Here is a 57,671-nt window from a genome sequence, read left to right as displayed (position 1 = left end):
TCCTGGCTACCCCAGGTATGGTTCCCTATCCCGTGCTAATTGGTGGAGTTGTTGGAATTTGGTTATTAGCAAGTGCTGCGTTTGCTGTGAACTGTTTAATCGAGCAAGCAGTCGATGCAAAGATGAAGCGTACTTCTTGGCGCCCCTCTGCTACTGGAGAAGTGACACCGTTTCATATTATTGTTTTCTCCATCATTCTGGGTGCGCTCGGGATGGTTATTCTTTGGAATTTTTGTAACCCATTAACAATGTGGCTGACCTTGGCAACTTTTGTGGGCTATGCAGTGATTTACACCTGGTTATTAAAACCAGCTACTCCACAAAATATTGTGATTGGTGGACTCTCCGGAGCCATGCCTCCAGCACTGGGCTGGGCTGCAGTAACCAACACGCTCTCTGCCGAAGCTTGGCTCTTGGTCTTGATTATTTTTGTCTGGACGCCCCCGCACTTTTGGGCCTTAGCTTTATATCGTCGCGATGACTATGTGCAATCTGGTTTACCAATGTTGCCAGTAACTCATGGTGAGCGTTTTACCTTGCTGAATATTCTCTTGTACACCTTGATCTTGATTGCGGCGACCATGCTGCCTTATATCTACGGTATGAGTGGCATGGTATATCTCGTTTCGGCCATTATTCTTGGCTTAATTTTCTTGGCCTATGCCATTGCATTGTTTATTTCTTATAGCGATGCTTTGGCTAAAAAAACTTTCCGTTTTTCAATTAGCTATTTGTCTTTGCTCTTTGCGGCGTTGCTGATAGATCACTACTTCCTCTGAAATGAACATCACTTTTTTGCGTAACTGCTGTATTGCTGCTCTGCTTATTGCATTAACTGCTTGTAGCCCAAAGCCTGAGTTTAAAAATATCGATATCACTGGCGGCACTGCCTTTGGTAAGGACTTTAGCTTAGTAGATCCCGATGGTAAGGTGAGAACACTGGCTGACTTTAAGGGCAAGGTTGTAGTGATGTTCTTTGGCTATACCCAGTGTCCCGATATCTGTCCAACCACTTTGACAGAAATGCAGCAAGTCATGGCGCTAATGGGGCCTCAATCCGATAAGGTACAGGTGCTTTTTGTGACCGTTGATCCTGAACGAGATACTGCTGCTATTTTGAAGCAGTATGTACCGGCATTTGATCCACGTTTCTTGGGCCTTCGCCCAGTTGATGATGCTGCTTTAGAGAAGGTTGCTAAGGACTTTAAGATTTATTACAAGAAGGTGCCTGGTACAAGCCCTGGTTCGTATACGATGGATCACACGGCCGGTAGTTACGCGTTTGATCCAGAAGGGCGCCTGCGTTTATATATTAAGCATGCTCAAGGTCCTGAGACCTTGGCGCATGACTTGAAAGAGCTTTTAAGGTAAAAGAGTGTGTGGAGGCTGAAGGAGCTTAGGCTGCTTGAGCTTGCAACATGCCGCGCATCTTTTTGAGAGCTGCTGTCTCAATTTGACGAACGCGTTCCGCAGAGATGCTATATTCATTGGCAAGGTCATGCAGTGTTTTTGTACCATTACCATCGGCATCCATTGCTAACCAACGTGACTGCACAATATTGCGACTACGCTCGTCTAAGGCCATCAAGGCTTGATCTAGCTTAGGGCCCTGGAGTGCATCAGCTTCATTGCTGGCAATACGCTGTGTAGGCTCTTGGGTGTTATCAGCAAGCCATTGAATCGGCGCATAGGCTGCATCTTCATCAGTGTCTTCACCTTCTAGTGCAACATCGCCACCAGCAAGACGCATTTCCATTTCTTTAACGTCTGAGCCCTTAACGTCAAGCGCTTTAGCTAATGCAGCCACTTCACTTGGAGTGAGAGCGCTTAAAGTTGGTTTGTTACTGCGTAAGTTAAAAAACAATTTACGCTGTGCTTTGGTCGTTGCCATTTTGACCAAGCGCCAATTCTTGAGAATGTACTCATGAATTTCTGCTTTGATCCAGTGAATTGCGTAAGACACTAAGCGTGCACCATTATTTGGGTCGTAACGCTTTACCGCTTTCATCAAGCCAATATTGCCTTCTTGAATTAAGTCAGCGTGCGGAATGCCATAGCCAAGATATTGGCGAGCAACAGATACAACCAAACGTAAATGGGAGAGCACTAAAGTCCTAGCGGCATCTACATTTTCAGTACGACGAAATTCCTGCGCAAGATGTAACTCTTCTGCAGCGCTCAGCATTGGTACGCGATTGACGTATGCAATGTATGAATCAAGAGTGCCAACCCCAAGGGAGGGCAACATCGGAAATGCAGACGCCGCCGCAGTCTGCGCGACGGGCAGTCTTTGCATATTCGGATTGTCGGATTTCTTTTGAACCATTTTTTAGTAAATATGAGGTGTTAATAGGATTCTATTTTAGCACTCCTGTCAAGAGAGTGCTAATGGTTTATAGAGTCTTTAACTATCTGATTTAATTGAATAATTCTGATGAATACTGCTTGGCTGTGAATGGGGCTAAATCATCAATCCCCTCACCTTTGCCTAGGGCCAATATGGCGGGTTTTGACCCTTCTTGGAGGGTATGTGCCAAGGCGCAGATAACGCCGCCCTTAGCGGTGCCATCAAGCTTGGTAACGATGATTCCAGTGAGACCTAAGGCTGTATGAAAAGCTCTTACTTGGCTTAAGCCATTCTGACCAGTATTGCCATCAAGTATGAGTAAAGTATGGTGTGGCGCGCCAGGAAGAGCCTTGCCAATGACCCGTTTGACCTTCTTGAGTTCTTCCATGAGATGGTCTTGAGTAGCAAGACGTCCAGCGGTATCAATAATCAAGATATCACTTTTGCGAGAGATCGCTGAATGGATAGCGTCATGAGCAACGGCAGCAGCATCACCACCTTCTTGAGTAATAACGTCCACGTGATTGCGACTACCCCATTCTTGCAATTGGTTGCGTGCGGCTGCTCTAAAGGTATCTCCTGCTGCCAGGAGAACGGATTTGTCCTGAGACTGAAAAAGCCTACAAAGTTTGCCAATAGTCGTTGTCTTACCAGCACCATTTACCCCTACTACCAACCATACCTCTGGGATATTGATCTGCTTGGATTCAAAGAGGGGATTTGGGGAGGGCTCTAATGCTTTTAGTAGTTCGCCGACTTCATCAATCATTAGTGCTTGTAGCTCTTCAGAACTAGAGGCTTTTTCTGATTTAGCTGCCTTACGAAGCTTACTCATCAATTGTTGGGTCGTAGGTAGACCCACATCACTTTGAATTAGTGATTCTTCTAAAGTATCAAACCAAGCCTCATCAGTTTTGCTTGATTTGAAAAGGGATCCGAGAGTTTTACGTAAGCCGAACATAATCGATACAATTTAAACCTTGCATCTTATCAATTTAATTCTTGGGATATGGTGATTTAGCAGATGCGTTCTAATTTACTCCGAATTTCCTTTTTATTTCTTCTGTTTGCTCAATTATCTTGGGCTGCCAGCAGTAGTTCTGCCGATACACATGAATTCATGCTGAACAATGGATTGAAGCTCATTGTTCGAGAGGATCATCGCGCCCCTACTGTTGCCCACATGGTTTGGTATCGGGCAGGCTCAATGGATGAGGTCAACGGCAAAACCGGTGTGGCCCATGTACTTGAACATATGATGTTTAAGGGCACTCATAAAGTGAAGGCGGGAGAGTTCTCTAAATTAGTAGCGGCTGTTGGTGGGCGCGAGAATGCGTTTACTTCACGCGATTACACAGCTTATTTTCAGCAAGTTGAAAAATCGAAGTTAGATGAAGTGATTAGACTTGAAGCAGACCGAATGTCTAATCTCAATTTCGATGATGCAGAGTTCTTAAAAGAAATTCAGGTCGTGATGGAAGAGCGTCGTTTACGTACCGAAGATAATCCTAGTAGCCTTTTAAACGAATCACTCATGGCTACTGCTTATATGAGTTCGCCTTATCGTCATCCAGTAATCGGCTGGATGAATGATTTGCAAAATATGAAACCTGCCGATGCGCGTGATTGGTACCGCAGTTGGTACTCACCAAATAATGCAACCGTAGTTATTAGCGGTGATGTAGACCCTAAGCAAATTCTCAAAGTCGTAGAAAAGTATTACGGCGCCATTACTGCGCATGAATTGCCAGTTCGTAAGCCTCAGATTGAGCCAGCGCAAAAGGGAGTGAAGCAAGTGCAGGTGAAGGCGCCAGCCGATAGCTCCCAATTGGCTATGGCGTGGAAGGTACCGCGCCTAGAGCCTGGCAAGCTTGATGATCCGGAGCCTTATGCTCTTGAGCTACTAACGGCTGTACTCGATGGTTATGACAATGCTCGTTTAAATAGAACCTTGGTTAAACAAGAAAAAGTGGTGAACGATGTTGGTGTTGGGTACGACATGATTTCTCGTGGACCAGAACTATTTCTCATTAGTGTTGCTGTGGCAAAGGGAAAGACTGTTAACCAGGCCCAAGCAAGTATTCGCAAGGCTTTAGATGAGTTGAAGCAAAAGGGAATTTTAGAGTCTGAACTCAAGCGTATTAAGGTACGCATTCTGTCCGACCAAATTTATAAGCGCGATTCCATCTTTGGTCAGGCAATGGAAATTGGCACTACCGAGATGGCCGGATTTTCATGGCGGGATATTGATTACATGCTAGAGAAAATGCAAACCATTACTCCAGAGCAAGTTCAGGCAGTTGCCAAAAAATATTTAATTGATGAGGGATTAACCATTGGTGTTCTTGATCCCCAAGCGCGTAAATCTCAAGAAGTCAGTAAGGAGGGTAAATAATGAATACCCTCAAGAGAAGTATTTCAGCTTGCCTGCTGAGTTTAGGTTGCCTTAGCGTCGCTCATGCTATTTTGCCGATTGAGAAGCTGGATAGTTTTAAGGGTTCTCAAGGCTATTTAGTTCAAACCAAGACACTTCCGATGGTCGATATTGAAGTCAGTATTGACGCGGGTGATCGCTATGACCCAGCTAGTAAGAGTGGTTTAGCGGATATGGCGGCTAGTCTCATGAATTACGGAGTTCGGGGTGATCAAGGCCTCTTAAGTGAAGCTCAGATTGCAGATGAGATTGCTGATTTAGGAGCCAATATTGGCTTATCGGTTGGTGGTGAGCGTGCTATTTTGCGTATCCGCAGCTTAAGCAGAAAAGATCTACGTGATCGAGCTGTGAGATTGGCGGCGGCAATGCTGAGTGCCCCTACTTATGATGTAAAAATTCTTGAGCGTGAAAAGCAGAGGACGATTACTAATTTACTTGAAGCAGAAACAAAGCCTGAGTTTGTCTTAGACCGCCGTTTTACAAAGTCTGTATATGGTGATTACCCGCTTGGAAATGCACCGACAGTCAAAACGGTTGCGGCAGTTAGCGCAAATGATTTGATCCAATTTCATAAGCAGTTTTATCGTAGCGATCGCATGATTGTGAGTATTGTGGGTGATGTCGATCGAGCACGGGCTGATGAAATTATGCAAACTCTGCTGCAAAAGATTCCACAGTCTGGTGCCCCGATTGCGAGGTTGCCAGAACTACAGCGCTCACCAGTGGAGCCTTTGGCGCAAAGAGAAATTCAGATCCCTTTTGATTCTCAGCAAGCGCACATTGCAATGGGCATGACGGCAGTCACTCGCAGTAACCCTGATTACTTTCCGCTTTTAGTGGGTAATTACGTATTGGGCGGCGGAGGATTTGTATCCCGCTTAATGGCAGAGGTGCGCGAGAAGCGTGGACTTGCCTACAGCGTTTCTAGTTACTTCATTCCTGGCAAAGATACCGGTATTTTCCGGGCGGGCCTGCAAACTAAGAGTGATCAAGCTGCAATGGCTCTTGAGGTCATGAGTTCAACCATTGCAAAATTTATTGCTGATGGCCCAACGCCATCTGAACTGCTTGCTGCTAAATCCAACTTAGTGAATGGCTATCCATTGCGTATCGATAACAATCGTAAATTATTAGACAACGTGTCATCTATTGCATGGAACGAGTTACCGCTTGATACGATGGAGATTTGGACTAAACAAGTAGAGGCAGTTACTTTAGAGCAAGTGACGGCAGCTTTCCAAAAATATCTTGCAATGGATCGCATGAAGATTGTGGTGTTAGGAGCAAAAAATAAATAAGCCTCAGTCTCTTAAGGCAGAGCCCCCCAAAAAAGTACGCATTATTGGGGGTGTGTGGAGAAGTCGTTTATTAACAGTTCTGGATTTGCCAGGCCTGCGTCCTACTACAGACCGTATTCGTGAGACTTTATTTAATTGGCTTGGCCAAGATTTAACGGGTTTACATTGCATCGATTTATTCGCTGGCACAGGTGCCTTGGGATTTGAAGCAGCCTCTCGTGGTGCTGATGCAGTGGTGTTATTGGAAAAAGATAAAAAAGCCCATGCAAGCTTATTGAGCAATTTTTCTTTGCTACAGTCTTCACCAGTTCCTGGTAAGGTGGAAATTTTGCACAGAGATAGCCTCGAGTATCTAAAACAACAAGCAGATCACTCAAGTAATTTAATTTTTATCGACCCCCCTTTTCAAGATTCGGGCTTATTCGATCGATCTGTAGTTGAGGCTGCCCGAATTTGTGATGACTCTCGCGGAGGGGGAATTTATGTCGAATTTCCATCGAATCGTCCCCGTGAGGAGATAGAGGCCCTATTGCCAGACTGGCATTGTGGGAAATACTTAGAGGCGGGCCAAGTAAAAGCTTGTCTATTTCGGGCCGGAAAGGGCTAAACTCTTGCCTGTAGCTGATAAAGCCTTAGGAGATTTATGACTGTCGCTGTATACCCAGGAACATTTGATCCCTTTACTCGTGGTCACGAGGATTTGGTGCGTCGCGCATCCAGTATTTTTGATGAGCTCATTGTGGGCGTTGCTTCTAGCCGCAGCAAGCACCCCTTCTTTTCCTTAGAAGAGCGTCTCGATATTGCCACTGAAGTTCTCAGTCATTACTCCAATGTCAAAGTGGTTGGCTTTGACGGCTTGTTAAAAGATTTTGCTCGTGAACACAATGCTCGTGTAATTGTTCGTGGTCTACGCGCAGTTTCTGATTTTGAATATGAATTCCAGATGGCTGGTATGAACCGCTATCTATTGCCCGATGTAGAGACTTTATTCTTAACGCCCTCCGATCAGTATCAATTTATTTCTGGCACCTTTGTTCGTGAAATTGCATCTATGGGCGGCGATGTTAGTAAGTTTGTATTTCCATCTGTTGAAAAGTGGTTGGCTAAAAAGATGGCGAGCAATAGCCAGGCTAAAAAGTAAGGCTAGCGAGTAATCATGGCCCTAATGATTACAGACGAATGCATCAACTGTGATGTGTGCGAACCTGAATGCCCCAATGATGCAATTTATATGGGGCTTGAGATTTACGAGATCAATCCTGATAAATGTACGGAATGTGTGGGGCATTACGATGCACCTCAATGTCGTCAGGTCTGCCCTGTAGACTGCATCCCATTTAATCCTCAATACACTGAATCTCAAGAGCAGTTAATGGCAAAGTACAAGCTCATTACTGCAAGTAAAAAAGCAAATACTGCTTAGCCCTTAGAGTGCAGCTCCAGCATGGCAGTTTGAGTGTCACCCTTCATAAAGAGCGGCAAAATTTGCAGGCTATTTTCAATACTGCTATCGATCAGTTTTTGTTCCGCTAATTGCGGTCTACGCAATACATAATCTGCGACATCCATGACACGGCCCTCGCCAGCGACATCTCTTGGGTGACCAATGCCTAAGCGAAGACGCCAGTAATCTGGAGTACCTAGGTGCGCTTGAATATCTTTTAAGCCATTGTGGCCACCAGTGCCGCCACCCAATTTAATTCGGGCAGTTCCAGGTTTGAGATCAAGCTCATCTTGAACAACCAGAATGTCTACTGGCGTAAGCTTATGAAAGCGATAGAGTGCACCGACTGCTTGGCCGCTAAGGTTCATATAGGTGCTGGGCTTGAGTAGAAAAAGATCTTCTCCTTCCCATTTTGCCTTTGCAACTTTCCCATGAAAGCGTTTTTCAGACTCAAAACGAGCGTTTAATTGTTTTGCTAGGGCGTCGACAAACCAGAAGCCGGCGTTATGCCGATCTTCTTCATGCTCGTCTCCTGGGTTGCCAAGGCCAACAATTAATTTAGTCATGATGGGAGTTTAAGGTCTTACTGGTATTTCTACAAAAAGGAAAAAAGAAAGCCCGCTTGCGCGGGCTTCTCTTTGCAAAGAATGCAGCTTAAATGAATTAAGCCTTATCTTTAGCATCAGCAGCAGGAGCGGCAGCTGGGGCTGCAGCGGCTGCAGGAGCAGCTTCTTCAGTCTCAACGGCTTTCACAGCTGGGATACGTGCGTTTGCAAGCACTGGGTTTTCTTGTTCAACATGCAATACCAAGGAAACACCTTTTGGCAATGTTAAATCTTTCGCATGAACAGAGTGACCTACTTCAATTTTGCTCAAATCCACTTCAATGAACTCTGGTAAGTCTGCTGGTAAGCAAGAAATTTCCAAGTCATTCAGGATGTGGCTGATAACAGCGCCTTGCAGTTTCACGGCTGCTGAAGTTTCAGCGTTAGTGAAGTGCAATGGAACGCGCATGTGAACTTTCTCAGTCGCTGATACGCGCTGGAAGTCAATGTGCAATACCAATGGCTTGAATGGATGCATTTGGTAATCACGCAACAACACTTTTTGTGTTTTTCCGCCGATTTCCAAATCCAGAATGGATGAGTGAAATGCTTCTTTACGGAGCGCATGAAACAGTGCGTTGTGGTCTAACTCAATAACAGCGGCTGGATCTTTACTACCGTAAACGATTCCCGGAGTTTTTCCGGAATTGCGCAGACGGCGGCTCGCACCCGTTCCCTGTACGCTTCTTTCAAAGGCTACAACTTTCATATTAAATTCCCTAATTAAGGTTAATTTCCGTTCGCGACCAAACAGAAAAGCCTTTGATTATATCGTGGGAAAGAGGATTTTTGCCTATAAACGCTTGAAAAGGGCCTCAGAACTGCCAAAAAACGGGGTAAAACGCTGTTTTTTAGTTTATTCAGCAAACATCGACATAACCGAGTCACCCTTGCTAATACGGGAAAGGGTTTCAGCCAGGATGGGGGCAACGCTTAATTGACGTATTTTGGCCACTTTTGTGGCTTCTGGGGTCAAAGGAATGGTGTCAGTAACCACGAGCTCATCTAGTTCCGAGGCTGCGATACGGGCTACTGCGCCGCCAGATAGAACTGCATGGGTACAGTAGGCAGTAACACCCTTAGCACCACGCTCTTTAAGAGCCTCAGCAGCTTTGCAGAGGGTTCCACCGGTATCAATGATGTCATCCATGATGACACAATGACGGCCTTCTACTTCACCGATCAAATGCATGACTTCAGACACGTTTGCCTTAGGGCGACGTTTATCAATAATTGCTAAATCAGTACCAAGTTGCTTAGCCATAGCGCGAGCGCGTACAACGCCCCCAATATCTGGAGAGACGATGATGAGATCTTTTTGAGTCTTCTGGGCCTCTAAGTCAGCCAAGAGAACTGGTGAGGCGTAAATATTGTCTACTGGGATATCAAAGAAACCTTGAATTTGGTCTGCATGTAAATCCATTGTCAGAACACGTTCAATACCAGCAACGGATTGAAGCATATTGGCGACGATACGCGCAGAGATTGCAACACGTGCAGAACGTGGGCGACGGTCTTGGCGGGCATAACCAAAGTACGGAATGACTGCAGTAATGCGACCAGCTGATGCGCGCTTGAGAGCATCAATCATGATCATGAGTTCCATCAAACTATCGTTTGTTGGCGCACAGGTAGATTGAATGACGACAACGTTTTTACCGCGGACATTCTCTTGAATTTCTACTTGAATCTCACCATCTGAGAAGCGGCCTACGAAGGCTTTTCCCATTGTTAGATGAAGTTCTTTGGCAACAGCCTCAGCCAAAATTGGATTTGCGTTGCCTGTGAATAGGGTCAGTAAATCTGAGTGGGTAGAGGCAGTCATAGGATCAAGGGCTTTGTCGGGTCAAAAGGTTATCTTTATCGTTTCTACAGTATTTGGCAGGGGAAGAAGGATTCGAACCTTCGCATGCTGGAATCAAAATCCAGTGCCTTAACCAGCTTGGCGATTCCCCTACAGGTCAATCTGAAGAAATCAAATTGTAAGCGGGATTCTTATTTAAGCCCCGAACAATCCGACCTACCCATCCTTTTGGAAGATTTTGTAAAAGATTCTCAAGTTTCGCGGTATTGGTCTTAGGGTCTAAGACGGCAAAAACGCTACTTCCAGAACCGGACATGCGGGGCTCAGAGCCCGATACTGCCTGGCTAATCCAATCCAAAGCTTGCTTCACTTCAGGACAAATCCGCACCGCTACTGCCTGACAATCGTTTGATAAATCCGACCATGGCGATGCAAGAAAGCCATCAATTGTAATCTGAGCATGATCTCGGGTCAAACCCGAGTCTTGAAAAATGCTTGCTGTGGTGATGCCTTGCTTAGGAAAAATCACCAAAAAATCACGATTTTCTAGCTCAAGTCCTCGGATTTTTTCACCAATTCCTTCTACAAATGCATTTTGCCCATGAATAAAAAAGGGCACATCGGCGCCAAGCTGGAGCCCTAACTGGGCTAAAGTTTCTTTATCAAGTTGCAGTTTCCAGAGCGCATTGAGCCCGATCAAGGTAGTTGCTGCATCTGATGATCCACCACCTAAGCCAGCACCCATCGGAATTTCTTTCTGTAGTTCGATTTCAACGCCACCATCAAGCTGGCAAAATTCTTTTAATAACTTTGCAGCGCGGACCACTAAATCTTGTTCTGGTGGTACCCCGGGTATTGGGTTAACACGTCGTACTTCATTTTGCGGGATAGCTTTTAGGGTGATGGTGTCACACCAGTCAATGAGTTGAAAAACAGATTGAAGCAGGTGATACCCATCTGAACGACGTCCAATAATATGTAAAAAAAGATTGAGCTTTGCTGGCGAGCGCAGCACCAAAATATCTTTACTCATTCGGGTGATCGAATACCAAACGAATATCAATCGACCCAATGTTGGAGCTGCGGGTCATTGTCAGTTTATCGAGACGCTTCTTATTGCCCCAGGTGTAAACCAAGTCCCAGCCATCCTGACTAATTTTGTTGACTTGACCTTGAGCATTGCGATCGACGCTAGCTTCACTACCAGGTCTCACTTCACCTCTTAACCAATTAGATAAACCCCGTGCAGGTAGCGGTAGTCCTAATGTGTTTTGAATCAATGTATCTGCATCAATCGCGGTGACTACTTGACCATCACGTTCTAGTGTTGCTTCGCCTGGGTTAATCGTAATCTTGGCAATGGAGCCGCCAACTGGATTCCGAATTTCCAAGGTATCTTTGAGCGCATCTTGGGTTAAGGTAAAACCGCCAGAGCCACCTTGATTTTGAGACTCGGTAAGCCCAATCACTTTTACAGCAAAGCGACCATCCCATGTACCCTGAGGAGCTTGATCTGGGGTAGACCACTCGGGCTTAAAGCGCTTTAAAGTTTCTTTGAGGGTGGCATTATTAGCATCCAATTTTTGTCCCTGGCGCCATATTTCTTCAGCCTCTGGGCGGCGGCCCATGACCCACAAGACCTCGCCAGTATGTGCCGCAATATCAGCCTCTGGTTTCATTGTGAATGCTTGCTGTAATTGTTCTAAGGCTAAGGCATTTTTACCGAGTCTAAAGTTCACCCATCCCAAGCTATCTAAGATAAAACTATCTTTCGGTGATATCTGATGCGCTTTGCTAATTAATGCAAATGCTTCAGGAAGTTTGACATTACGATCAGCTAGCGAATAGCCAAGTGCATTTAAAGAATTTGCATCATTGGGATACTTGCGCAAAATCTCACGCAAGGTTTGCTCCATGATATCCATGCGCCCCACTTTTTCTGCCGACATGGCATAGGTGTACAGAAGACCGGGCGCCTTTGGCGGCACTTTGACGGTGGATGCAATTTCATAGAAGGCTCGCAAGGCTTCATTCTCATCTTTAGCTTTGGCAAGAAGTGCTTGCAGTTGCAACAAGGTATTTTCTTGCTGCGCAGGGTTTTGTTGTTTGAGTAAAGCAATTGCTGGCTTAATAGCATCTGACCAACGGTTGTTTAAAACAAGAAGAGTGATGAGCACTTCCTTGGGCTTGGTTTCAGAGGCTGGTGATAATTCATCCCAAGTTTTTGCAGCCTGAAGAGCTAAATCAGGCGAGCCACCACCGATAGCGATTTCCATTGCTCTTTGAGCTAGGCGCGGATCTTTGTATTGACGAGCCATCTCCAGGTAGGTGTTGTAGGCAAGTCCTGCTTCTCCCCTTTGTAGGGCAATTTCCGAGGCAAGAACTTCAAATACAGCTTCTCCAGTCTTTAGGCCATCGGTTTGTGCGCTGGCTTGGCTTGAAAAGACTGCCCCGCTTGATAGGGCTAAAAGGAATAAGCCCTGCAAAAGGGGCTTGCGCGTAAATTGGCTCATGAGCACATTCTAATCTGCGAATCTACAATCCATTTATGCCCGAACTTCCAGAAGTAGAAGTCACCAGATTAGGAATTGCCCCCCATCTTGAGGGGCGCAAGGTAAGTGCCGTCAAAGTGCTGGATGGGCGCTTGCGTTGGCCTGTGCCCAGTAATTTGCCAAAGCTTCTCTCCGGGCAGAAGGTTCGGTCGATTGCCAGGCGCGGTAAATATCTCCTTCTGGAAATGGATACGGGCCACTTGTTAATCCATTTAGGCATGACTGGTACTTTGCGGGTTTTACCAAGTTCGGATCCTTTGAAATTGCATGATCGAGTCACTTTTGAATTCGGCAAGCTGAGTTTACGTTTGCACGACCCGAGAAAATTTGGCGCAGTGTTATGGCACGCCAACACAAAAGGCCCCCTCGAGAAAAATATACTTCTACAAAAATTGGGTGTTGAACCTTTTTCAGAAGAGTTTGCTGGCGAGCTTGGCGCAGATGTTCTTTATAGAAACTCACGCAAACGTAGTGTGGCTGTTAAACAATTTTTACTGGCAGGCCAAGCTGTAGTCGGTGTCGGAAATATTTATTGTTCAGAAAGTTTATTTGAGGCCGGCATTCATCCTGCAAAGGCAGCTGGTAAGTTAACTCGCCCACAATGCTCTCGTTTGGCAAATGCCGTAAGACTGATTTTAAAAAAAGCCATTGCTGCTGGTGGAAGTAGTTTGAAAGATTTTGTCAATAGCGAAGGTGACCCCGGCCATTTCATGGTGCAAACCAAGGTCTATGACCGCAAGGGCTTGCCATGCAAGCTTTGTAAAACGCCGATAGCGCAACTTGTTCAGGGGCAGCGCTCCACTTATTTCTGTCCCCAATGTCAAAAACGCTAATCAATACTTTTTCCAAAAAATTACTTACTTGGCATGCGGCTAGCGGTCGCTCAGGTTTGCCCTGGCAGGGTAATCGTGATCCATATGCAGTTTGGGTTTCTGAAATCATGTTGCAGCAAACCCAAGTAGCTACAGTGCTAGAACGCTATCCCCGTTTTATGAAACGCTTTCCGACAGTGAAAAAATTGGCTGCGGCTGATATTGATGAGGTGTTGGCTGAATGGGCGGGATTAGGCTATTACTCTCGTGCTAGAAACTTACATGCTTGCGCGAAACAGGTGATGCATGATTTTTCTGGAAAGTTTCCGCACGATCCTTTATTGCTTGAGCAGTTAAAAGGCATTGGCCGATCAACGGCGGGTGCAATTGCTGCTTTTGCTTTTCATGAGAGGGCGCCAATACTCGACGCAAATGTCAAAAGAATTTTGGCGCGCTTATTTGCAATTGAGGGTGCTGTACAAGATAAAGCAGTAAATGATCGTCTCTGGAAATTAGCACAAGATTTGTTACCAAATCAACCTAAAGATATGCCGGTATACACACAAGCCTTAATGGACTTTGGTGCTACTTGGTGTACTGCCCGCAAGCCAGTATGTATCAGTGCAGACAAAAAGTGCCCATTTGCAAAAGATTGTCAGGCGAACTTAAGCAATCAGGTTCTAGCTCTTCCCCAAAAAACAGTAAAAGCAAAGTCACCGGAGTTTGATTGCGATATGTTATTGATCAGATCTGGAAACTTTGTTCTATTGCAAAAGCGACCTAGCAAGGCGATTTGGGGTGGTTTGTGGTCTTTGCCCGAATCGCCCTGGAGACCAAGGTCTGAGAAGGGTCATCAGACTGCCCATGGCTCTAAAGAACTCCTGGCGATCACTTTGCCAGGGGAAAATATTGCTGACTTGGCTAAATCGATTAGGGGGTTAAAGTCTGGCAATCGAATCAAACACGTCTTTACCCATCGTCGTTTATGGATGCAGATTTGGGAAGCGAATGCATCAAAAGCCTTAGCGTTTTTCAGCCCAAACTTGAAATGGGTGCCCCTTGCTCAGTTGGGGAGATATGGTTTACCGCAACCTATTAAGATTTTGCTGCAGGGCTTGAGTCTAGTTCGCGGTGACGATCTAAAAAATTAATCTGTAGGGCGCCTAGATCTTTTTGTGCCCGGAAGTGCTCGATAATTCTGTTGACCAAATATACAGAGCGATGTTGTCCACCAGTACACCCAATGGCGACCGTTAGATAGCTACGACCGTCTGCAATGTAGTGTGGCAACCACTTATCGATGAACTGAATGATGTCAGTTTCCATGCTGACTACTTCAGCAATTTTTTCTAAAAACTCTTGAACAGGTTTATCTTTGCCGGTCAGTGGTCTTAGGTCTTTGTCGTAGTGTGGATTAGGCAAGCAGCGCACATCAAATACCAGATCTGCTTCGCTAGGAACCCCTCTTTTGAAGCCAAAGGATTCAAAAATGACGGTCAGTCCGACTGGTTTGTCTTTGAGAAGATCCTGTATCCACGACCGTAGAGCATGGGCTGGTAGGTTACTGGTGTCAATACTATGCGCTTGCGTGCGAAGTGGCTCTAGTAGGCTGCGCTCCTTATCAATTGCTTCAATCAGGGTGGCAGATTGAGTCTGCTGGCTATTGGTTGAGAGAGGGTGGCGTCTGCGAGTTTCTGAAAAGCGCTGTACTAAGGTATTGGTGTCAGCATTTAAGAAAACAACCCTCACTTGATGGTTGCGACCTAAGTTCTCCAAAATTGAAGGTAGCTCGGCAATTGATTCACCTCGACGTGCATCAATAGCAACGGCTACACGCTCACTATTTTCCTTTTCGAGGGTAGCGATGAGGCTCTCAAGGAGAGAGACAGGTAGATTATCAACACAGTCATACCCTGCATCTTCAAAAGCCCTCAGGGCGACTGATTTACCTGAGCCAGAGATTCCGGTAATCAGATTAATTTGCATAGCTTAGAGCAAGCGCCCTTGAGATTTAATGGAATCTGATTCAGCATTCATTTGCATACGCTGACGCTCAATAAATTCCTTTAAGGTATCGATACCGCGCAATTGTAAGATCGTGTTGCGTACAGCAGCCTCAACTAGTACTGCTAAGTTACGTCCTGCGGCCACTTGAATTTTTACAGTACGAACAGGAATGCCCAATACATCGATGTGTTGAGTTTCTAGAGGTAGTCTTTCAAACTCCCCATCAGTTCTGCGAACCAGTTGAACAATCAGGCGGAGTTTTAGCTTACGACGTACTGCAGTTTCACCAAAGATGGTGCGAATATCCAATAAGCCTAAGCCACGGACCTCAAGCAAGTTACGCAAGATGACCGGGCAGCGGCCTTCAATGTAGTCTGGCCCTAGTCGTGCGAAGTCAACAGCATCATCCGCCACTAAACCATGGCCACGAGAAATCAGCTCCAAGCCCAATTCACTTTTACCTAAACCTGAATCCCCGGTCAGCAATACACCCAATCCTAAGATGTCCATAAAGACACCATGCATAGTGATTTGGGGTGCGCCAATTTTGGTGAGGTAGGTGCGCAGGTGATCAATTACCTCAGCTGCTGAAATATGAGTTGTAAATAAAGGGGTTGAAGAGCGTTGGCAAAACAGCTGTAAGTCCGCATCTACTGCTTTACCGTCGGCTACGATCACGCAAGGAGGTGTCTTGGAGATAAGGCTGGCGATTTGCTCTTGTTTTTGTTTGGGCTCTAGCGCTGCATGATAGTCAACCTCCTGCTCACCAAAAATCTGAATACGGCTTGGGTGAATCAGATTTAAGTGGCCTACCAAGTCCGAGGTGGCTGCAGCTGCTTTTACTGCTTCGCTCGGGAAGGTGCGATCTGCACCTTCAAGTCCACCGATCCAGGAAAGCTTGAGATCTGAAACATTGTCATCAAAAATCTGCTGTGCAGTCACTCCCTCGAGCAGCAAAGGCTGTGTCATTTCGTTGCGTCCCACTGTTGTAATAGTTCACATACTTTTACCGGATCACTTGCGGAGGATAGAAATTGACGAGTATCAGTATCAGATAACAGTTGTGCAATAGAAGAAAGAATCTCTAAATGTTGTTGAGTGGCTTTTTCAGGAACTAGTAAAAAAATGAGAATCGATACTGGCTCACCATCAGGCGCCGCAAACTCAATCGGATTTTTAAGTTTGATGAAAGCAGCGCATGGCTGCTTAAGACCCTTAACGCGGCCATGTGGAATTGCAACGCCTGCACCAAGTGCGGTGGATCCTAAATCTTCACGTGCATTTAGGAACCCCACTACGGAAGCTGCATCGATATCTACTTTTTTGCAGAAGAGTTCCCCGGCCGCTGCAAATGCATCAGCTCTGCTGGTAGCAGGGTTATCTAATGCAATGCAGTCAGGGGTAAAAAGATTAGTCAGGGCATTCATTGGAGTTGATTATAGGTGTCCTGACAAAAGGGATTACTCAAATCGCTTGTCGTGATGATGATCCTGGATCTTTTCTTTGTGTTTGACAACTTGACGCTCTAGCTTATCGACTACGGCGTCCATGGCGTGATAGAGGTCGGCATTGTGGGCTTCAGCAAATAAATCCTTGCCTTTAAGGTGAATAGTAATTTCGGCGCTCTGACGAAGTTCCTTTTCTTTGGCGTTATCCACTATCAGAAAGGCGGAGGCATCTATTACGTGGTCAAAGTGCTTGCGAATTTTGGCCATTCCAGCTTCTAGGTGTGTGCGCATGGCTGGGGTTACTTCCAGATGGCGGCTATTAATTTTCAAATTCATCAGCATCTCCTCTTATATACGCGTGCGCATGATCATGCCTGGGGTGCGCAGCAAGCCCCTGAAATCGTTTGAGCAGTATTTTTGGAAAGGACCTTCATGAACCTCCAGCGTATCAGCGAATTTGCGGAAAACCAAGAGGGGAAGACATTTTTATTAATTAAACGGCCCGGAAGGCCGCCCAGCTTACATCCTGAAGTTTTCGCCTAGATAGACTCTACGAACGGCGTCGTTTTGGATGATTTGGTCAGGCTTACCTTCAGCCAGAACGCTACCTTCGCTAATAATGTAGGCATGGTCACAAATACCAAGGGTTTCCCGAACGTTGTGGTCTGTAATGAGAACCCCGATTTGGCGGTCTCTCAAAAAGCGCACAATACGCTGAATTTCCCCAACAGCAATAGGGTCAACACCAGCAAATGGCTCATCCAACAAGATGAATTTAGGTTGGGTAGCCAGGGCTCTAGCTATCTCAACCCTGCGGCGTTCACCACCTGAAAGTGAAAGGGCTGGGTTATTGCGAAGATGGCTAATTTGTAACTCGCCCAAGAGTTCATCAAGGCGTTTTGCAATTTCAGCTTTAGTGAGTGGCTTGCCACCTTGCACCTGAAGTTCAAGCACTGCTTGGATATTCTCAGCAACATTCAGTTTTCTGAAGACTGAAGCTTCTTGCGGCAGATAAGACAAGCCCATACGAGCACGTTCATGAATAGGTAAATGAGTGATGTCTGCCCCATCCAAAACAATATTGCCACCATCAAGCGGCACTAGCCCAACAATCATGTAAAACGAAGTTGTTTTACCGGCTCCATTGGGTCCAAGCAAGCCAACTACTTCACCGGACTTTACTTCTACAGAAACATCGCGAACTACCGTCCGCGAGCCGTAACGTTTTTGTAGGTGGTGTGCACTCAGAGTTGCTGAGTTATTGGTTTGCGCTAAATCCGTTGTCATTTCTCTAATGTAGCTTTTCGTCTTGGTGAAAGGATTGCTCTAGCTAAAGGCAGATCCTCCGGCTTTGCATCTGGTGGGGGTGTAACCCGATAGTACTGCTTTATATCGTCATACTCAATTTTCCAGCCTCGCAGTTGATCAAGCATTTGCATATTGAGTAAGCGCTTAAGGTCAGCGTTGCCTGTCAGGGTAAGCACTTCAGTTTTAGCGTTGTAGATAACCTGAGTTGCAACTCCTTGCATAAACTCATCTGCGGGTCCTTCACGACGTTGTCTAAAGCTAGCAGTCTTTTCAGGGGTGCCTTTGACATCAATAAACTCATAACCTTCGGGGTCCATCTGAATGCGGCCATCCTCACCAGTTACCAGCATGCTCCCTTTAATCAGCAGCACCTGACCATTGAGATCATAGATTTGTTTGACATCATTTACAGATACTTTTTCTGCTTCAAGAATGATGGGTTTATCTTGATCTGCTTTTTCTGCTTGGACAAATCCCATTAGACCTAGGCTAAGTAAAACTACCAAGGTAGTTGAGTAAAGAGCACGTGCGTTCATTTACTGATTTCCTCGCGGGGCTCGTTCAATGCGTCCTTTAACTTGACCAGAGAGAGTCATACTTTGCTCAATATTATTAAATATCCCACCTTCAGTAGAGTGCATCACAGACATGCCTTGCTCAAGCGTAATGGGTCTATTGGTCTCGATAATGTCATCATTAATCAGCACCTTGAAATAGCTTGAAGATGCCAGCATTCGGGGCGATGCAGGCTCGACGGCTGTTGCAGCTTGCGCTGGTCGAAAGATAGATGCGTTATCAATGAGATCCAAAATAGTCAGATCGCCATCAAGGTGGCCGGTATCCGCTTTAACAGTTACAGGCGCTTTATTCGGTTGAAAGAGTCGCAGGCGAGGGGCCAGAATATCAATCGAAGCATCATCGTCATAGTGCGTTACTTTTTTACCCAAGATTCGATACTTAGTATTACCAAGCTCATTTAATGCAGACAGAGCGCCATCATTGATGATGTAATCGGGCTCATGCAGTCTTACGCGCTCAAGTGTAGGTTTTTCTGGTGGGGTATTTTTTCGGACCAACCAAAAGGTCGCCAGAGTGAGGGCGCCCATCAGAATCAATGGCATGAGTCGCAATAGCGTGCGCCCAATACCAAGCTTGATTGTTTGAGGATTTAATTGCATTACTTAGTTGCGGGCTTTATTAAGTAGTTCTTCGTAGCGGTTTTGCGCCTTCAGAATGAGATCGCATACCTCTCGAACAGCGCTATTACCCCCGAGATTATTGGTTACAAAATGCGCATATTCTTTCACCGCTTCATGGCCTTGTGCAGGACAAATCTTGAAGCCAGCATTTTTCATCATTTGTAAATCTGGCCAGTCATCGCCCATGACGGCGCAATCTGATGGGGAAAGGCCTAATGATTTAACAACCTGATCAAGGGCAATGGCTTTGTTTTCTACGCCCATATGTACATGTTTGATACCCAACTCTTCGCAACGCGCTAATACCATTTTGGAATTTCTGCCGGTAATGATGGCAGTCAGTATTCCGCATTGCTCTAGTAATTTAATTCCTAAACCATCTTGAATATCAAATGCTTTGAGCGACTCTTTGCCGTCACTTCCAATCCATACTTGGCCATTGGTTAAAACACCATCGACATCTAAAACCAACAGCTTGACCTTGCTTGCGCGTTCCCAGGCTTGTGGATACTCAGTCAGAGGATTGGTGTTGTGCGGATTAAAAGCGCTAGGCATGAAATTAAATGAGATAAAGAATTAAATAACTTTTGCTGCAAATAAATCATGCAGGTTGAGTGCGCCTAATAGTTGACCATGGCTATCAGTCACCACTAAATGATTGATGCGATGTTTTTCCATCATCTCAATAGCTTCTTCTGCAAGCAGTGTGGCTGGGATGGTGCGCGGGCCAGGTGTGGTGGCATCCTTTAGGGTAATACTATCCAGGTTAGTTTTCTTTTCGAGCAGGCGACGGAGATCGCCATCAGTCAAAATGCCAAATACTTTTTTATCTTTGTCTAAGACAACTACCATACCCATGCGTTTGGCAGTCATCTCAAGTAAGGCAGCTTGTAAAGAAGCTTCAACAGAAATCTTAGGCGTGTCATCAAAGCTACGCATTACTTCACTCACATGCATGAGTTGTTTGCGACCAAGCCTGCCACCCGGATGTGAGCGAATGAAATCTTCCGCTTCAAAACCTCGTGCATCTAATAAGGCAACTGCTAATGCATCGCCCATAGCTAACGCAGCAGTAGTACTAGATGTTGGAGCAAGATTGAGTGGGCAAGCTTCTTTTTCAACGCTAGTGTCGAGGTGCGCATCTGCCAACTTCGCAAGAGAGGAATTTGGTGCACCAGTTAAGGCAATCAGTTTTGCGCCTGTGCGCTTGACGATTGGTACAATGGTCAATAGCTCATCAGTCTCACCCGAATTGGAGAGGGCTACAAAAACATCATCTCTGGTCACCATTCCCAAATCACCGTGGCTGGCTTCAGCTGGGTGGACAAAAAAAGCAGGGGAACCAGTGGAGGCAAAGGTAGCTGCAATTTTGCGGGCAATGTGACCTGATTTACCGATTCCAGAAACCACGATTCTGCCTTTACAGCCATGCAGTAGATCAACCGCAAGGACTAAGGCATCAGCATTAGCGCCTTCAAGGCGGTCGCGCATCGTTTGCAGTGCAGCAGCCTCAATAGTGAGGGTGTCGCGCGCAAGCTTTAGGGTTCGTTCACGAGTCTTAGCTATCATCGAGTAAGTATATGCCGTCAGTCCTTCAGTTAACTCTCATTCTCTTAGCCTCTGGTGTGGCCGGAGTGGTTATTTTCCGCTATTTTGGCTTACCCCCTATTTTGGGCTATTTAGCCATTGGCGTCCTGATTGGGCCCCATGCCCTAGGTCTAGCGAGCGATTCAGCCACAGTGAAGTATTTGGCTGAATTTGGGGTGGTTTTCTTAATGTTCTCGATTGGCCTGGAATTTAACCTCAATAAGCTGAGGGCAATGCGCAAGATCGTATTTGGTCTCGGTGGCAGCCAAGTGATTCTCACCATGCTCTTGGCAGTTCCAGCTAGCCTTCTGATGAATTGGATTTATCCCATTTCGTGGCATGCTGCGATTGCTTTGGGTGGTGCATTGGCAATGTCCTCAACCGCGATCGTGACTAAATTGATTTCTGATCGTGCAGAACTGGAGACAGAGCATGGTCGGAATGTCGTTGGTATTTTGTTATTCCAAGATTTAGCAGTCGTCTTCTTATTAATCCTACTGCCATCACTTGGAAAAAATCCTACAGACTTATTTGTTGCATTAACTGCTGCATCCATCAAGATCACGATTGCATTAGTGCTGATTTTCTTTATCGGCCAATCGCTTATGAGTCACTGGTTTAAGTTGGTGGCTAAGTTACGTTCCCAAGAATTATTCATGCTCAACCTTTTGTTAATTGTCTTGGGTATGGCAGGACTGACTGAGCACTTTGGATTATCTTTGGCGCTCGGCGCATTCTTGGCAGGCATGTTGATTTCTGAAACACCCTATCGTCATCAGGTGGAAGAGGACGTCAAACCTTTCCGCGATGTTTTACTTGGCCTGTTCTTTATAACGATTGGCATGCTCCTGGATTTCAATGTCATTCAAGAGCAGTGGTTACTTGTTTTGGCATTACTCATTGGCCCTTTAGTGTTTAAATTTTGCTTAATCACTTTGCTCTCTAAGGCCTTTGGATCAAGCCTTGGTATCTCGATTAGAACAGGACTGTGTTTGGCTCAAGCCGGTGAATTTGGTTTTGTTTTGCTCACCCAAATTGATGGTCTAGATTTAATTGATCCAATCTTAAGTCAAGCAGTATTAGCGGCAATGCTCATTTCCATGTTCTGTGCACCTTTCTTAATTGAGTACAGTGATCGCATTGCAATGCGCTTCTCTAGTAATGAATGGTTATTACAATCATTGGCTTTGACGCGTGTTGCAGCTAAGAGTGTGCGCAATGAAAACCATGTAGTGATTTGCGGATTTGGCCGTTCAGGTCAAAGTTTGGCGCGCATGCTCGACCAAGAGAAGATTCCTTATATTGCTTTGGATTTGGATCCTGATCGAGTGAAAGAGGCTGCTGCAGCTGGTGATAACGTTGTGTATGGCGATGCTAGTCGTGAGAACTATTTGATTGCTGCGGGTCTCTCTAGAGCAAAAGCGGTTGTGATTACTTATGCTGATACTGCCGCGAGTTTGCGGGTGTTGAGACTGGTTGAACAGTTGCGTCCAGGAATGACAGTTCTGGTCCGCACAAGAGATGATGCCGATATTGCAAAATTACAGGCTGCAGGGGCCACCGAGGTGATTCCTGAGCTCATTGAGGGTAGCCTGATGATTGCCTCCCATGTATTGCTAATTATGGGTGTGCCAATGCGCAAAGTCGTTCGAAGAATTACTACCGCACGTGAAGAGCGTTATAGCCTGTTAAGAGGATATTTCCGAGGCTCGGCTGATGATGATTTTGGGTCTAATGAGTCCTGGCGCTTACATTCGATTACTTTGCTACCGCACTCCCAGGCGGTAGGCAAAACCTTAGGTGAACTCGCTCTTGAGAATGAGGGCGTAAGCGTTCAAGCTGTGCGTCGCAAAGAGGTAAATTCTGATTATGTGAAATTGCCGCTAAGCCCTGAGTTAAGACTTGAGGCAAACGATATTTTGGTGGTCTCAGGTAATTCAGAAGCAACTGATTTAGCAGAAGCCAAACTACTCTGAGATTAATCAGCCACCTCTATTAAGCTTACTTTTTCTTTTTAGCGACAACAGTTTTGCGAGTCAATAATGGTGCCAAGTAGTGGCCGGTAAAACTAGCCTCTTTTTTGGCGACATCCTCTGGAGTTCCAGTGGCAATAATTTGGCCTCCCCCAGCACCGCCCTTAGGGCCTAGATCAATAATCCAGTCAGCAGTCTTAATGACATCTAGGTTGTGCTCAATGATGACAATCGTATTACCTTGTTTCTTCAGAGTTTGAATCACAGTCAGTAATAACTGAATATCGTGGAAATGTAAGCCAGTCGTTGGTTCATCCAAGATATAAAGGGTTCTGCCAGTGTCTCTCTTAGAGAGCTCAAGAGAAAGTTTGACGCGTTGTGCTTCACCACCGGATAGGGTGGTAGCGCTTTGTCCAAGTTTTACATAGCCCAAACCAACATCAAGAAGTGTTTTCAGTTTGCGCTTCACAACTGGAACGGCTTCGAAGAATTCATGAGCTTGCTCGATAGTCATCGACAGTACTTCATGAATATTCTTGCCCTTGTAGCGAATGTCCAAAGTTTCCCGGTTATAACGTTTGCCGTGACAAACATCGCAAGGCACATAAACATCTGGCAAGAAATGCATTTCTACTTTGAGTACGCCATCACCTTCACAAGAGTCGCAACGACCACCCTTAACGTTAAAAGAGAAGCGACCTGCTTCATAGCCTCTCTCACGTGCCGCCGGAACACCAGCAAAAAGTTCTCTAATCGGAGTAAATAGACCCGTGTAGGTGGCTGGATTAGAGCGCGGTGTTCTGCCGATCGGTGATTGATCAACACTAATCACTTTGTCGAAATGCTCTAGACCCTTCATAGAGTCATGTGCTGCAGGCTCTGCATTAGAGCCATAGAGATGCTGTGCAACTGCATGATGCAGGGTATCGTTAATTAAGGTGGACTTACCGGAACCTGAAACACCTGTGACACAAGTAAGCAGTCCTACCGGAATCTTGGCGTGTACTGATTGCAAATTATTACCACGTGCACCAATGATTTCTAGAAATCGATCATTTACCGGAATGCGTTTCTCTGGAACTGCAATCGCTTCACGGCCAGCAAGATAGGCGCCAGTTAAAGACTTTGGATTTGCCTCTACTTCTGCAGGGGTTCCTTGAGCAACAATCTCACCACCATGTACACCTGCACCAGGACCGATATCAATTACCCAGTCAGAGGCGCGGATCATGTCTTCGTCATGCTCAACAACTAAGACACTATTACCTAAATCCCGTAGGTGCTTGAGTGTTCCAATTAAACGATCGTTATCGCGCTGATGCAGTCCAATTGAAGGTTCATCTAAGACGTACATAACACCGGTTAAGCCAGAGCCAATCTGGCTTGCAAGGCGAATACGTTGTGCCTCACCACCAGAAAGAGTGTCAGCGCTGCGCTCTAGAGAAAGGTAGTCAAGTCCAACATCGTTCAAGAAGCGCAGGCGCGCACTAATTTCTTTAACAATTTTGTCGGCGATTTCTCGCTTAGCACCCTTAAGTTCGAGAGCTTCAAAATATTCTTTAGCTTCTTTTAATGGCAATGCACTAATTTCATAAATCGCGCGAGATTGTTTCTTCTCACCCACTTTGACAAAGCGAGCCTCTTTACGCAAGCGACTGCCATTACATTCAGGACAGGTTTGTACATTCTGATAGCGTGAGAGTTCTTCTCGCACTGTCATAGAGTCAGTTTCACGATAGCGACGTTCAAAGTTTGCGACGATGCCTTCAAAAGCATGTTCACGAATACTATTTTTGCCGCGTTCATTGATGTACTCAAAGGGAATGGTCACATCACCAGAGCCCAATAAGACAAGATCTTGTTGTTTCTTGGAAAGCGTTTCAAATGGCTTCTCAACATCAAAGCCGCCATGTTTTGCAAGGGTTTGCAGCAATTTGAAATAGAACTGATTGCGGCGATCCCAACCTTTGATAGCACCTGAGGCCAGTGATAAATCAGGGTGAGCAACGATGCGTTTAGGGTCAAAGAAGGATTGATGTCCAAGACCATCACAAGACGGGCAAGCGCCCATCGGGTTGTTAAATGAGAAGAGGCGTGGCTCTAGTTCCTGCAGGGAGTATGAGCAAACTGGGCAAGCAAATTTACTTGAGAAAATCATTTCTTTGCTAGTGCCCATATCGACAATCATGGCTTTGCCATCCGCCAAGCGCAGCGCTGTCTCAAATGACTCTGCAAGACGTTGCTGAATATCGGGACGCACTTTAATGCGATCCACTACCACTTCAATTGAATGCTTATCGTTTTTCTTGAGCGTTGGTAGTTGATCTACTTCAAATATTTCTGCTTTAGCGGCATTCGCGGTACCGCCGCCGGAGCGCACTCGAAAGCGTACAAAGCCTTGTGCCTGCAGGTCTTGAAAGAGATCGACGAATTCGCCTTTGCGCTCGCTCACGACAGGAGCAAGAATCATTAACTTCGTATCTTCTGGCATTGACAGCACGGTATCGACCATTTGAGAAACACTTTGTGCCTCGAGTGGAAGATCATGGTCTGGGCAATGTGGTGTACCTGCGCGTGCAAATAAGAGACGTAGGTAGTCATGAATTTCAGTAACGGTACCTACGGTTGAGCGTGGGTTGTGGCTAGTTGCTTTTTGCTCAATCGAGATTGCTGGCGATAGACCTTCGATCGTATCAACGTCTGGCTTTTCCATGAGTTGCAAAAACTGGCGGGCATAGGCAGAAAGAGACTCTACATAGCGACGTTGACCTTCTGCATACAGGGTGTCAAAAGCTAAGGAGCTTTTGCCTGATCCAGATAAGCCAGTCAGGACTACCAGTTTCTCTCTAGGGATATCTAGATTGATGTTTTTCAGGTTGTGGGTGCGGGCACCGCGGATCTTAATTTCGTTATTCATGATTTTTTAGCGTAACTTGTTAATATAGCTCTTTCCCATGAATCCTTCTGAACTTCGCTCCACTCTGGCCTTAGCAGGCATCTTTGGCCTTCGTATGCTGGGCCTGTTTCTGCTTTTGCCGGTCTTTAGTATTCATGCGCAGGGTCTACCTGGTGGCGAACAGGCCTTTTGGGTGGGTTTGACCCTCGGAATATTCAATATTGTGCAGGCCTGTTTTCATATCCCCCTGGGGCGTTTATCTGACCGAATTGGCCGCAAACCAGTGGTTTTATGGGGCCTTTCCTTGTTTATTGCCGGCGCCTTGATCTCTGCTGCTAAGGATGATTTGTTATGGATTGCCATTGGGCGAGGCGTCATGGGGGCTGGAGCGATATCAGCCGCAGTTTCTGCATGGGTTGCCGATCTTACGCGTGAACAAGTGCGTACGCGGGCTATGGCTTTGGTGGGAGGCAGCATTGCACTCTCATTCGCGCTATCTTTGGTGATTGCTGCGCCAATTTATAAAGTGATTAGCCTAAGTGGAATGTTTGTTGTATTGGCGATTCTTGGGGTGATAGCAATGGTTGTGACGTATTACGTCTTACCAAGCACTCATCCTGAAGTCCAAGTTCAGCAAGCTTCCTTGAAGGAAGTATTTTTTCGTCCTGAGTTGATGCGCTTGAATGTTGGTGTATTCGTATTGAATGCAACCCAGGTGGCGATGTTCTTAGTGGTGCCGCGTTTACTAGTGCAAGCAGGATTGCCCTTGGCTTCGCATTGGGAAATTTATCTCCCAGTCGTTTTGCTATCTTTTTTCTTTATGGCACCTCTTCTGATCTTTGGTGAAAAGAAGCAACAACTTCGCACCACCATGCTTGTTGCAATCGTATTGTTACTCATTGCTGAATTTTTATTTACACACAGCTCCTCAATTACTTCAATTGCAATTGCTTTGTTAGTTTATTTTGTGGGATTTAACTTACTGGAAGCATTACAACCATCCTTAGTATCTCGATTTGCAAAGGAATCAAAGGGAACAGCCCTAGGTGTTTACAACACCACACAATCGATCGGTTTATTTGCTGGCGCTGCTGTTGGAGGTTATTTGATGGATAGCCACGGTGATTTATCGGTCTTTATGACGGGGGCGGTCCTCTTAGTGTGCTGGCTTATAATTGCCTGGTCGATGCGCGAATTGCCAGCAAAGACGCAGCCGTAGCTTCATTTAATGAGTTCAAGCAAGTAATTTTTTAGCAGTAATAACAGCAGCATTTTTCTTCGGGAGACAACATGGCTTCGGTAAATAAAGTCATCATCGTAGGTAACGTAGGACGTGATCCAGAAACGCGTTACATGCCAAGCGGCGACGCCGTTACAAACATTTCAGTAGCAACATCTGATCGCTACAAAGATAAGCAAACTGGTGAAATGAAAGAAACCACAGAATGGCATCGTGTTGCATTCTTTGGCAAGCTTGCAGAAATCGCTGGTCAATACCTCAAAAAAGGTTCACAGGTATACGTTGAAGGTCGTTTGCGGACTCGTAAATGGACTGACGCTAGTGGCCAAGAAAAGTATTCCACAGAGATCGTTGCAGAAACAATGCAAATGCTTGGTGGTAAGCCAGTAGGCGGAAGTGGTGACGGTGGCGAGAGCTATAGTCGCTCAAAGCCGGCTGAACAGTCCGCGCCTGCAGCTTCAAACGCTGCATCACTAGGCGCAATGGACGACGATATTCCGTTTTAAAGCACACATACGACTGTTTGTGTAAAGCGTGATCCCCAAGGCCCTGTATAACAGGGCCTTTTTATATCAAGCTCCAAAATTTCTGCAGCACTTCAGAGCATCCCTTTGCTGAAAAGCTTGAGCATTTCTAGTGCTGCACCGGGCTTGGCCTTGAAGTCTTTAGGTTTGAATCCGAACTGAAAATATGGAGCATATTTAGGAAATTGGGCGACATCTGCTTCAGAGAGTTGGCGATAGCCCATGCTCCAATCAGAAAAGTGTCGCTCATTTATCTCTTCTTGCGTCAAGATGAGGATATTGGTGTGCCGGAGATCACGACAAATTCGTTGGTAGGTCTCACGAACCTGTTCTTTTGTACCCTCAAGTACCTGCAAAAAATTACCACCTGAATAAAGCAACATGCCAGAAATGTCATTTTCCCGGTTGTGGCGAACGGCTGACTCGAGAATGGCTGCGAGTTGGGTCTCATCTCGGTTTACCAGATCGCTTACATAAATCAATTGTGTAATAGTCATTTCAAGACTCCTTTCTTCAGCGGTCCGCGCCAGCTAAATGTTTACGAACTTCATGCCGACTCGATAAGCGCGAGGGCCTTGAGTGCTTCATCGAACTGGTATTGATCAATGAAGCGTGCAATTACCTCCAATGCCGGAGTGGGGGGAGCGCCACTTAGCCGCCGCAATAACTCATTCACTAAATCTTCAGCTTCCTGATCACTGTCCATTAACAGTATTCGCAGACGCTGGAGATCTGCGGCAAGCACCAGGGGCTCCGAGTTCACTGACTGCGCAACGTTCAGTGACTGTTGGGATCCGGCAGAGTCTATCCAGCTCCGAAGACCAGCGGTAACCTGGTCAAGTGCTACCTGCACAGGGAGTAGTGCCTCATGAATTTTCTGTGCATCAGCGCCGTTAGCGCAAATCCTCTCCAACATCTCCGCAGCAAGTTGTAGTTCCGCCGCGCCTAGGTTGCCAGCATTGCTCTTAAGCGTGTGCGCCATGCGCGTAGCTGCAGAGGAGTCGGGATCATGCTGAGACTTCTTAAATTGGTTTACAAAGTCAGACTGGGTTTGCAGGAAGCTTATTGCTATTTTGCGGTATAGCATTGGGTTGTTCATAGTCCTGGCTAGCCCCTCTTGCAGGTTGATCCCCGGCAATGGAGGTATTTCACTAACTAATAGTGCGTCTTGTAGCAACGGTTGTTTTGGCTCTACGGATTCAGCGCTTCGGACGCGTTTAGCTGGAGACAACGGCTTATTTTGCTGCACGGCATCACGGCATCTTCCAGGTGTCATCCAGCGACCAATCGTGGCAAACATTGCTTGTACGTTTATGGGCTTGGAGATATAGTCAGACATCCCGGCCTCAAGCACCTTCTCACGATCGCCAAGCATTGCGTTGGCCGTCATTGCAACAATTGGAAGTCCCTCGTAGCGCACATCTTCGCGAATGAGTCTGCTTGCGGTGTAGCCGTCCATCACCGGCATTTGACAATCCATGAGTACGCCGTCGAACGCCGCGTCAGCGCCTAGAATGTTCAGTGCAATCTGACCATTTTCAGCCAATACTACTTCAATGCCTGCTTGACCCAATAGCTCCTTGGCAAGCTCCTGATTCATCTCGTTATCCTCAACCAGCAATAGGCGCAATCCACTGAGCGATCCTGCCATGGATTCTTCATCTGCAAGATGGCTTGCTGTGTCGCTATCAATGGCACTGTCAAGCTTAAAGGCTTGCGCTAACACGTTTGCCATGGTCTGTAACATTACAGGCTTATTCAGTACGGTGTCCAGTTGCACACCGCTTGTCTTGGCCGCACTCAAGGCCTCGTCACGACCATAAGCGGTGACCATGATGATTGCTGGCGTGTTATTTCCAGTTAACTGTTGTAAGCGCCGCACCGTTTCAACCCCGTCTAGCGTTGGCATTTGCCAATCAATCAAGACCACGTCATAGGACAATCCAGTTTCTAGGGCTTGTTGAATCTTTATCAGTGCCTGAGCTCCGTCTCGGACCTCATCAGTCTTCAGTCCCAACTGTCGCATCATGCTACCCAAAATTTCGAGCGCTGCTGGATTGTCATCAACAATCAGAACTCGCTTGCCAAACCAAGTATCAGGTGAGATCGTAATCGAGCGCGTATTCTCATGCTGAACTCCAAATCGGGCAATGAAGTGAAATGTGGAGCCCTTCCCATACTCACTCTCCACCCAAATACGTCCCTGCATCTGTTCGATCAGGCTCTTGGAAATGACTAACCCGAGTCCAGTGCCGCCATACTTACGTGTTGTGGATGCATCCGCCTGACCAAAGGATTGAAACAATCGTTCGCATTGCTCCGGTGACATGCCAATACCTGAGTCGTGAACACTTACATGCAACTCGATTTGACCTTCGGGCAGGCCCTGTGTCAAAGAACGCTCGATGCGCACAATGATTTCGCCGCTGTCAGTAAATTTCACTGCATTGCTGCTGAGGTTGATTAGTATCTGCCCCAGCCGTAACGGATCACCTATCAGCTTAGTGGGAACATCGCTTGCTATATCAAATAACAGTTCTAAACCCTTGTCATCAGCACTCAAGCCCACCAGATTGGATAGATGCTCCATCACATCTTCAAGTTGAAAATCAACAGATTCCAGGGACATCTTGCCTGCCTCGATCTTGCTGAAATCAAGGATGTCGTTAATGACTGCTAAAAGATTTATTCCTGAGCGTTGTACTCGCTCTATATATGTGCGCTGCTGCTTGGTTAGCTGAGTTCTGAGGGCCAAGTGACTCATGCCAATAATGGCGTTCATTGGCGTGCGGATTTCATGACTCATATTTGCAAGGAACTCGCTCTTTGCTTGTGTGGCGTTTTCGGCGGTTTGTTTAGCTCGCAGAACCTCAGCGGCCTGCTCGCGCATTTGTGTGTTCTGAATATCCAGCTCGTCATATTGCAGTTTGAGCAGTTTGTCGGCGCGCGCAACAATTGCAAGCAGGCAAAGGTAGAGCAGCAGAAAAATACCAATCAGAAAAAACAGTAGCTTAAGCGTACTCTCTTTGAGGGTTGCTAATGACTCAGTAATATCGGAATAAAGCTCGAACACCCCAACTACGGGCCCATCTGGCGTCAATCGAATGGGAATGTAGGAGGAAACGACATCAACGTTTGTAACCGTGCCCTCGGTAACACTCATTTCGCCACGATGTGTCAACTCATTCATTTGCTGCCCTTGGAGCGCAGAATTGAAGCCAGAATTGTCCTTTTTATCTTGACCAATCTCCTTCAATACTGATGAGTACACAGCAAGCCCGGAGGGGTTGTAAGCCTTAATCTTTAATACTTTACTTCCGCTTGACAGCTGGTAAATCAACGCATTGAGTGATTTCGTCGTTTCGCTCTCGCGGCGTTCGCTCGGAGATAAGTCTGTCTGGAGTAGAAATTCACCATATATCGGCCAAACTGTGTTTGCATAAGCTTTAGCAAGTGCTTCATTGTGTTCGCTCGTAACACGCGTTCGTTCTTCCACCTCACTATAAAAGTAGGCATAGCACAGTGGCAGTGCGATCGCGAGCATGAGAATCCCACTAGCGATCGAAAAGTAGCGCTTAAGGTGAAAGTGTTCGCCACCAGATTTGCTATCGTTTAACATTCTGATTTCTACCAAAAGAGTCCCTCATATCCATATGCTATGTCCTATAGGATTACTTCGCTGTTGATTTAACTTGCCCGTATTTGACAGGTTAATCTGAGTTAGATCACCCACAAGCAAGTGCATAGTCTATTTACCGTTTTGTGATGGGATCTGCTCTAGCTTATCCCGTTTCTTGTCGAGATCCTCATCGCTGTCTGTATATCTCAATGCAATTCGCCGGAACTCGTCGTCGATAGATAAGAAGGCCTCTACGATATCGGGATCAAAATGGGTCCCAGCTGAGTCTGTAATGATGGCTATGGCTTCCTCGTGCGTCATACCTTCTTTGTAAACCCGCCGACTAATAAGAGCGTCATAGACGTCAGCTACTGCCATCAGCCGCGCAGAAATGGGAATATCGTCGCCACTAAGACCTTGTGGATAACCGCTACCATCCCACTTCTCTTGGTGACAATACGCAATCTCTTTGGCGATCTCTAAAAAACCGACCTGTGTGCCTAAAGAATTCTCGGCGCCTTGCAATGCATCCCTTCCCAAGGTTGTGTGGGTTTTCATGATCTCGAACTCTTCAATCGTCAGACGTCCAGGTTTTAGGAGGATGTGATCTGGGATACCCACCTTGCCGATGTCATGAAGTGGGGCAGACTTAAAAAGCATGTCGATGCCGTCATGCGTCAGGTAATCGCGAAAACGCGGGTGTTGACGCAAAGCCTCAGCCAGAGCCCTGACGTAATACTGGGTTCGTAGGATATGGTTACCTGTATCCGAGTCTCGGGTCTCAGCCAAAGATGCCATTGACAAGATAGTGACGTCTTGAATGGCAGTAAGCTCAAGGGTGCGTCGTTGTACCTCAGCATCTAAAAAGTCATTTTGGTTGCGGATGAAATCGCTTGAGGCCTTGTTTTCAATCTGCGTCTTCACGCGCGCTAAAAGTACCCGTGGATTGACTGGCTTTGTCACATAGTCTGCTCCACCAATCTCGAGACCCTCGCTCTCGTCTTGATCTGAAGATAGTGCCGTCAGAAAAATGATCGGAACATTTTGTGTCAGTGGGTCTGACTTCAGTAATCTGCAGACATCATATCCAGACATGCCAGGCATCATGACGTCAAGGAGGATTAAATCGGGAGTTGAGGGTCCACGTGCTATGGCTAGCGCTTTCTCCCCGTCGGTGGCTATCTTAACGCGGTATAAATCCTTGAGAAGCCCGCCTATGAGCTTGAGGTTGTCGGGCGAGTCATCCACTACGAGAACGGAAGAGCGGCGCATCAGATCAATGGCTTTATTCAAAATTTTGTCCCAAATACATGTGCTTTGTAGTTATCACAGCGCCCAACACGCCAGATTGCACTTCACTTCTATGGCGTATCGCACCCTTTTGCAGATACTAAATGATATTGAGAAGTTAAGGAATTGTCCGCTTGAATAAACCTTAATATCATGGCAATAAAGCAACTCTCTTGACCTTGAGGGGCTGTTGCGGGCGTGACTGGTGAATTGTGATTACTGTCTTGCATGCCGAATATTATCCGGCCAAGGTGAATTGTGATCGGTACGAAATGGATTAATATCCAAACCGCCACGTCTTGTGTAGCGCGCATACACCGATAACTTCTCTGGTTTGCACTGGCGCTTAATATCGGTAAAGATGGTTTCAACACAATGTTCATGAAACTCGCCCAACTGTCTAAAGCCAATTAGGTAGCGCAACAAGCCTTCTTCTAGAATGGGTCTTCCTTGGTAACGAATTTGCACACTCGCCCAATCTGGCTGTCCTGTAACAGGGCAGTTTGATTTAAGCAGGTGTGACACTAAGCATTGTTCAATTGGGCCAAAGGATTCGTTTACGCCCAAGAGGCTCGGGTCTGCTGGTAAGTGGGGATCAATCTCGATATCAAGGCGATCCATCAAGATGCCACCCATTTCTTGCATCCCTTTTTTAGAGATTGCTTCAGTTGGGTTGATGCGAGTGGTGATTTTGCTGCCAGCGACCGCTGATAAATCTGTAATGAGGCGTTCTTTAACTTCGTTCTCGTCCTCAAAGCGAGCGCTGTTGAGGCTATTGAGATAGAGCTTGAAAGATTTAGACTCAATCATGTTTGGAGAGTCTGCAGGAATCTGAAACTCTGCCAATGCAATTTGTGGCTTACCTTTTTTATTGAGCCAACTGAGCTCAAAGGCATTCCAAATATCAACACCAACAAACGGTAATGCCTGATCTTCTTTAAGCCCTAGCTTCTTGCGGTTCTCCATTCTGGGAATTGGAAATAGCAAGCTTGGATCATACCGATCTGGGTATTGCGATGATTGTCCGAGTGGGATTGTGGCCATTATGATTACTTGCTGTGTAACTAGTTTTTAGGTTTATTAGATACACCTGATACGACGTGACCTGTTGGTGCAACCGAAGCCGCAGATTGGCAGTGACCAGTTTGATCATCAAAGAAAAAATCGGGTTCGAATTCTCGTAAGAACTCGCTCTTCGATAAGCCACCCAAGAACATCGCTTCATCCACATCAATACCCCATGCCATCAGAGTTCGAATAGCGCGCTCATGTGCTGGTGCAGAACGTGCGGTGACTAGCGCAGTACGAATGCGCATCCCATTTTCACTAGTAGAGCGTTGTAGTCGGTGGAGCGCTTCTAGCAAGGGTTTGAAGGGTCCTGGTGGCAATGGAATGTCCACCTTTTTACTCTCATGATCTACAAAAGCCTCAAGCCCTTTTTTCTGAAAGACTTGTTCTGCTTCATCAGAGAAGAGAACTGCGTCTCCGTCAAATGCAATGCGAATTTCGTTTGGATGAGACTCTGCAGTTTTGCTGGACTCTGGATATACCCTTGCAGCTGGGAAGCCCGCATCAATAGTGGCTCTCACATCATCTTCATTAGCAGACAAGAAAAGATTGGCATGAAGTGAGCGCAGGTAATGGTAGGGAGGGCGGCCTCTTGTAAATACACCACGCTCTAGATGTAGCCCATGGTGCTCAGCAGAGCGGAATACGCGCAAACCACTGACGGGATCATTACGAGAAAGGATGACTACTTCTACGCGTTGCTCACCTTCTTCATTAAAGGCTAAGAGTTTCTTTACTAAGGGAAACGCTACACCTTTTTGAGCTGCCTCACCGAGCCGCTCAAGCTGTAATTTCATATAAGCGCTGTCATCACTGGATTCGAAGATGCGATTCTCTTCCTCGAAATCAAACAAGGCGCGCGATGAGATTGCGACAACGAGTTTTCCGGTGAGTGTGAAAGACATCTGATGTGTTACATTTTATTTAAGAAAGAGACGATAAGCGGGATTGTTGCTTTCATCCCAGTGGGGGTAACCCAATTTCGCTAAAAAGGTCTGGAATTTTTTCTGCTCATTCTTCGGAACCTGAATACCAACTAGGATGCGACCATAGTCTGCGCCATGGTTACGGTAGTGGAATAAGCTGATGTTCCAGTTAGGCGCCATGCTGGTGAGGAATTTCATCAAAGCACCTGGACGCTCTGGAAACTCAAAGCGGTAGAGTAATTCATCTTTAGCAAGTGGGGAGTGACCGCCAACCATATGACGTAAGTGCGACTTTGCTAATTCATCATGAGTGAGATCAATGGTTGCAAACTTTGCTTTACGGAAATGTTTCGCAATTGCTTCGCTATCACCTGCTTTATGCGTACTGATGCCAACGAAGATGTGCGCTTCACTCTGATCACCAATACGGTAGTTAAATTCAGTGACGTTGCGCTTGCCGAGTAGCTCACAGAATCGTTTGAAGGAGCCGCGCTCCTCAGGGATGCTTACTGCAAATACCGCTTCACGGAACTCACCAACGTCTGCACGTTCTGCCACAAAGCGCAGACGGCTAAAGTTCATATTGGCACCGCAAGCTACTGCTACTAAAGTTTTTTTCTTGACGCGTTTCTTTTCAACATACTTCTTCATGCCTGCGATAGCTAAAGCCCCAGCAGGCTCAAGGATGCTACGGGTATCAGTAAAGACATCATTAATTGCTGCACAAATTTCATCGGTATCGACAGTGACTATTTCATCAACCACTTTTTTGCAAATGCGAAATGTTTCTTTACCAACCAATTTCACTGCAGTGCCATCTGAAAAAAGACCAACATCTTTCATCTCGATGCGTTTACCTGCTTTAAGAGATTGATTCATGGCATCGGAGTCAGAAGCTTGAACGCCAATCACTTTAGTCTTTGGACTTACTGCTTTGACATACTCACCAATACCAGCAATCAAACCACCACCACCAATAGCAACAAATACGGCATCAATTGGTTCTTGATGTTGTGCAAAAATTTCTTGGGCGATTGTTCCCTGTCCGGCAATCACATCTGGATCGTCAAATGGGTGAACAAAAGTCAGACCCCGTTTTTTACCCAAGAGCTCTGAATGTTTGAATGCATCACTGTAAGACTCACCGTACAGGATGATTTCAACCCAAGAACCACCTCTAGCTTTTACCGCATCAATTTTGACGCTCGGGGTAGTCACCGGCATCACGATGACGGCTTTGCATTTCATTTTGGCTGCAGAGAGGGCAACGCCTTGGGCGTGATTGCCTGCGGAGGCTGCAATAACCCCGCGCTTTAAGGCTTCTGCGGGTAAATGGGCCATTTTGTTATAGGCACCACGCAGTTTGAAGGAGAAAACCGGCTGGTTATCTTCTCTTTTCAGAAGAACTTGGTTGCCCAAACGTTTGGTGAGTTCGGGGGCGAGCTGGAGCTCGGTTTCTCTGGCTACGTCATAGACGCGAGCCGATAAAATTTTCTTTAAATAGTTCGTTGCCATCCAATGAGCGTACCACGGATGGCCCCTAAGCCCTTAAATTTGCAAGGGTTTATAACTTTGGGGAGCAGCTTTCACCTTTTCCTGCCACTATCAGGTTCGCTCAATTAAAATGCTTATTTATCAAATATGTTGCTATGAATGCCCCATTAGCTTTGAACCAGTTGTTGGATGCTGAGGCGGGTTCCCCCCGTCTGCGTGAAATTCCCTACAACTACACCTCCTTTTCCGATCGTGAGATTGTTATTCGCTTGCTGGGCGAGGAGTCTTGGCGCGTTCTGAATGACTTGAGGGGCGTCCGTCGGACCGGCCGCTCTGCGCGTATGTTGTTCGAAATATTGGGCGACATTTGGGTGGTTCAGCGCAATCCCTTTTTGCAGGATGACTTGCTCGATAGTCAGACTCGTCGCAAACAATTAATTGATGCTTTATGGCATCGCTTGGGTGAGGTCAAAAAACGGAATAGCGGCGATTCGGTCGAGCAAGTAGAAATTTTATTAAATGCCGCTTATCGCGCTATTGAAAGTTTTCAAAACGGCTTTAAAGAAGTTGAGCAAATTCGTAAACGCGCTCGCAAAGAATTAGGCCGTCACACTGCTGCTGACAACATTTGTTTTGATGGTGTCTCACGTGCTGCGCACGTAACAGATGCAACTGACTGGCGCGTTGAGTTTCCACTAGTAGTGCTGAAGCCTGATTACGAATCAGAAATTCCTGGCTTGGTAAAAGCCTGCGTGGAGCTAGGCCTCACCATCATTCCTCGTGGCGGCGGCACTGGTTATACCGGTGGCGCGATTCCGCTATATGCCATGTCTGCAGTGATTAATACTGAGAAGTTGCAAGATATCAGAGGCGTGAAGACGAAGCATCTGCCTGGCCTTGACCATGAAGTGGCTACTATATTTACGGGAGCGGGCGTTGTAACCCGTCGTGTAGCTGATGCTGCAGAGCATGCTGGGCTGGTGTTTGCGGTTGATCCTACATCTGCGGACGCAAGTTGTATCGGCGGCAATATCGCCATGAATGCTGGTGGTAAAAAAGCAGTACTCTGGGGCACTGCTCTTGATAACCTTGCTAGCTGGCGTATGGTGGATCCACAAGGCAATTGGTTGGATGTTGAGCGTCTTGAACACAATCTTGGCAAGATTCATGATGTTGCATTAGTACGTTTTCAATTAACTTGGTCTGATGGGAATAGTGAGCCTGGCCAACGTATTCTGAAAACAGAATTATTAGAAATTGAAGGTAAGCGTTTTCGTAAAGAAGGTTTAGGTAAAGACGTTACCGATAAGTTTTTATCTGGATTGCCTGGTGTACAAAAAGAAGGGTGCGATGGATTAATTACCAGCGCAACTTGGATCTTGCATCGCATGCCAAAGTACATGCGTACTGTTTGTCTTGAGTTCTTTGGGCAGGCGCGCGAGGCAATTCCAAGTATTGTCGAGATCAAAGCTTATCTTGATGGTTTAAGCAAGCAAGGTGGCCCGATTTTGGCTGGCCTTGAGCATTTAGACGATCGTTATCTGCGCGCAGTTGGCTACTCTACAAAATCCAAGCGCAATAGTCTGCCAAAAATGGTGTTGCTTGGTGATATTGCTGGTGACAACGAAGAGGCAGTTGCGGCTGCAACTAGCGAAGTAGTGCGCATGGCAAATCTGCGTGTTGGAGAAGGCTTTGTTGCGGTCAGCGCAGAAGCACGCAAGAAATTCTGGTTAGATCGCGCACGGACGGCTGCTATTGCTCGTCACACCAATGCATTTAAGATCAATGAGGATGTCGTGATTCCCTTGCCGCGTATGGGCGAGTACACCGATGGCATCGATCGAATCAATATTGAGCTGTCCCTCAAAAATAAATTACAAGTATTGGATGGCCTTGAAGCCTTCTTGAAAAAGAGCGCTTTGCCTCTGGGTAAGAGTGATGCTGAGTATGAAATCCCAACTGCAGAAATCTTGGGAGATCGTGTTCAACAAGCCTTAGAGCTGATTTCCAGAGTACGCACCCGTTGGGCTGATTGGCTCACGCAAATGGATACTTGTTTCCCGCAACTACAAAACTACAGTTTGCGTGCTTCATGGAAAGAGGAAGTGCGCTCTGAGCTACGCATTATTTTTGGCGGTCTAGCATTCGAGCCTATTCTTACTGAGCTTGAGGCAATTCATAAAAATATTCTACGCAAGCGTGTCTTTGTTGCTTTGCACATGCATGCTGGTGACGGTAATGTACATACCAATATTCCAGTGAACTCTGATGACTATGAGATGTTGCAGGATGCACATCGTGCAGTAGATCGCATCATGAAATTAGCCCGCTCATTAGATGGCGTGATCTCTGGTGAGCATGGTATTGGTATTACTAAGCTTGAGTATCTGACTGAAGCTGAGTTAAAAGATTTCCGAAGCTATAAGAACCGCGTTGATCCTGAAGGCCGCTTTAACAAAGGCAAGCTGATGCCACATGCTGACCTGAGTATGGCCTATACGCCTAGCTTTGGTTTGATGGGGCATGAGTCCATCATCATGCAGCAAAGTGATATCGGGGCGATTGCCGATAGCGTAAAAGATTGTTTGCGTTGCGGTAAGTGCAAACCAGTATGCGCAACACATGTACCACGTGCAAATCTTTTATATAGCCCACGTGACAAAATTTTAGCTACTTCATTGTTGATTGAAGCTTTCTTGTATGAAGAGCAAACCCGTCGTGGCGTCTCGATTCGTCACTGGGAAATGTTTGATGATGTAGCAGCGCATTGCACTGTTTGTCATAAGTGCTTAACACCTTGTCCAGTCAAGATTGATTTTGGTGATGTGACTATGAATATGCGCAACCTCTTGCGTAAGATGGGTCAGCAACGTTTTAATCCAGGAACTGCAGCATCGATGTTCTTCTTAAATGCGACAAGCCCAGAATCTATTCGCATGGCTCGTAAGACCATGATTGGCTGGGGTTATAAGCTGCAGCGCCTTGGAAATGATGTTCTGCGTAAGTTTGCAAAACAGCAAACAGCCCACCCTCCAGCAACAGTAGGTAAGCCAAGCGTTAAGGAGCAGGTCATTTTCTTTGTCAATAAGAAGATGCCAGGTAATTTGCCCAAGAAGACTGCGCGCGCATTGTTGGATGTTGAAGATGCAAACTATGTGCCCATTATTCGAGATCCGAAAACTACTTCTGCAGATACTGAAGCAGTGTTTTACTTCCCTGGCTGTGGTTCTGAGCGTTTATTCTCTCAAGTCGGCTTAGCTACCCAAGCAATGCTTTGGAATGTGGGTGTACAAACAGTATTGCCACCAGGTTACTTATGCTGCGGCTATCCACAGCGCGGTAATGGCGATTTTGATAAAGCCGAGAAGATGATTACTGATAACCGCGTGTTGTTTCACCGCGTTGCCAATACTCTGAACTATTTAGATATTAAGACGGTCGTTGTTTCTTGCGGCACTTGTTATGACCAATTAGCTGGTTACCAGTTTGAACAGATTTTCCCGGGTTGCCGCATTATTGATATTCATGAATTCTTGGCAGAAAAAGGGGTCAAGCTATCTGGAGTAACGGGTGTGAAGTATATGTATCACGATCCTTGCCACTCTCCAATGAAACTACAAGATCCTTTGAAGACGGTGAACGAACTAATTCAGTTGGAAGATGGTAAAGCGATTGCGAAGAATGATCGTTGTTGCGGCGAGTCTGGAACCTTGGCGGTTACTCGTCCAGATATTTCTACACAAGTACGCTTCCGCAAGCAAATTGAAATGGAAAAAGCTGCCAATGAGCTACGCAAAGATGACTTTACTAGCGCTGTCAAAGTGCTCACCAGTTGCCCATCTTGCTTGCAAGGCTTAAGTCGCTTTGATGCCGATAGTGATACCACTGCAGATTACATTGTGGTTGAAATGGCTCAAAAATTATTGGGTGATAACTGGATGCAAGACTACGTTACCAAAGCAAATCAAGGTGGTATTGAAAGGGTCCTCGTTTAATGATTCCAAGTAATATTGTTGTTCATCAGCAGTCTAAAGTTCTGGAGCTTTCTTATGAGAATGGCTCTACCTACCGTTTACCTTTTGAATTATTGAGAGTGCTCTCTCCTTCGGCAGAGGTGCAAGGTCATGGTCCCGGGCAAGAGACTTTGCAAACTGGAAAACGTGACGTTTTAATCGCCAGTCTTGAGCCTGTTGGACATTACGCACTAAAGCCCAGTTTTTCTGATGGCCATGACTCAGGTCTTTACTCTTGGGACTACTTGCAATATTTATGTGAGAACCAAGACGAGTTATGGAAAGAGCATTTAAATAAGTTGGCTGCTGCCGGTCTTGATCGTGATGCACCCATGGGTCAAGCTGGCCACTCTTGTGGAAGTCACTAATGAGTAAAACTCACTTTGGTTATCAAAGCGTTGATGAGGCTGAAAAAGCCGGCAAGGTTGCTGAGGTATTTCATTCGGTAGCTAGTAAATATGATGTGATGAATGACTTCATGTCTTTTGGCTTACATCGTGTATGGAAAAAAATTACCATCGCCCGAGCAAATGTTCGCCCTGGACAAAAGATTCTCGATATCGCCGGTGGTACTGGCGACCTCGCAGCCGCATTTGCAACAGCAGCTAATTGGGGTAGTAATCCCGATGCCCAAGTTTGGTTGAGTGATATTAATGCATCTATGTTGGGTGTTGGACGTGATCGTTTGTTGGATCGCGGTATGGCTTTACCTTGCGTTCAGTTCGATGCCGAAAAGATTCCATTTCCAAATAATCATTTTGATGTTGTCACCGTGGCATTTGGTTTACGCAATATGACTCATAAGGAAGTTGCTCTTGGCGAAATGTGTCGCGTGATCAAGCCCGGTGGTCGGGTATTGGTGCTTGAGTTTTCAAAGCCTGATGCCTTTTTGCAGCCTGTATATGACACTTATTCCTTCAAGGTTTTGCCTTGGCTGGGTGAGAAGATTGCTCAAGATTCGGAAAGCTATCGCTATTTAGCGGAATCCATCCGGATGCACCCAGACGCAGAAACCCTCAAAGAAATGATGTTAGGCGTGGGTTTTGATGAAGTAGAAACCCATAGGATGACTGGGGGTATCGTTGCCTTACATATTGGTATTAAATACTGATAGTTGTATAGTTTTTAAGTTCTTAAAAACTAACGCAGTTAAGCAGTTCTAAGAAGGGATCAAAATAAATGAATAAGCATTTTTTTAAAGCAGTTCTGGTAAGCCTTACTTTGGTATTTGCATCGGTTGGTCATGTTGATGCTGCTCGTTTAGGTAATGGCAAGAGTGTTGGAAAAGCACCAAGCGCACCAATGCAAAAACAAGCTTCTCCTGCACAAAAACCTGCACAGCAAGCTCAGCCAGCCGCTCCTGCGCCCGCTCCACAAGCTCCAGCGCCTAGTCGCTTCGGTGGCATGGGCGGTCTTTTAGGTGGTTTAGCAGCAGGCTTGGGTATCGGCTATCTTTTGTCACATTTTGGTCTTGGTGAAGCTGCATCTTCCATGATTACTGGACTTCTCATTGCCGTGTTAGCAGGCTTTGCGATTATGTTTGTGATTCGCAAAATGTTGCCAGCAATGTCTGGCGCTGGGAATAACGCTAATGTGCCAACGGGCATGCAGCGAACCAGTACTCAGCAAGCTCCGAGACAGGAACCTGCATTCACTCCAGCAGCGAATGCATTTGGTGGCGTGAGCGCTGAGCCAGAATCATTTCAATCGACGCTGCCACCAGGTTTTGATGAGCGTTCTTTCCTTGAGAATGCAAAGCAATACTTTGCTACTTTGCAAAAGGCTTGGGATGACGGTGATCTTGCCTCTTTGCGTGAATTTACGACCCCTGAAATGTTTGCCACCATTCAGCAGGACCTAGCAGGGCGGACTGATAGTGCGAATCAAACGGATGTTGTTACCATTAACGCTCAGCTAATCGGTATTGAGACTGCCGACGCGCATTATTACTGTAGCGTTCAGTTCAGCGGCATGATTCGTGAGCAGCCAGGCGCCCCGGCAAGTGACTTCTCTGAAATCTGGAACTTAAGCAAGCCCGTTGAGGGTCCTGGAGGCTGGGTACTGGCGGGTATCTCGCAGTTAGTTTAAGCTTTAGGTACTTTCCATTGGAAAACCCGCACTTGTGCGGGTTTTTTACACTCATGAACACGCATTTATCTTCTACCCATACGATTGCCGCTGGCGCTGCTTGCCGAGGGATTAATCATGTATTAGGTAGTGAGCCATGGGCGTCTGCTGAATTAGCGAAGCATGCTGGCAAAACAATATTGCTTGGATTGCCGCTGGGCGATCTTTGCTTGGAGATTGCACCCACTGGTTTCTTGAATGCCCTCAAGGAAGTCCATAATCCCTCTCTCACTCTCGAGGTTTCAAGTAAGGCCTTAGGAGATTTGCTAGGAAGTTCGGGTGGTTTGCGTGAGCAAGCTTTCAAAGCTGTAAAAATTACTGGTGATGCAGATTTAGCTCAGTTAATAGGTCGCTTAGCAGGCCAGTTGCGCTGGGAATACGAAGAAGATTTAGCTCGCCTGGTTGGTGATGCGCCAGCAAACTTTGCTGTACGACAAGGTAAGAAGTTTGTCTCCGCATCTCGTTCTGCTGCTTCTGATTTTCTGGAAAATGTGGTTGAGTATGTCAGTGAAGAAAGAAAAGTACTTTTGAATAAACGAGACTTTATGGCGCATAAATCTGAATTGAATGATTTGCGTGAATCAGTAGACCGCCTAGATAAGCGCATTCAATTCTTAGAGCAAAAGGCTAGATAAATCGTGCGTCGAATGGCTCGCCTCTTCTTTATCTTCTTTACTGCTTGGCGTTATGGCTTGCTCCCCCTCTTGCGCGACATTCTTAAGCCTGGAGTTAGCAAGGGTGCTCTCACAGTAATCTGCTGGACTTCACCTGGTGGCGATTTGCCAAGAGGTCAGCGTATTCGTTTGACGCTAGAGGCTCTTGGACCAATCTTCGTCAAATTCGGGCAAGTGCTTTCTACACGTCGAGATTTGTTGCCAGAAGATATTGCTAATGAGTTAGCAAAACTACAAGATCAGGTCCCCCCATTCTCAAATGAAGAGTCCCGTCGCTTAATTGAAAAAGCCCTTGGACAGCCGATTGAAGAAGTTTTCATTAGTTTTGATGCTACGCCGGTGGCGAGTGCTTCTGTAGCGCAAGTGCACTTTGGAACTTTGCGTGCTACTGACAAACATCCTGAGTGGGATCGCAAGGCTGTGGCAATCAAAGTACTGCGTCCTGGCATTTTGCCGGTGATTGATGGTGACCTTGCTTTGATGTATGACTTGGCAAAGATTATTGAAAAGAGTTCTGAGGATGGCCGTCGATTAAAGCCTCGCGAGAACGTTGCCGAGTTCGATACTTATCTGCATGATGAATTAGATCTGATGCGTGAAGCAGCAAATGCCAGTCAACTGCGCCGACAATTTACAGATTCGAATCAGTTAATGATCCCTGAAATGTATTGGGATCTGTGCCACACCAATGTCATCGTGATGGAGAGGATGTATGGCATCTCCATTGGCAGAACTACAGAGCTACGAGCAGCTGGAGTAGATTTTAAAAAACTAGCTGCCGATGGCGTAGAGATTTTTTTCACGCAAGTATTTGAGCACGGATTTTTCCATGCAGATATGCATCCTGGAAATATCATGATTAGCTTAGAGCCAGAAACATTCGGGCGCTTTATCTCACTGGACTTCGGTATTGTGGGCGCGTTGAGCGAGTCTGATAAAAATTATCTCGCACTGAATTTCTTGGCATTCTTTAATCGGGATTACCGTCGGGTTGCAGAGTTGCATATTGAATCTGGATGGGTGCCCGCTAATACTCGGGTTGAAGAATTAGGAGGGGCAGTACGTTCAGTTTGTGAGCCGTACTTTGATCGTCCTCTCAAAGAAATTTCTTTAGGCATTGTGTTGATGCGTTTATTCCAAACATCGCGCCGCTTTAAAGTGGAAATTCAGCCACAGTTAACGCTGCTGCAAAAAACCCTTTTAAATGTTGAGGGCCTAGCACGTGAATTAGATCCCGATCTAGATCTTTGGAAAACTGCCAAGCCTATTTTGGAAAAATGGATCAGCAAGCAGTTAGGTTGGCGCGGCTTGATCGATGGCTTAAAGGAAGAGGCGCCTTCCTGGGCCAAGATTTTGCCAACTTTGCCTCGCTTGATAGCTGATGCCCTTGTTCAAGGTCGCAATCAGACAAAAGACCAAAATGGCGAGTTAGAGGTCCTAAAGGCACTTTTGGCTGAGGAAAGACGTACTCACCGTCTTCTAGTGGGCGCTTTGCTCTTTGCTGGGGGCTTTTTGGCCGGAATTTTGATCATCGGCCTAGGCATTTATTAGTCTTTAGCTGCTTGGCCTCTAAACCGCTAAAATAGCGGGCTAGGCAGAACACATGAAAAAATACTTTATAGCAGGCATCCTTGTTTGGGCACCACTATCGATCACCGTTTGGGTGATTGCGTGGGGCTTAGGTTTGCTCGATGGTGTTTTTGGATCAGTCATGCACGCCATCATTGTGGTTCTTCCACGTGATGCGGCATTAGACGTACAGCATTTCCGCGACCTACCAGGCGTAGGAATATTGATTGTGATTGCAGTGATTATGCTCACTGGATTCCTTGCCATTAGTTTTGCTGGTCAATGGTGGTTAAAGATTTGGGATAAGTTTGTTAATCGAATTCCAATTGTGCGTTCGATCTACTCCAGCGTTCAGCAAGTTTCATCTACTTTATTTTCTGGAAGTGGTCAGGCCTTTAGTAAAGCTTTATTGATTCGCTATCCACACGCTGATTCTTGGGTCATTGCTTTTCAAACTGGAGTTCCAGCAAGAGAAGTCACGGCGAAATTAGGCGAGGATTATGTCAATGTATTCTTACCGACTACCCCAAACCCAACCTCCGGTTTTTTTATGATTGTGCCGCGCGCACAAACGATTGAGCTAGAGATGAGCGTAGAGGAAGCATTAAAGCATATTGTTTCTATGGGCTCTGTGCCACCCAATAGTTCTAGTGGTTTGACTCCACCACAGTCACCACGCCATTTTTGATTTATAGGAAATTGTTATGTCGATGCGAAGCCATACCTGCGGACAGGTAACCGATTCACTGATTGGTAAAGAAGTCACCCTTGCTGGATGGGTTAATCGCCGTCGTGATCACGGAGGTGTGATTTTTATTGACTTGCGTGACCGCGAGGGCTTTGTCCAGGTAGTGTGTGATCCGGATCGTCCTGAGATGTTTGCTTTAGCTGAGCAAGTACGCAGTGAGTTTTGCATCCAGATTAAAGGACTCGTGCGCGGACGTCCTGCTGGCACAGAAAATGCTGATTTGGTGAGTGGAAAGGTAGAAATTCTTTGTCACGAACTTGTGATTCTGAATGCTTCTGTAACCCCTCCATTTCAGATTGATGATGAGAACTTATCCGAGACAACTCGGCTTACTCATCGTGTCTTAGATTTACGCCGTCCACAAATGCAAAAGAATTTGCGTTTGCGTTACAACGTTGCGATGGAGTGCCGTCGATATTTAGACGATGCTGGTTTTATTGACATCGAAACACCGATGTTGACCAAGAGCACTCCAGAAGGAGCACGTGATTATTTGGTTCCTTCGCGGGTTCATGATGGCCAATTCTTTGCATTGCCACAGTCGCCACAATTATTTAAGCAGTTATTGATGGTGGCTGGATTTGATCGTTACTATCAAATTACTAAATGCTTCCGTGATGAAGACTTGCGCGCGGATCGTCAGCCCGAATTTACCCAGATTGACTGTGAAACAGCATTCTTAAGTGAATTAGAAATTCGTGAGCTCTTTGAAAACATGATTCGTCATATTTTCAAGAAGACGATGAACGTAGAGTTGCCTAACCCATTCCCAACCATGCCTTACTCAGAAGGTATGGCGCGCTTCGGATCTGACAAGCCAGACCTACGGGTGAACTTTGAGTTCACCGAGTTGACTGATTTGATGAAAGATGTCGATTTCAAGGTCTTCTCCGGCGCTGCTAATCAAGAAGGTGGCCGTGTGGTAGGTTTATGCGTACCGGGTGGCGCAGAGATTAGCCGTAGTGAAATTGATGACTACACCCAGTTTGTTAGCATCTATGGCGCTAAGGGTTTGGCCTGGATTAAGGTGAACTCGGTTGCTGAAGGTCGTAATGGTTTGCAATCTCCCATCGTGAAGAATCTTCATGATGCAGCGATCGAGGGGATTCTGAAGCGCACTGGTGCAAAAGATGGGGACATCATTTTCTTCGGCGCTGATAAAGAAAAAGTAGTGAATGATGCCATTGGCAATTTACGTCTACGCATTGGTCAATCGGCCTGGGGTAAAGAGCATGGTCTCTTTACTGAAGGTTGGAAGCCATTGTGGGTCGTTGATTTCCCAATGTTTGATTACGACGAAGGTGAAGCCCGTTGGGTTGCTTGTCACCATCCGTTTACTAGTCCCAAAGATGAGCACATGAAGTATTTGGAGTCTGATCCAGGTAAGTGTTTGGCAAAAGCTTATGACATGGTTCTCAATGGTAGTGAAATTGGTGGCGGCTCGGTGCGTATTCATCAAGAGGCGGTGCAGAGTCAAGTATTCCGTGCCTTGAAGATTGGTGCTGAAGAGGCGCAAGCCAAATTTGGCTTCTTGCTAGATGCCCTTCAATACGGCGCTCCTCCACATGGTGGTATTGCTTTTGGTCTTGATCGCATCGTAACGATGATGACTGGTGCTGAATCCATTCGTGATGTGATTGCCTTCCCTAAAACACAGCGTGCGCAATGTTTATTGACTCAGGCACCTAGCCCAGTGGATGAGCGTCAGTTACGTGAGTTGCATATTCGTTTGCGACAAGCTGCTCCTGCTGCTTAAAACAATTTAAGTAGCATCTATCTTGAAAATCCCTATTTCGGTTTTAGTAGTTATCTACAAATCGAATAGGGATGTTTTATTGATAGAGCGCGCAGATCGTCCGGGCTTCTGGCAATCGGTTACTGGCAGCTTAGATGCTTTGGATGAAGATCTTGCCTTGGCAGCTACTCGCGAGGTTTTTGAGGAAACGGGTATTGCAGTAGATCAGCTTGCTGCTGGCTCTTTGCGCAATTTGCACCATCAAATTGAGTACGAAATTTATCCTGATTGGCGTTTTCGTTATGCGCCTGGTGTTACTCGCAATATCGAGCATTGGTTTGCGCTCAAAGTCCCAGAAAATATTCAAATCCAGCTTTCTCCTAGAGAGCATGTCGCGTTTCTATGGCTACCTTTTGAAGAGGCTGCTAAGAAATGTTTTTCCCGTAGCAATGGTGACGCGATTCTGAAATTCTTTTCAGAGAAGAAGGAATAAGATAGAGCGATGAGACCATCATCGGGACACCACCACGGGAGTGCAGATTCCAAGTCTTCACAGGGAAGCGATTGGAAGGTTATTCGCGATTTAATTCCCTATCTACTGGAATATAAATTTAGAGTTGCGATTGCTCTAGCTTGCTTGGTTGCCGCTAAGGTTACCAATCTGGGCATCCCTATTTTGCTCAAGCGTTTAATTGACGATTTAAATCTCAAGGCAGACTCTCCACAGATCTTGCTGGTAGTTCCAGTTGGGCTCATTCTGGCTTATGGGCTCCTCCGAATGGCTGCCTCCTTGTTTGCTGAGTTACGTGAGTTTCTCTTTGCTAGGGTGACCCAAAATGCTGTCCGTAAGGTAGCTCTGCAGGTCTTTGAGCATTTACATGCTTTAGCACTAAGCTTTCATCTAGCTCGTCAAACCGGAGGCGTCAGTAGGGATATTGAGCGTGGTACTCGCGGCATTCAGTCTCTGATTTCGTATTCGCTCTATAGCATCCTGCCAACACTGGTTGAATTCATTTTGGTCTTGGGCTATTTGGCTTATTCATATGATATTTGGTTTGCAGCCATTACCTTATGCGCCTTGGTTTTCTACATTGTATTTACTGTAGTAGTAACAGAGTGGCGCACCCATTTTCGTAAGACCATGAACGATATGGATTCAAAGGCGAATCAGAAAGCTATTGATTCTTTATTAAATTTTGAGACCGTGAAGTATTTTGGTAATGAGGCCTTTGAGGCTAGTCGTTACGACAAAAATTTGGTGCGCTACCAAGCCGCTGCCATTAAGTCCCAAAAATCTTTAGCAGTCCTCAACTTTGGCCAGCAAACAATCATCGCCATTGGCTTGGTCTTAATTTTATGGCGCGCTACGCTCGGTGTAGTAGATGGCACCATGACTCTTGGCGACCTTGTGCTGGTGAATACTTTAATGATCCAGCTGTATATTCCCCTCAATTTTCTGGGTGTGATTTATCGCGAGATCAAACAATCTCTAACAGACATGGAGCGGATGTTCTCTTTACTCAATACCGATAAAGAAATCGCTGATTCACCTAATGCCTATCCTTTACAGATTGATAATCGTGGTCATGGCCCAGATGTTTGCTTTGAAAATGTCTCTTTCCACTATGATGCTAAGCGAGAAATTCTTCGTGATGTGAGCTTTACTATTCCAGCAGGAACCATTACTGCGGTAGTTGGACAAAGCGGTGCAGGTAAGAGTACTTTAGCGAGATTGCTATTCCGTTTTTATGATGTGCAGTCTGGCAAGATCCTGATTGACGATCAAAACATTCAAGATGTGACGCAAGCTAGTCTACGCAAAGCGATTGGCATCGTGCCACAAGATACAGTCTTATTTAATGACACTATTGGCTATAACATTGCTTATGGAAATCCTTCTGCCTCAATCGAAGAGGTGCACGAAGCTGCCAGAGCGGCGCAAATTGATAGTTTTATTAAACGCCTGCCAGACGGCTACGATACCCAGGTAGGCGAGAGGGGCTTGAAGCTGTCTGGTGGTGAAAAGCAACGTGTAGCAATTGCGCGTACTTTATTGAAAAAGCCAGCGATGCTGATTTTTGATGAAGCAACCTCTGCCTTAGATTCTAAGACGGAAAGGGCTTTCCAGGAAGAATTGCTTGGCCTAGCCAAAAATCGCACCACTCTGATCATTGCACATAGGCTATCGACTATTATTCATGCCGATCAAATTCTGGTCATGGAGCATGGGCAAATCGTCGAGCGGGGCACTCATCTAGAGTTGTTAGCGGCCCAGGGCAAATATGCTGAGATGTGGCAAATGCAAGAACGCGCTGCTCTTGATTAGAATAGCTGGATGACTCAAGACAATACCCGGCAAACTTCTACAGAAGACATTTTAAAAAATGCCTTTGCAGCTGCTGTAGCTGTAGCTGATCCTCAAGTAATCGTCCCACAATATTTAGCCAAGATATTTCCGATTGGCGAGGAGCCTAAAGGCAGATGCTTAGTGGTGGGTGCTGGCAAGGCTAGTGCTTCAATGGCTAGCGCATTTGAGGCTTATGCAAAAAAACATTGGCCTCAAGTGAATCTAGAGGGCGTGGTGCTAACCCGTTACGGGCATGCATCACCCACCAGTCATATTCAAATTATTGAAGCTGGTCATCCGGTGCCTGATCAGGCGGGGATGGATGGTGCTAGAGCGATCTACGCATTAACTCAGCAATTAGAACCGGGCGATGTGCTCATTGCCCTGGTTTCTGGTGGTGGTTCAAGCTTACTGACCTTGCCGCAAGAAGGCATCACGATTGATGACATGCGCAAGACCACAGAGGCTTTATTGCGAAGCGGTGCCCCGATTGAAGAGATGAATATTGTTCGCAAACATTTATCTGCAATCTTGGGTGGTAATTTAGCAAGAGTTGCTATAGCCCGTGGCGCACGTGTAGAGGCATTACTCATATCTGATGTGACTGGCGACTCGCCAGCAGATATCGCTAGTGGGCCATGTGCTGCAGACTATTCTACTTACCAAGATGCCTTAACTATCTTTGAAAAATATAGCTTAGGCAAAAATGAAATTCCTGCATCCGTTCTCAATCACCTGCAGCGAGGGCTTGTAGGAGAAAAACCAGAGACCTTAAAAGATGCTGATTTGGTAAATGCCCAAGTGGCGAATCATGTCATTGCTACTGCCTACAAAAGCTTAGAAGCTGCAGCAGATTATGTTCGTAGTCAAGGCTACGAGGCTATTGTTCTGGGAGATACGATTACTGGTGAAGCGCAAACAGTTGGCGTGACTCAGGCACAGCTAGCTAGAGAACATGTATCTCAACTGATTGACAAACCGCTAGCACTGATTTCTGGCGGTGAATGTACAGTCACTATCCCTGCTGGCGTTAAAGGTCGAGGGGGCCGTTGTAGTGAATACCTCCTCTCACTTTTTGCTGCCTCAAAAGATTTACCTAATTTGGCCGCCTTAGCCGCAGATACTGATGGTATTGATGGCAGTGAAAAAAATGCAGGGGCATGGTTTACGGCAGATATTCGTAGAACTAGTTTGGATCAGGGGCTGACTCCGGAGTCATTCTTGTCTACCCATGATTGCTATGGCTTCTTTGCAGAATTAGGTGCTTTAGTGGAAACTGGCCCTACACTTACTAATGTGAATGATTTCCGTATCATTTTGCTCAATAAATAAACATGCCTAACAGCCCAACACAAATTGAACTGATTCAGCCAGATGATTGGCATTTGCATATCCGTGATGGCGAAGTGATGAAAGATGTCTTGGCTGATACTGCACGTCAGTTTGCGCGTGCGATCATCATGCCGAATTTGAAGCCGCCAGTTACCACTGTAGATCTGGCAAATGCTTACCGCACCCGGATTGAAGTGAGTCTGAAGTCTCTAGGGGTGACTGGCTTTACACCATTGATGACTCTATATCTCACAGACAATACTTCTGCCGATGAAGTGCGTAAAGCCAAAGAACAAGGCATTACCGGAATCAAGCTATACCCTGCAGGTGCCACTACCAATAGTGATTCAGGGGTAAGTGATATCAAACATTGCTATAAAGCTTTGGAAGCAATGCAAGCAGTTGGAATCCCACTATTAGTTCATGGTGAAGTGACCCATGCTGACATCGATATCTTTGATCGTGAAGCAGTGTTCATTGATACCGTTCTTGAGCCTTTGCGCAAAGTATTTCCTGAGCTGAAAATTGTGTTTGAACACATTACGACCAAACAAGCGGCGCACTATGTTCGCGATGCTGCGACCGGTGGAAAAAATACCATTGCTGCTACGCTGACTCCACAACATTTACTGATGAACCGTAATGCCATTTTTGCTGGTGGGATTCGTCCGCACAATTATTGCTTACCCGTTCTCAAGCGTGAAGAGCATCGTGTGGCTTTGTTAGAGGCTGCTACTAGCGGTAATCCTCGTTTCTTCTTGGGTACTGATAGTGCGCCGCATGCCAAAGGCGCCAAAGAGGCGGCCTGTGGTTGTGCTGGTTGCTATAGTGCGTTTAATGCTCTTGGTTTATATGCAGAGGCATTTGAGAGTGTTGGCAAATTAGATAAGCTAGAGGGATTTGCCAGTTTCTTTGGCCCAGATTTTTATCATTTGCCGCGCAATATTCAAAAAATTACCCTCGCTAAGCAGGCTCAAAAGATTCCTACTGAGTTACCGCTAGGTAATGACACGATTGTTCCGCTCCGTGCTGGCGAAACAATCGCCTGGTCTCTCGTTTAAATACAACCCTACTTTTTTACAAGCCAATTTACTCTGACTGCGTTAGACTGCAGGCGCAGAGTCAATTGGGCAATCGCCGCCTCTTTATTGAGGGGGAGGAAAGTCCGGACTCCACAGGGAAGGGTGATGGCTAACGGCCATCCACGGCGACGTGAGGAATAGGGCCACAGAGACGAGCGTATTTAGTTACGGTGAAACGCGGCAACCTCCACCCGGAGCAATCCCAAGTAAGCAGGCGATGAGGCGTCCCGCTGAGTCTGCGGGTAGGGAGCTTGAGCCGTCAGGTAACTGACGGCCTAGAGGAATGATTGCCCCTAGATGCAAATCTAGGCGACAGAATCCGGCTTATCGATTGACTCTGCACTTATTCCGAAATGACTTCAATGCTGTAAGTCAGTTCTGCAGTTTTAGCGAGCATGGTGGTGGCTGAGCAGTATTTTTCGTGGGAAAGCTTTACGGCACGATCCACTTTAGCGTGATCAAGGTCTTTGCCTTTTACTGTGAAGTGCAAATTGATCTTTGTAAAGACTTTGGGGTCCTCGGTGGCTCTTTCGGCCTGGAGGGTTACGTCACAAGCAGAAATAGCCTGTCTGGCCCTTTGTAGGATTAAAACCACATCAAATGCTGAGCAGCCCCCAGCGCCAGCCAAAAGCAGCTCCATCGGTCTAGGAGCCAAGTTTCTGCCACCCGCTTCGGGTGCTCCATCCATATTGACAAGGTGGCCACTGCCTGTTTCTGCAGAAAAAGCCATGCCGCTATTACCTAACCAAGATACTCGACATTCCATATTAGTGATCCCTAACTTACTAAATTAATCAATATTATCAATAGTTTACCAATAATGACGCACATGGGTCAGGTGATATGTTTGGTCAAAAAACATCAAAAACTTGATTTTGGTCAATATTCTTGCATCGCACCATTGTTATCTATACAATACCCATATTGGTAGTCAGTCTTGTATAAGACTGCGACTTTCCACCCAGTGTCTCCTCCACCCAAACAAAGGTGGATTCCAACCCAGGACTAGTTCCTGGGTTTTTTTTGGGTTAGAATACAAGGCTTTACTGAATTACCGAACTAGTCAGCGGTAGTTGCTTTACCAGTTAGATTGCAGAATCTGCGAGCTTGCAAACATAAGCAGGGCCAAGGTGGACGCGGTGTAATTGGAGTAATTTTTTTGACTATAACAATTTGAGAAATCATGAAAACTTTTTCCGCAAAATCCCATGAGGTAAAGCGTGAATGGTTCGTGATTGACGCTACGGACAAAGTCCTCGGTCGTGTCGCCAGTGAAGTGGCACACCGTTTACGCGGCAAGCACAAGCCTGAATTCACTCCACACGTTGACACTGGCGACTTTATCGTCGTGATCAATTCATCTAAGCTGCGTGTCACTGGCACCAAAGGCTTGAACAAGATTTATTACCGTCACAGCGGATACCCAGGTGGTATTAGCTCGACTAACTTCGACAAGATGCAAGATCGTTTCCCAGGTCGCGCTTTGGAGAAGGCTGTGAAGGGTATGTTGCCAAAAGGCCCACTAGGCTATGCCATGATCAAGAAATTGAAAGTTTATGGCGACGCTAATCATCCGCACACGGCTCAACAGCCTAAAGCGTTAGAGATTTAAGGAAACCAAATGGCTATTAATTACGGAAATTGGAATTACGGTACTGGTCGCCGCAAGAGTTCTGTTGCGCGCGTTTTCATTAAATCTGGCAAAGGCGAAATTACTGTTAACGGTAAGCCTATCGACGCTTATTTTGCTCGTGAAACATCACGCATGATCGCTCGTCAGCCTTTGGCTCTCACAGCCCACTTAACGACCTTTGATATCAAAGTGAACGTTTCTGGTGGCGGTGAAACTGGCCAAGCTGGTGCAGTTCGTCACGGTGTTACTCGTGCATTGATCGACTACGACAACGCCTTGAAGCCAACTCTGTCTAAAGCAGGTTTGGTTACTCGCGATGCTCGTGAAGTTGAGCGTAAAAAAGTTGGTCTGCATGGCGCACGTCGTCGTAAGCAGTTCAGCAAGCGCTAATTTCTTTCAGTCGCTTAGTATTATTGAAAGGGTCGCGCAAGCGGCCCTTTTTGTTTCTACAATAAGGGAAATAGTAGGAATGTTGTATTAATCTACGTAAGATAGATTAATGGCGGATGCGGTATTTTGGAGAAAGACATGATTAAGGTTGGCATCGTTGGTGGCACAGGTTATACCGGGGTTGAATTATTGCGTCTGTTGGCGCAACACCCTGAAGTAAAAATTGTTGCTATTACCTCTCGTACAGAAGCTGGCATGCCAGTGGCTGAGATGTTCCCATCCTTGCGTGGCCGTGTTGATCTGAAATTCACGACACCAGATGAAGCCAAATTAAATGAGTGTGACGTGGTGTTCTTTGCAACGCCACATGGTGTTGCTATGGCGCAAGCAAAAGAATTGCTGGCGAATAATGTGAAGATTTTGGATCTAGCCGCAGACTTTAGATTGAAGGATGTCAAAGAGTTTGCTAAGTGGTATGGCATGGAGCATAGCTGCCCAGAAATTTTGGCTGAAGCTGTTTACGGCTTGGCTGAAATTAATCGTGAAGCCATTAAAAAGGCCCGCGTGGTTGGCTTGGCTGGTTGCTACCCAACTTCTGTACAGCTTGGGCTTGCACCATTGTTATCTCCAAAATCTACTGGTGGAAAACATTGGATTGATGGAACTCATATTATTTCGGACTCTAAGTCAGGTACTTCGGGTGCTGGGCGTAAGGCGGAGATTGGGACATTACTATCTGAGGCAAGTGATAACTTTAAGGCTTATGGCGTTAAGGGTCACCGCCATCTTCCAGAGATTGTGCAGGGCTTAAAAGCTATTGCTGGTCATGACCAAATTGGTCTGACATTTGTGCCGCATCTCACACCGATGGTGAGGGGTATTCATTCGACTTTATATGTGCGCTTAACTGAGGCTGGAATGGGTGTCGATTACCAGTCGCTTTATGAGAATTTCTACAAGGGCGAGCCTTTTGTGGATGTCATGCCAGCTGGTAGCCACCCAGAAACACGCTCTGTTAGGGGTAGCAACGGCATCCGGATTGCAATCCATCGTCCTGGCGGCGGCGATACTTTGGTTATTTTGGTGGTGGAAGACAATTTGGTGAAAGGTGCTTCAGGCCAGGGCGTCCAGTGTATGAACCTCATGTTTGGCCTGCCAGAAACTACAGGCCTGACCCAGATTGCGGTTTCCCCATAAAGACCCTTCAGCAGGCTGGGAATTAAAAGCCTAAAATGAATCATCGCTTTTTGAATTAGGAGTAAATCATGACCGAATTAGCTACGCAAACAGCACAAGATTTAGCTGAGCCACCAACCCCGTTGGTGTTTACGGATAGTGCCGCTGCAAAAGTGGCTGACTTGATTGCTGAAGAAGGTAATCCAGAGTTGAAGTTGCGTGTATTCGTACAAGGTGGCGGCTGCTCAGGTTTTCAGTATGGCTTCACATTTGATGATGCTGTCAATGAAGATGACACCCTCTTTGAAAAGAATGGCGTTACCCTTCTAGTGGATTCAATGAGCTTCCAATATCTAGTTGGTGCTGAGATTGATTACAAAGAAGATATCAACGGATCACAGTTCGTGATTAAGAATCCAAATGCCACAACGACTTGTGGTTGCGGATCTTCTTTCTCTGCTTAAGGAAATCCGAAACTACGCAGGATAGCAAGCACCTAGAATTCTAGGACCCTTCGCTCCTGTAACGGCTGGCAAATTTGCTGGCCGTTTTTCTTTATGAGCCCAAGCAAGCCACGCAAAAGCAAGGCCTTCAACGAGTTGCGGATCAATGCCAGCAGAGTCACTTGTTGTAACTTCTATGGATCCTTTGAACACATGCTGCACTTTGACTTTGAGTAAATTCATCAAGGCATTATTTCGAGCGCCACCCCCACAAACAATCAACGTATGGGTTTGCGGGGCATGACGTAGCAAGGCCTCGAAGGCGGAATGTGCAGTTAAATGTAATAGTGTTGCCTGTACATCTTCAGCATGATGATTATCTTGCCCCATTTTTTCTTGCAACCAAGCAAGATGAAAATCATCTCTTCCAGTGCTTTTCGGTGGCGCTTTTATAAAGAAGGGATCAGCCAGCATCTTTGTCAGAAGTACTTCATTCACTTTTCCTTGCAGCGCCCAATTACCATTTTCATCAAAGGTATTGCCTTGATGCTCATGTATCCAAGCATCCATCAATATATTTCCAGGGCCACAATCAAAACCGGTGACTTCACCATCCTTGGGTAGGAGCGTGAGATTGGCAATGCCACCGATATTCAAAATGGCCAAATTTTCTGTTGATTGAAATTGCTGCGCATGAAAGGCTGGTACCAATGGTGCACCGTGACCACCTGCAGCGACATCACGACTTCTAAAATCCGCGATGACATCGATACCAGTCTTTTCTGCCAGGAGGGCAGCGTTCAGCGTTTGGTGCGTATAGGCCATATCCCCAAGGTGTGGCTGATGACGAATGGTTTGGCCATGCGCACCAATGGCGGTGATATCTGAGGGCTGCAAATTTGCTTTTTTAAGTAATTGATTTACTGCCTCTGCATAAGCTAAGGCGAGGGCATTGCCAGCCTGTTTCTCCCGATGAAGCTCATTGGGGCCAGGGCTTTGAAGGTCAAAAAGGACTTTACGAAGCTCGGGACTGAAGGGGGTGCTCACCGCATCCAGTGAACTAGTTTCCCCGTTGGGCCCAATCTGGGCTAGAACAGCATCTATCCCATCCAGGCTAGTGCCGGACATGAGGCCAATGTAGAGGGAGTGCAGTTTGTTCATCTGGTTCTCAGGAATGCGACAATTATGCTTAACAATTTAAATACTAAATAACTGTATCAGCATCCGAATCAGTATGACGGCAAAACCAGAACAAAAATATCCTTTAACCCCCGAAGTGTTTGCAGCACTTGAAGTCACTAAGCGTGGCTGTGATGAGCTTTTGGTTGAAGCGGATTGGGTACAAAAACTGGCTCGTAGTCAGGCCACCAAGACTCCGCTTCGGATTAAGCTGGGTTTAGATCCAACAGCGCCTGACATTCATTTGGGGCATACCGTTGTTTTAAACAAATTACGTCAGTTACAAGATTTAGGTCACACCGTTATTTTCTTGATTGGCGATTTCACCAGCATGATTGGAGATCCATCCGGTCGTAATGCAACTCGCCCTCCGTTGACAGCAGAAGAAATTGCAGTCAATGCAGAGACCTACTATCGTCAAGCGAGCATGGTACTCGATCCCTCTAAAACGGAAGTGCGTTACAACAGTGAGTGGTGTGATCCCTTGGGCGCGCGCGGCATGATTCAGTTAGCAGCAAAACATACAGTAGCTCGCATGCTAGAGCGTGATGACTTTACGAAACGTTATCGTAATGGCGTACCCATTTCTATTCATGAATTTTTATACCCATTGATGCAGGGCTATGACTCTGTTGCTCTAAAGAGTGATTTAGAGCTGGGTGGTACAGATCAAAAATTTAATCTTCTGGTTGGCCGTGAGCTCCAGCGCGAGTATGGCCAGGAGCCACAATGTATTTTGACCATGCCACTCTTGGTTGGTCTAGATGGTGTTGAGAAGATGAGTAAGTCCAAGGGTAATTACATTGGTATCAGTGAGTCTGCTGGAGAGATGTTTGGCAAACTCTTGAGCATCTCTGATGACTTGATGTGGGATTACTTCACATTGCTCTCGTTTAGACCAATGTCTGAAATTGATTTGATGAAACAGGAAGTGGCTGCTGGACGTAATCCAAAAGATTGCAAGGTACTTCTCGCACAAGAAATCGTCGCACGTTTTCATTCACAAGCTGCCGCAGAAAAAGCGCTAGAGGACTTTAATCACCGGGCTAAAGGCGGTGTGCCTGATGAGATTCCAGAAGTAAATCTTACTGGGGCACCTATGGCAATCGCCAATCTTTTAAAGGCTGCAGGGCTGGCCCCGTCTACTTCTGAGGCTAATCGCAACATCGAGCAAAACGGTGTGAAGGTTGATGGCGTAACCGTTAGTGACAAGCAAGCAAAGATTAAAGCAGGAATTTACGTTGTACAAGTTGGCAAACGTAAGTTTGCCAAAGTGACATTGGCTTAAATATCTAAGCTAGCAGCGCTACTTGGCGGTGTTAAGCCAAAGTGCTCATAGGCTTGGCGG

Annotated in this window: 55 protein-coding genes, 1 tRNA gene and 1 other RNA gene (2 of these 57 running past the window's edge); 30 read left to right on the top strand and 27 right to left on the bottom strand. The window is 46.2% G+C overall.

Going from position 1 to position 57,671, the window contains the following annotated elements:
• Both cyoE and B6A14_RS01115 read left to right on the top strand, forming a co-directional pair.
• Nucleotides 1-779, top strand: partial view of a heme o synthase gene (gene cyoE, locus B6A14_RS01120; RefSeq protein ID WP_087908637.1) — the 3' portion only. The gene continues 115 nt to the left of window position 1, outside the view; 779 of the gene's 894 nt are visible here — the last part of the coding sequence; the start codon falls outside the window, past its left edge; it ends in the stop codon at nt 777-779.
• A gap of 1 nt (nt 780) precedes the next feature.
• Nucleotides 781-1,371, top strand: a complete 591-nt coding sequence (locus B6A14_RS01115; protein ID WP_087908636.1) for an SCO family protein — start codon at nt 781-783, stop codon at nt 1,369-1,371.
• A 25-nt stretch (nt 1,372-1,396) separates the two neighbouring features.
• On the opposite strand, the gene rpoH is transcribed toward B6A14_RS01115, so the two are convergent.
• Nucleotides 1,397-2,326: an RNA polymerase sigma factor RpoH gene (rpoH, locus tag B6A14_RS01110; protein ID WP_087908635.1), complete on the bottom strand. Its 930-nt coding sequence runs from the start codon at nt 2,324-2,326 to the stop codon at nt 1,397-1,399.
• Nucleotides 2,327-2,417: 91 nt separating this feature from the next.
• The gene (gene ftsY / locus B6A14_RS01105) at nt 2,418-3,308 is read right to left on the bottom strand and encodes a signal recognition particle-docking protein FtsY (RefSeq protein WP_087908634.1); all 891 of its coding nucleotides are present in this window, start codon (nt 3,306-3,308) and stop codon (nt 2,418-2,420) included.
• Between the two features lie 63 nt (nt 3,309-3,371).
• On the opposite strand from ftsY, the gene B6A14_RS01100 reads away from it, so the two are divergent.
• The 5 genes from B6A14_RS01100 to B6A14_RS01080 are packed head-to-tail and all read left to right on the top strand — an operon-like array spanning nt 3,372 to nt 7,502.
• Nucleotides 3,372-4,742, top strand: coding sequence for a M16 family metallopeptidase (locus B6A14_RS01100; protein WP_087908633.1), 1,371 nt, complete (start codon nt 3,372-3,374; stop codon nt 4,740-4,742).
• Nucleotides 4,742-6,079: a M16 family metallopeptidase gene (locus B6A14_RS01095; RefSeq protein ID WP_087908632.1), complete on the top strand. Its 1,338-nt coding sequence runs from the start codon at nt 4,742-4,744 to the stop codon at nt 6,077-6,079. The genes B6A14_RS01100 and B6A14_RS01095 overlap by 1 nt, the downstream gene beginning before the upstream one ends.
• Nucleotides 6,072-6,686, top strand: a complete 615-nt coding sequence (gene rsmD / locus B6A14_RS01090; protein ID WP_087908631.1) for a 16S rRNA (guanine(966)-N(2))-methyltransferase RsmD — start codon at nt 6,072-6,074, stop codon at nt 6,684-6,686. Before B6A14_RS01095 ends, rsmD begins: the two co-directional genes overlap by 8 nt.
• 36 nt (nt 6,687-6,722) lie before the next feature.
• A complete protein-coding gene (coaD, locus tag B6A14_RS01085) occupies nt 6,723-7,220 on the top strand; it encodes a pantetheine-phosphate adenylyltransferase (RefSeq protein WP_087908630.1) in 498 nt (165 codons plus the stop codon).
• A gap of 15 nt (nt 7,221-7,235) precedes the next feature.
• Nucleotides 7,236-7,502 carry a YfhL family 4Fe-4S dicluster ferredoxin gene (locus B6A14_RS01080; protein ID WP_087908629.1) on the top strand — a complete coding sequence of 89 codons (267 nt, stop codon included), beginning with the start codon at nt 7,236-7,238 and terminating at the stop codon, nt 7,500-7,502.
• Here B6A14_RS01080 and pth read toward each other — a convergent pair.
• The 6 genes from pth to B6A14_RS01050 form a co-directional block, all read right to left on the bottom strand.
• Nucleotides 7,499-8,089, bottom strand: coding sequence for an aminoacyl-tRNA hydrolase (gene pth / locus B6A14_RS01075; RefSeq protein ID WP_087908628.1), 591 nt, complete (start codon nt 8,087-8,089; stop codon nt 7,499-7,501). The two genes, B6A14_RS01080 and pth, sit on opposite strands and share 4 nt — an antisense overlap.
• 97 nt (nt 8,090-8,186) lie before the next feature.
• On the bottom strand, nt 8,187-8,837 hold the full coding sequence (locus B6A14_RS01070) for a 50S ribosomal protein L25/general stress protein Ctc (protein ID WP_087908627.1): 651 nt from the start codon (nt 8,835-8,837) through the stop codon (nt 8,187-8,189).
• A gap of 147 nt (nt 8,838-8,984) precedes the next feature.
• Nucleotides 8,985-9,953 carry a ribose-phosphate pyrophosphokinase gene (locus B6A14_RS01065; RefSeq protein WP_087908626.1) on the bottom strand — a complete coding sequence of 323 codons (969 nt, stop codon included), beginning with the start codon at nt 9,951-9,953 and terminating at the stop codon, nt 8,985-8,987.
• Nucleotides 9,954-10,007: 54 nt separating this feature from the next.
• Nucleotides 10,008-10,084: transfer RNA gene (locus B6A14_RS01060), tRNA-Gln, on the bottom strand.
• A gap of 5 nt (nt 10,085-10,089) precedes the next feature.
• Entirely contained in the window at nt 10,090-10,965 is an 876-nt protein-coding gene (gene ispE, locus B6A14_RS01055; protein WP_236635585.1) for a 4-(cytidine 5'-diphospho)-2-C-methyl-D-erythritol kinase, read from the bottom strand.
• Nucleotides 10,958-12,445, bottom strand: a complete 1,488-nt coding sequence (locus B6A14_RS01050) for a lipoprotein insertase outer membrane protein LolB (protein ID WP_087908625.1) — start codon at nt 12,443-12,445, stop codon at nt 10,958-10,960. Before B6A14_RS01050 ends, ispE begins: the two co-directional genes overlap by 8 nt.
• A 35-nt stretch (nt 12,446-12,480) precedes the next feature.
• On the opposite strand from B6A14_RS01050, the gene mutM reads away from it, so the two are divergent.
• A complete protein-coding gene (gene mutM, locus B6A14_RS01045) occupies nt 12,481-13,317 on the top strand; it encodes a bifunctional DNA-formamidopyrimidine glycosylase/DNA-(apurinic or apyrimidinic site) lyase (RefSeq protein ID WP_087908624.1) in 837 nt (278 codons plus the stop codon).
• Nucleotides 13,302-14,447 carry an A/G-specific adenine glycosylase gene (mutY, locus tag B6A14_RS01040; RefSeq protein ID WP_087908623.1) on the top strand — a complete coding sequence of 382 codons (1,146 nt, stop codon included), beginning with the start codon at nt 13,302-13,304 and terminating at the stop codon, nt 14,445-14,447. Before mutM ends, mutY begins: the two co-directional genes overlap by 16 nt.
• Here the strand turns inward: mutY and rapZ are convergent.
• The 9 genes from rapZ to B6A14_RS00995 form a co-directional block, all read right to left on the bottom strand.
• Nucleotides 14,392-15,282 carry an RNase adapter RapZ gene (gene rapZ / locus B6A14_RS01035; protein ID WP_087908622.1) on the bottom strand — a complete coding sequence of 297 codons (891 nt, stop codon included), beginning with the start codon at nt 15,280-15,282 and terminating at the stop codon, nt 14,392-14,394. The genes mutY and rapZ overlap by 56 nt on opposite strands.
• Nucleotides 15,283-15,285: 3 nt before the next feature.
• The gene (gene hprK / locus B6A14_RS01030; protein ID WP_087908621.1) at nt 15,286-16,272 is read right to left on the bottom strand and encodes an HPr(Ser) kinase/phosphatase; all 987 of its coding nucleotides are present in this window, start codon (nt 16,270-16,272) and stop codon (nt 15,286-15,288) included.
• Complete coding sequence (locus B6A14_RS01025) at nt 16,269-16,730, bottom strand: PTS sugar transporter subunit IIA (RefSeq protein WP_087908620.1); 462 nt, start codon at nt 16,728-16,730, stop codon at nt 16,269-16,271. The genes hprK and B6A14_RS01025 overlap by 4 nt, the downstream gene beginning before the upstream one ends.
• A gap of 33 nt (nt 16,731-16,763) precedes the next feature.
• On the bottom strand, nt 16,764-17,087 hold the full coding sequence (gene hpf, locus B6A14_RS01020) for a ribosome hibernation-promoting factor, HPF/YfiA family (RefSeq protein WP_087908888.1): 324 nt from the start codon (nt 17,085-17,087) through the stop codon (nt 16,764-16,766).
• A 183-nt stretch (nt 17,088-17,270) separates the two neighbouring features.
• Nucleotides 17,271-18,038, bottom strand: coding sequence for an LPS export ABC transporter ATP-binding protein (lptB, locus tag B6A14_RS01015; protein ID WP_087908619.1), 768 nt, complete (start codon nt 18,036-18,038; stop codon nt 17,271-17,273).
• Nucleotides 18,035-18,595: an LptA/OstA family protein gene (locus B6A14_RS01010; RefSeq protein WP_087908618.1), complete on the bottom strand. Its 561-nt coding sequence runs from the start codon at nt 18,593-18,595 to the stop codon at nt 18,035-18,037. The genes lptB and B6A14_RS01010 overlap by 4 nt, the downstream gene beginning before the upstream one ends.
• On the bottom strand, nt 18,596-19,237 hold the full coding sequence (gene lptC, locus B6A14_RS01005; RefSeq protein ID WP_087908617.1) for an LPS export ABC transporter periplasmic protein LptC: 642 nt from the start codon (nt 19,235-19,237) through the stop codon (nt 18,596-18,598).
• Between the two features lie 3 nt (nt 19,238-19,240).
• Entirely contained in the window at nt 19,241-19,813 is a 573-nt protein-coding gene (locus B6A14_RS01000; RefSeq protein ID WP_087908616.1) for a KdsC family phosphatase, read from the bottom strand.
• A gap of 21 nt (nt 19,814-19,834) precedes the next feature.
• Nucleotides 19,835-20,827 (bottom strand): KpsF/GutQ family sugar-phosphate isomerase, encoded by a 993-nt coding sequence (locus B6A14_RS00995; protein ID WP_087908615.1) that lies wholly within the window; start codon nt 20,825-20,827, stop codon nt 19,835-19,837.
• An 11-nt stretch (nt 20,828-20,838) separates the two neighbouring features.
• On the opposite strand from B6A14_RS00995, the gene B6A14_RS00990 reads away from it, so the two are divergent.
• Nucleotides 20,839-22,821, top strand: coding sequence for a monovalent cation:proton antiporter family protein (locus tag B6A14_RS00990; RefSeq protein WP_087908614.1), 1,983 nt, complete (start codon nt 20,839-20,841; stop codon nt 22,819-22,821).
• A 25-nt stretch (nt 22,822-22,846) separates the two neighbouring features.
• Here B6A14_RS00990 and uvrA read toward each other — a convergent pair whose 3' ends face one another.
• Nucleotides 22,847-25,735 (bottom strand): excinuclease ABC subunit UvrA, encoded by a 2,889-nt coding sequence (gene uvrA / locus B6A14_RS00985; RefSeq protein WP_087908613.1) that lies wholly within the window; start codon nt 25,733-25,735, stop codon nt 22,847-22,849.
• 37 nt (nt 25,736-25,772) lie between these two features.
• On the opposite strand from uvrA, the gene B6A14_RS00980 reads away from it, so the two are divergent.
• Together B6A14_RS00980 and ssb are read left to right on the top strand one after the other, a co-directional pair.
• The gene (locus B6A14_RS00980) at nt 25,773-26,933 is read left to right on the top strand and encodes an MFS transporter (protein WP_087908612.1); all 1,161 of its coding nucleotides are present in this window, start codon (nt 25,773-25,775) and stop codon (nt 26,931-26,933) included.
• Between the two features lie 71 nt (nt 26,934-27,004).
• Entirely contained in the window at nt 27,005-27,460 is a 456-nt protein-coding gene (ssb, locus tag B6A14_RS00975; protein WP_068319607.1) for a single-stranded DNA-binding protein, read from the top strand.
• 92 nt (nt 27,461-27,552) lie between these two features.
• Here ssb and B6A14_RS00970 read toward each other — a convergent pair whose 3' ends face one another.
• The 6 genes from B6A14_RS00970 to ilvA form a co-directional block, all read right to left on the bottom strand.
• Nucleotides 27,553-27,975, bottom strand: coding sequence for a BLUF domain-containing protein (locus B6A14_RS00970; RefSeq protein ID WP_087908611.1), 423 nt, complete (start codon nt 27,973-27,975; stop codon nt 27,553-27,555).
• Nucleotides 27,976-28,025: 50 nt separating this feature from the next.
• A complete protein-coding gene (locus B6A14_RS00965) occupies nt 28,026-30,818 on the bottom strand; it encodes a response regulator (protein ID WP_161491100.1) in 2,793 nt (930 codons plus the stop codon).
• Nucleotides 30,819-31,226: 408 nt separating this feature from the next.
• Nucleotides 31,227-32,369 (bottom strand): HD-GYP domain-containing protein, encoded by a 1,143-nt coding sequence (locus B6A14_RS00960; RefSeq protein WP_087908887.1) that lies wholly within the window; start codon nt 32,367-32,369, stop codon nt 31,227-31,229.
• Nucleotides 32,370-32,603: 234 nt separating this feature from the next.
• On the bottom strand, nt 32,604-33,431 hold the full coding sequence (queF, locus tag B6A14_RS00955; RefSeq protein ID WP_087908609.1) for an NADPH-dependent 7-cyano-7-deazaguanine reductase QueF: 828 nt from the start codon (nt 33,429-33,431) through the stop codon (nt 32,604-32,606).
• A gap of 20 nt (nt 33,432-33,451) precedes the next feature.
• The gene (locus B6A14_RS00950; protein ID WP_087908608.1) at nt 33,452-34,360 is read right to left on the bottom strand and encodes a 5'-nucleotidase; all 909 of its coding nucleotides are present in this window, start codon (nt 34,358-34,360) and stop codon (nt 33,452-33,454) included.
• 15 nt (nt 34,361-34,375) lie between these two features.
• Nucleotides 34,376-35,896 carry a threonine ammonia-lyase, biosynthetic gene (gene ilvA, locus B6A14_RS00945; protein ID WP_087908607.1) on the bottom strand — a complete coding sequence of 507 codons (1,521 nt, stop codon included), beginning with the start codon at nt 35,894-35,896 and terminating at the stop codon, nt 34,376-34,378.
• 134 nt (nt 35,897-36,030) lie between these two features.
• Between ilvA and B6A14_RS00940 the strand changes: the two genes are divergently transcribed.
• From B6A14_RS00940 to rnpB, 13 genes are all read left to right on the top strand, one after another.
• A complete protein-coding gene (locus tag B6A14_RS00940) occupies nt 36,031-39,870 on the top strand; it encodes a DUF3683 domain-containing protein (RefSeq protein ID WP_087908606.1) in 3,840 nt (1,279 codons plus the stop codon).
• Nucleotides 39,870-40,256 (top strand): gamma-butyrobetaine hydroxylase-like domain-containing protein, encoded by a 387-nt coding sequence (locus B6A14_RS00935; RefSeq protein WP_087908605.1) that lies wholly within the window; start codon nt 39,870-39,872, stop codon nt 40,254-40,256. The genes B6A14_RS00940 and B6A14_RS00935 overlap by 1 nt, the downstream gene beginning before the upstream one ends.
• Complete coding sequence (ubiE, locus tag B6A14_RS00930) at nt 40,256-40,999, top strand: bifunctional demethylmenaquinone methyltransferase/2-methoxy-6-polyprenyl-1,4-benzoquinol methylase UbiE (protein ID WP_087908604.1); 744 nt, start codon at nt 40,256-40,258, stop codon at nt 40,997-40,999. The genes B6A14_RS00935 and ubiE overlap by 1 nt, the downstream gene beginning before the upstream one ends.
• A 68-nt stretch (nt 41,000-41,067) precedes the next feature.
• Nucleotides 41,068-41,976 carry a Tim44 domain-containing protein gene (locus B6A14_RS00925; protein WP_087908603.1) on the top strand — a complete coding sequence of 303 codons (909 nt, stop codon included), beginning with the start codon at nt 41,068-41,070 and terminating at the stop codon, nt 41,974-41,976.
• A 53-nt stretch (nt 41,977-42,029) separates the two neighbouring features.
• Nucleotides 42,030-42,650 (top strand): ubiquinone biosynthesis accessory factor UbiJ, encoded by a 621-nt coding sequence (locus tag B6A14_RS00920; RefSeq protein ID WP_087908602.1) that lies wholly within the window; start codon nt 42,030-42,032, stop codon nt 42,648-42,650.
• 3 nt (nt 42,651-42,653) lie between these two features.
• Nucleotides 42,654-44,240, top strand: coding sequence for a ubiquinone biosynthesis regulatory protein kinase UbiB (ubiB, locus tag B6A14_RS00915; RefSeq protein WP_087908601.1), 1,587 nt, complete (start codon nt 42,654-42,656; stop codon nt 44,238-44,240).
• A 52-nt stretch (nt 44,241-44,292) separates the two neighbouring features.
• Entirely contained in the window at nt 44,293-44,946 is a 654-nt protein-coding gene (locus tag B6A14_RS00910; RefSeq protein WP_087908600.1) for a DUF502 domain-containing protein, read from the top strand.
• Nucleotides 44,947-44,962: 16 nt separating this feature from the next.
• Nucleotides 44,963-46,762, top strand: a complete 1,800-nt coding sequence (gene aspS / locus B6A14_RS00905) for an aspartate--tRNA ligase (RefSeq protein ID WP_087908599.1) — start codon at nt 44,963-44,965, stop codon at nt 46,760-46,762.
• A 22-nt stretch (nt 46,763-46,784) separates the two neighbouring features.
• The gene (nudB, locus tag B6A14_RS00900; RefSeq protein ID WP_087908598.1) at nt 46,785-47,234 is read left to right on the top strand and encodes a dihydroneopterin triphosphate diphosphatase; all 450 of its coding nucleotides are present in this window, start codon (nt 46,785-46,787) and stop codon (nt 47,232-47,234) included.
• Between the two features lie 9 nt (nt 47,235-47,243).
• A complete protein-coding gene (locus B6A14_RS00895; protein WP_087908597.1) occupies nt 47,244-49,067 on the top strand; it encodes an ABCB family ABC transporter ATP-binding protein/permease in 1,824 nt (607 codons plus the stop codon).
• Nucleotides 49,068-49,076: 9 nt separating this feature from the next.
• Nucleotides 49,077-50,420, top strand: coding sequence for a glycerate kinase type-2 family protein (locus tag B6A14_RS00890; RefSeq protein WP_087908596.1), 1,344 nt, complete (start codon nt 49,077-49,079; stop codon nt 50,418-50,420).
• A 2-nt stretch (nt 50,421-50,422) separates the two neighbouring features.
• Nucleotides 50,423-51,481 carry a dihydroorotase gene (gene pyrC, locus B6A14_RS00885; protein ID WP_201721442.1) on the top strand — a complete coding sequence of 353 codons (1,059 nt, stop codon included), beginning with the start codon at nt 50,423-50,425 and terminating at the stop codon, nt 51,479-51,481.
• Nucleotides 51,482-51,538: 57 nt separating this feature from the next.
• An RNA gene (rnpB, locus tag B6A14_RS00880) (RNase P RNA component class A) lies at nt 51,539-51,845 on the top strand.
• On the opposite strand, the gene B6A14_RS00875 is transcribed toward rnpB, so the two are convergent.
• Nucleotides 51,846-52,268 carry an OsmC family protein gene (locus tag B6A14_RS00875; protein ID WP_087908594.1) on the bottom strand — a complete coding sequence of 141 codons (423 nt, stop codon included), beginning with the start codon at nt 52,266-52,268 and terminating at the stop codon, nt 51,846-51,848.
• 417 nt (nt 52,269-52,685) lie between these two features.
• Between B6A14_RS00875 and rplM the strand changes: the two genes are divergently transcribed.
• The 4 genes from rplM to erpA all read left to right on the top strand — a co-directional run bounded on the left by rplM (nt 52,686) and on the right by erpA (nt 55,165).
• A complete protein-coding gene (gene rplM / locus B6A14_RS00870; RefSeq protein ID WP_068949468.1) occupies nt 52,686-53,114 on the top strand; it encodes a 50S ribosomal protein L13 in 429 nt (142 codons plus the stop codon).
• Between the two features lie 9 nt (nt 53,115-53,123).
• Nucleotides 53,124-53,525 carry a 30S ribosomal protein S9 gene (rpsI, locus tag B6A14_RS00865; RefSeq protein WP_015422033.1) on the top strand — a complete coding sequence of 134 codons (402 nt, stop codon included), beginning with the start codon at nt 53,124-53,126 and terminating at the stop codon, nt 53,523-53,525.
• 138 nt (nt 53,526-53,663) lie between these two features.
• On the top strand, nt 53,664-54,722 hold the full coding sequence (gene argC / locus B6A14_RS00860; protein ID WP_087908593.1) for an N-acetyl-gamma-glutamyl-phosphate reductase: 1,059 nt from the start codon (nt 53,664-53,666) through the stop codon (nt 54,720-54,722).
• Between the two features lie 68 nt (nt 54,723-54,790).
• Nucleotides 54,791-55,165, top strand: a complete 375-nt coding sequence (gene erpA, locus B6A14_RS00855) for an iron-sulfur cluster insertion protein ErpA (protein ID WP_087908592.1) — start codon at nt 54,791-54,793, stop codon at nt 55,163-55,165.
• Nucleotides 55,166-55,177: 12 nt separating this feature from the next.
• On the opposite strand, the gene B6A14_RS00850 is transcribed toward erpA, so the two are convergent.
• Entirely contained in the window at nt 55,178-56,305 is a 1,128-nt protein-coding gene (locus tag B6A14_RS00850) for an anhydro-N-acetylmuramic acid kinase (RefSeq protein ID WP_087908591.1), read from the bottom strand.
• A 73-nt stretch (nt 56,306-56,378) separates the two neighbouring features.
• Between B6A14_RS00850 and tyrS the strand changes: the two genes are divergently transcribed.
• Nucleotides 56,379-57,611: a tyrosine--tRNA ligase gene (tyrS, locus tag B6A14_RS00845; protein ID WP_087908590.1), complete on the top strand. Its 1,233-nt coding sequence runs from the start codon at nt 56,379-56,381 to the stop codon at nt 57,609-57,611.
• Here tyrS and ruvB read toward each other — a convergent pair.
• Nucleotides 57,608-57,671: the 3' end of a Holliday junction branch migration DNA helicase RuvB gene (gene ruvB / locus B6A14_RS00840; protein ID WP_407947027.1), read on the bottom strand. 977 nt of this gene lie beyond the right edge of the window; the window shows 64 of its 1,041 coding nt (coding positions 978-1,041); the start codon falls outside the window, past its right edge — the gene reads right to left on this strand; it ends in the stop codon at nt 57,608-57,610. The two genes, tyrS and ruvB, sit on opposite strands and share 4 nt — an antisense overlap.

The sequence above is a fragment of the Polynucleobacter hirudinilacicola genome (assembly GCF_002192535.1).
Classification (GTDB): domain Bacteria; phylum Pseudomonadota; class Gammaproteobacteria; order Burkholderiales; family Burkholderiaceae; genus Polynucleobacter; species Polynucleobacter hirudinilacicola.
Note: the sequence above shows the minus strand (reverse complement) of the source record. Positions and strands in the feature narration are given on the sequence as shown.

Coding starts and splice junctions, on each gene's coding strand:
- B6A14_RS01000 (WP_087908616.1), bottom strand. CDS start 19,813: ATGCCTAGCGCTTTTAATCCGCACAACACCAATCCTCTGACTGAGTAT.
- aspS (WP_087908599.1), top strand. CDS start 44,963: ATGTCGATGCGAAGCCATACCTGCGGACAGGTAACCGATTCACTGATT.
- tyrS (WP_087908590.1), top strand. CDS start 56,379: ATGACGGCAAAACCAGAACAAAAATATCCTTTAACCCCCGAAGTGTTT.
- B6A14_RS01010 (WP_087908618.1), bottom strand. CDS start 18,595: ATGAACGCACGTGCTCTTTACTCAACTACCTTGGTAGTTTTACTTAGC.
- B6A14_RS00980 (WP_087908612.1), top strand. CDS start 25,773: ATGAATCCTTCTGAACTTCGCTCCACTCTGGCCTTAGCAGGCATCTTT.
- mutM (WP_087908624.1), top strand. CDS start 12,481: ATGCCCGAACTTCCAGAAGTAGAAGTCACCAGATTAGGAATTGCCCCC.
- B6A14_RS00940 (WP_087908606.1), top strand. CDS start 36,031: ATGAATGCCCCATTAGCTTTGAACCAGTTGTTGGATGCTGAGGCGGGT.
- argC (WP_087908593.1), top strand. CDS start 53,664: ATGATTAAGGTTGGCATCGTTGGTGGCACAGGTTATACCGGGGTTGAA.
- coaD (WP_087908630.1), top strand. CDS start 6,723: ATGACTGTCGCTGTATACCCAGGAACATTTGATCCCTTTACTCGTGGT.
- ubiE (WP_087908604.1), top strand. CDS start 40,256: ATGAGTAAAACTCACTTTGGTTATCAAAGCGTTGATGAGGCTGAAAAA.
- lptC (WP_087908617.1), bottom strand. CDS start 19,237: ATGCAATTAAATCCTCAAACAATCAAGCTTGGTATTGGGCGCACGCTA.
- uvrA (WP_087908613.1), bottom strand. CDS start 25,735: ATGAATAACGAAATTAAGATCCGCGGTGCCCGCACCCACAACCTGAAA.
- B6A14_RS00935 (WP_087908605.1), top strand. CDS start 39,870: ATGATTCCAAGTAATATTGTTGTTCATCAGCAGTCTAAAGTTCTGGAG.
- B6A14_RS01050 (WP_087908625.1), bottom strand. CDS start 12,445: ATGAGCCAATTTACGCGCAAGCCCCTTTTGCAGGGCTTATTCCTTTTA.
- B6A14_RS00995 (WP_087908615.1), bottom strand. CDS start 20,827: ATGATAGCTAAGACTCGTGAACGAACCCTAAAGCTTGCGCGCGACACC.
- rpsI (WP_015422033.1), top strand. CDS start 53,124: ATGGCTATTAATTACGGAAATTGGAATTACGGTACTGGTCGCCGCAAG.
- B6A14_RS00890 (WP_087908596.1), top strand. CDS start 49,077: ATGACTCAAGACAATACCCGGCAAACTTCTACAGAAGACATTTTAAAA.
- queF (WP_087908609.1), bottom strand. CDS start 33,431: ATGGCCACAATCCCACTCGGACAATCATCGCAATACCCAGATCGGTAT.
- B6A14_RS00910 (WP_087908600.1), top strand. CDS start 44,293: ATGAAAAAATACTTTATAGCAGGCATCCTTGTTTGGGCACCACTATCG.
- B6A14_RS00960 (WP_087908887.1), bottom strand. CDS start 32,369: ATGCGCCGCTCTTCCGTTCTCGTAGTGGATGACTCGCCCGACAACCTC.
- B6A14_RS00970 (WP_087908611.1), bottom strand. CDS start 27,975: ATGACTATTACACAATTGATTTATGTAAGCGATCTGGTAAACCGAGAT.
- ilvA (WP_087908607.1), bottom strand. CDS start 35,896: ATGGCAACGAACTATTTAAAGAAAATTTTATCGGCTCGCGTCTATGAC.
- ssb (WP_068319607.1), top strand. CDS start 27,005: ATGGCTTCGGTAAATAAAGTCATCATCGTAGGTAACGTAGGACGTGAT.
- B6A14_RS01065 (WP_087908626.1), bottom strand. CDS start 9,953: ATGACTGCCTCTACCCACTCAGATTTACTGACCCTATTCACAGGCAAC.
- lptB (WP_087908619.1), bottom strand. CDS start 18,038: ATGACAACGGATTTAGCGCAAACCAATAACTCAGCAACTCTGAGTGCA.
- hprK (WP_087908621.1), bottom strand. CDS start 16,272: ATGACACAGCCTTTGCTGCTCGAGGGAGTGACTGCACAGCAGATTTTT.
- B6A14_RS01080 (WP_087908629.1), top strand. CDS start 7,236: ATGGCCCTAATGATTACAGACGAATGCATCAACTGTGATGTGTGCGAA.
- ftsY (WP_087908634.1), bottom strand. CDS start 3,308: ATGTTCGGCTTACGTAAAACTCTCGGATCCCTTTTCAAATCAAGCAAA.
- B6A14_RS00875 (WP_087908594.1), bottom strand. CDS start 52,268: ATGGAATGTCGAGTATCTTGGTTAGGTAATAGCGGCATGGCTTTTTCT.
- ispE (WP_236635585.1), bottom strand. CDS start 10,965: ATGAGTAAAGATATTTTGGTGCTGCGCTCGCCAGCAAAGCTCAATCTT.
- B6A14_RS01070 (WP_087908627.1), bottom strand. CDS start 8,837: ATGAAAGTTGTAGCCTTTGAAAGAAGCGTACAGGGAACGGGTGCGAGC.
- B6A14_RS01095 (WP_087908632.1), top strand. CDS start 4,742: ATGAATACCCTCAAGAGAAGTATTTCAGCTTGCCTGCTGAGTTTAGGT.
- B6A14_RS00895 (WP_087908597.1), top strand. CDS start 47,244: ATGAGACCATCATCGGGACACCACCACGGGAGTGCAGATTCCAAGTCT.
- rplM (WP_068949468.1), top strand. CDS start 52,686: ATGAAAACTTTTTCCGCAAAATCCCATGAGGTAAAGCGTGAATGGTTC.
- B6A14_RS00850 (WP_087908591.1), bottom strand. CDS start 56,305: ATGAACAAACTGCACTCCCTCTACATTGGCCTCATGTCCGGCACTAGC.
- B6A14_RS01025 (WP_087908620.1), bottom strand. CDS start 16,730: ATGAATGCCCTGACTAATCTTTTTACCCCTGACTGCATTGCATTAGAT.
- B6A14_RS00990 (WP_087908614.1), top strand. CDS start 20,839: ATGCCGTCAGTCCTTCAGTTAACTCTCATTCTCTTAGCCTCTGGTGTG.
- B6A14_RS00950 (WP_087908608.1), bottom strand. CDS start 34,360: ATGTCTTTCACACTCACCGGAAAACTCGTTGTCGCAATCTCATCGCGC.
- mutY (WP_087908623.1), top strand. CDS start 13,302: ATGTCAAAAACGCTAATCAATACTTTTTCCAAAAAATTACTTACTTGG.
- pyrC (WP_201721442.1), top strand. CDS start 50,423: ATGCCTAACAGCCCAACACAAATTGAACTGATTCAGCCAGATGATTGG.
- rpoH (WP_087908635.1), bottom strand. CDS start 2,326: ATGGTTCAAAAGAAATCCGACAATCCGAATATGCAAAGACTGCCCGTC.
- rapZ (WP_087908622.1), bottom strand. CDS start 15,282: ATGCAAATTAATCTGATTACCGGAATCTCTGGCTCAGGTAAATCAGTC.
- B6A14_RS01100 (WP_087908633.1), top strand. CDS start 3,372: ATGCGTTCTAATTTACTCCGAATTTCCTTTTTATTTCTTCTGTTTGCT.
- pth (WP_087908628.1), bottom strand. CDS start 8,089: ATGACTAAATTAATTGTTGGCCTTGGCAACCCAGGAGACGAGCATGAA.
- B6A14_RS00920 (WP_087908602.1), top strand. CDS start 42,030: ATGAACACGCATTTATCTTCTACCCATACGATTGCCGCTGGCGCTGCT.
- B6A14_RS00925 (WP_087908603.1), top strand. CDS start 41,068: ATGAATAAGCATTTTTTTAAAGCAGTTCTGGTAAGCCTTACTTTGGTA.
- erpA (WP_087908592.1), top strand. CDS start 54,791: ATGACCGAATTAGCTACGCAAACAGCACAAGATTTAGCTGAGCCACCA.
- B6A14_RS01115 (WP_087908636.1), top strand. CDS start 781: ATGAACATCACTTTTTTGCGTAACTGCTGTATTGCTGCTCTGCTTATT.
- hpf (WP_087908888.1), bottom strand. CDS start 17,087: ATGAATTTGAAAATTAATAGCCGCCATCTGGAAGTAACCCCAGCCATG.